This is a genomic window from Burkholderia sp. WSM2232, assembly GCF_000472545.1.
Taxonomy (GTDB): domain Bacteria; phylum Pseudomonadota; class Gammaproteobacteria; order Burkholderiales; family Burkholderiaceae; genus Paraburkholderia.
The window spans coordinates 170,401-228,071 of sequence record NZ_AWZV01000010.1 but is presented as its reverse complement, the minus strand read 5'-3'; the positions used below and the strand labels follow the sequence as shown (position 1 = coordinate 228,071).

The 57,671-nt window shown below is 60.6% G+C and carries 41 protein-coding genes, 2 tRNA genes and 2 pseudogenes (2 of these 45 only partly in view); 27 read left to right on the top strand and 18 right to left on the bottom strand.

The genetic code is table 11. From position 1 onward, the window contains the following. The 6 genes in view from F757_RS0111115 to F757_RS0111090 are tightly spaced (at most 25 nt apart) and all read right to left on the bottom strand, a layout consistent with a single transcriptional unit that may run on beyond the window. Positions 1-947: the 5' portion of a glycosyltransferase family 4 protein gene (locus F757_RS0111115; RefSeq protein WP_027211452.1), read on the bottom strand. Its footprint begins 208 nt before the window's first position; only the first 947 of its 1,155 coding nucleotides appear in the window; the start codon lies at positions 945-947; the stop codon falls past the left edge of the window. Continuing rightward, a complete protein-coding gene (locus F757_RS0111110) occupies positions 944-3,364 on the bottom strand; it encodes a hypothetical protein (protein WP_035466686.1) in 2,421 nt (806 codons plus the stop codon). Before F757_RS0111110 ends, F757_RS0111115 begins: the two co-directional genes overlap by 4 nt. A 13-nt stretch (positions 3,365-3,377) precedes the next feature. Continuing rightward, positions 3,378-4,535 (bottom strand): glycosyltransferase family 4 protein, encoded by a 1,158-nt coding sequence (locus F757_RS0111105; protein ID WP_027211450.1) that lies wholly within the window; start codon positions 4,533-4,535, stop codon positions 3,378-3,380. Continuing rightward, entirely contained in the window at positions 4,532-5,710 is a 1,179-nt protein-coding gene (locus tag F757_RS0111100) for a glycosyltransferase family 4 protein (protein ID WP_027211449.1), read from the bottom strand. Before F757_RS0111100 ends, F757_RS0111105 begins: the two co-directional genes overlap by 4 nt. Before the next feature lie 25 nt (positions 5,711-5,735). Further along, positions 5,736-7,268, bottom strand: coding sequence for an O-antigen ligase family protein (locus F757_RS0111095; protein ID WP_027211448.1), 1,533 nt, complete (start codon positions 7,266-7,268; stop codon positions 5,736-5,738). Further along, on the bottom strand, positions 7,268-7,807 hold the full coding sequence (locus F757_RS0111090) for a GNAT family N-acetyltransferase (protein WP_027211447.1): 540 nt from the start codon (positions 7,805-7,807) through the stop codon (positions 7,268-7,270). Before F757_RS0111090 ends, F757_RS0111095 begins: the two co-directional genes overlap by 1 nt. Before the next feature lie 269 nt (positions 7,808-8,076). Between F757_RS0111090 and F757_RS0111085 the strand changes: the two genes are divergently transcribed. The 10 genes from F757_RS0111085 to F757_RS0111040 all read left to right on the top strand — a co-directional run bounded on the left by F757_RS0111085 (position 8,077) and on the right by F757_RS0111040 (position 21,871). Further along, on the top strand, positions 8,077-8,325 hold the full coding sequence (locus F757_RS0111085; protein ID WP_027211446.1) for an acyl carrier protein: 249 nt from the start codon (positions 8,077-8,079) through the stop codon (positions 8,323-8,325). Next, a complete protein-coding gene (locus F757_RS0111080) occupies positions 8,322-9,578 on the top strand; it encodes an acyl-CoA dehydrogenase family protein (protein WP_027211445.1) in 1,257 nt (418 codons plus the stop codon). Before F757_RS0111085 ends, F757_RS0111080 begins: the two co-directional genes overlap by 4 nt. Then, positions 9,578-10,633: an amino acid--[acyl-carrier-protein] ligase gene (locus F757_RS0111075; RefSeq protein ID WP_027211444.1), complete on the top strand. Its 1,056-nt coding sequence runs from the start codon at positions 9,578-9,580 to the stop codon at positions 10,631-10,633. The genes F757_RS0111080 and F757_RS0111075 overlap by 1 nt, the downstream gene beginning before the upstream one ends. Further along, complete coding sequence (locus F757_RS0111070) at positions 10,630-11,763, top strand: DUF1839 family protein (RefSeq protein WP_027211443.1); 1,134 nt, start codon at positions 10,630-10,632, stop codon at positions 11,761-11,763. The genes F757_RS0111075 and F757_RS0111070 overlap by 4 nt, the downstream gene beginning before the upstream one ends. Next, positions 11,760-14,441, top strand: a complete 2,682-nt coding sequence (locus F757_RS0111065) for a glycosyl hydrolase 2 galactose-binding domain-containing protein (RefSeq protein WP_035466643.1) — start codon at positions 11,760-11,762, stop codon at positions 14,439-14,441. Before F757_RS0111070 ends, F757_RS0111065 begins: the two co-directional genes overlap by 4 nt. A gap of 627 nt (positions 14,442-15,068) precedes the next feature. Next, on the top strand, positions 15,069-15,803 hold the full coding sequence (locus F757_RS0111060; protein WP_006048767.1) for a Crp/Fnr family transcriptional regulator: 735 nt from the start codon (positions 15,069-15,071) through the stop codon (positions 15,801-15,803). 36 nt (positions 15,804-15,839) lie between these two features. Next, positions 15,840-17,237, top strand: coding sequence for an undecaprenyl-phosphate glucose phosphotransferase (locus tag F757_RS0111055; RefSeq protein ID WP_027211441.1), 1,398 nt, complete (start codon positions 15,840-15,842; stop codon positions 17,235-17,237). Between the two features lie 2 nt (positions 17,238-17,239). Further along, on the top strand, positions 17,240-18,193 hold the full coding sequence (locus tag F757_RS0111050) for a glycosyltransferase family 2 protein (protein WP_027211440.1): 954 nt from the start codon (positions 17,240-17,242) through the stop codon (positions 18,191-18,193). A 37-nt stretch (positions 18,194-18,230) separates the two neighbouring features. Next, positions 18,231-19,436: a polysaccharide biosynthesis/export family protein gene (locus F757_RS0111045; RefSeq protein ID WP_027211439.1), complete on the top strand. Its 1,206-nt coding sequence runs from the start codon at positions 18,231-18,233 to the stop codon at positions 19,434-19,436. 23 nt (positions 19,437-19,459) lie between these two features. Next, positions 19,460-21,871 (top strand): polysaccharide biosynthesis tyrosine autokinase, encoded by a 2,412-nt coding sequence (locus F757_RS0111040; RefSeq protein WP_027211438.1) that lies wholly within the window; start codon positions 19,460-19,462, stop codon positions 21,869-21,871. A 164-nt stretch (positions 21,872-22,035) separates the two neighbouring features. On the opposite strand, the gene F757_RS0111035 is transcribed toward F757_RS0111040, so the two are convergent. Continuing rightward, positions 22,036-22,458 (bottom strand): helix-turn-helix domain-containing protein, encoded by a 423-nt coding sequence (locus F757_RS0111035; protein WP_027211437.1) that lies wholly within the window; start codon positions 22,456-22,458, stop codon positions 22,036-22,038. Between the two features lie 306 nt (positions 22,459-22,764). Then, complete coding sequence (locus F757_RS0111030; protein WP_027211436.1) at positions 22,765-23,982, bottom strand: glycosyltransferase family 4 protein; 1,218 nt, start codon at positions 23,980-23,982, stop codon at positions 22,765-22,767. Positions 23,983-24,152: 170 nt separating this feature from the next. Between F757_RS0111030 and F757_RS0111025 the strand changes: the two genes are divergently transcribed. Continuing rightward, the gene (locus F757_RS0111025; RefSeq protein ID WP_027211435.1) at positions 24,153-25,472 is read left to right on the top strand and encodes a glycosyltransferase family 4 protein; all 1,320 of its coding nucleotides are present in this window, start codon (positions 24,153-24,155) and stop codon (positions 25,470-25,472) included. 101 nt (positions 25,473-25,573) lie between these two features. Here F757_RS0111025 and rpiA read toward each other — a convergent pair whose 3' ends face one another. From rpiA to rnr, 3 genes are all read right to left on the bottom strand, one after another. Next, positions 25,574-26,269 (bottom strand): ribose-5-phosphate isomerase RpiA, encoded by a 696-nt coding sequence (rpiA, locus tag F757_RS0111020; protein ID WP_027211434.1) that lies wholly within the window; start codon positions 26,267-26,269, stop codon positions 25,574-25,576. A 74-nt stretch (positions 26,270-26,343) separates the two neighbouring features. After that, entirely contained in the window at positions 26,344-27,087 is a 744-nt protein-coding gene (gene rlmB, locus F757_RS0111015; RefSeq protein ID WP_027211433.1) for a 23S rRNA (guanosine(2251)-2'-O)-methyltransferase RlmB, read from the bottom strand. Positions 27,088-27,294: 207 nt separating this feature from the next. Then, complete coding sequence (rnr, locus tag F757_RS0111010; protein WP_027211432.1) at positions 27,295-29,805, bottom strand: ribonuclease R; 2,511 nt, start codon at positions 29,803-29,805, stop codon at positions 27,295-27,297. Between the two features lie 306 nt (positions 29,806-30,111). Between rnr and F757_RS0111005 the strand changes: the two genes are divergently transcribed. From F757_RS0111005 to F757_RS0110995, 3 genes are all read left to right on the top strand, one after another. Further along, a tRNA-Leu gene (locus F757_RS0111005) sits at positions 30,112-30,198 on the top strand. Positions 30,199-30,350: 152 nt separating this feature from the next. Next, positions 30,351-30,437, top strand: a tRNA-Leu gene (locus tag F757_RS0111000). A 155-nt stretch (positions 30,438-30,592) separates the two neighbouring features. Next, positions 30,593-31,801: a tyrosine-type recombinase/integrase gene (locus F757_RS0110995; protein ID WP_027211431.1), complete on the top strand. Its 1,209-nt coding sequence runs from the start codon at positions 30,593-30,595 to the stop codon at positions 31,799-31,801. 695 nt (positions 31,802-32,496) lie between these two features. On the opposite strand, the gene F757_RS34620 is transcribed toward F757_RS0110995, so the two are convergent. Further along, positions 32,497-34,623, bottom strand: coding sequence for a hypothetical protein (locus tag F757_RS34620; protein ID WP_051376748.1), 2,127 nt, complete (start codon positions 34,621-34,623; stop codon positions 32,497-32,499). A gap of 709 nt (positions 34,624-35,332) precedes the next feature. On the opposite strand from F757_RS34620, the gene F757_RS0110985 reads away from it, so the two are divergent. Continuing rightward, the gene (locus tag F757_RS0110985; RefSeq protein WP_027211430.1) at positions 35,333-39,046 is read left to right on the top strand and encodes a hypothetical protein; all 3,714 of its coding nucleotides are present in this window, start codon (positions 35,333-35,335) and stop codon (positions 39,044-39,046) included. Between the two features lie 856 nt (positions 39,047-39,902). Further along, positions 39,903-40,208: pseudogene (locus F757_RS33410) on the top strand (ABC transporter permease subunit); the annotation flags it as partial. A 231-nt stretch (positions 40,209-40,439) separates the two neighbouring features. Here F757_RS33410 and F757_RS0110975 read toward each other — a convergent pair. From F757_RS0110975 to F757_RS36820, 3 genes are all read right to left on the bottom strand, one after another. Then, entirely contained in the window at positions 40,440-41,987 is a 1,548-nt protein-coding gene (locus tag F757_RS0110975; protein ID WP_027211429.1) for a hypothetical protein, read from the bottom strand. 182 nt (positions 41,988-42,169) lie between these two features. Then, positions 42,170-42,538: a LysR substrate-binding domain-containing protein gene (locus F757_RS36825; RefSeq protein WP_269659211.1), complete on the bottom strand. Its 369-nt coding sequence runs from the start codon at positions 42,536-42,538 to the stop codon at positions 42,170-42,172. Continuing rightward, complete coding sequence (locus F757_RS36820) at positions 42,531-43,040, bottom strand: LysR family transcriptional regulator (RefSeq protein ID WP_051376746.1); 510 nt, start codon at positions 43,038-43,040, stop codon at positions 42,531-42,533. Before F757_RS36820 ends, F757_RS36825 begins: the two co-directional genes overlap by 8 nt. Positions 43,041-44,153: 1,113 nt before the next feature. Between F757_RS36820 and F757_RS33400 the strand changes: the two genes are divergently transcribed. The 10 genes and pseudogenes from F757_RS33400 to F757_RS37040 form a co-directional block, all read left to right on the top strand. Further along, positions 44,154-45,131, top strand: coding sequence for a hypothetical protein (locus F757_RS33400; RefSeq protein ID WP_035466641.1), 978 nt, complete (start codon positions 44,154-44,156; stop codon positions 45,129-45,131). A gap of 84 nt (positions 45,132-45,215) precedes the next feature. Next, positions 45,216-47,018, top strand: coding sequence for a non-ribosomal peptide synthetase (locus tag F757_RS33395; protein ID WP_084530820.1), 1,803 nt, complete (start codon positions 45,216-45,218; stop codon positions 47,016-47,018). Continuing rightward, a complete protein-coding gene (locus F757_RS0110955) occupies positions 47,018-47,665 on the top strand; it encodes a hypothetical protein (RefSeq protein WP_027211428.1) in 648 nt (215 codons plus the stop codon). Before F757_RS33395 ends, F757_RS0110955 begins: the two co-directional genes overlap by 1 nt. Next, positions 47,662-48,549 (top strand): DMT family transporter, encoded by an 888-nt coding sequence (locus F757_RS0110950; RefSeq protein WP_027211427.1) that lies wholly within the window; start codon positions 47,662-47,664, stop codon positions 48,547-48,549. Before F757_RS0110955 ends, F757_RS0110950 begins: the two co-directional genes overlap by 4 nt. A 77-nt stretch (positions 48,550-48,626) precedes the next feature. Further along, positions 48,627-49,922 (top strand): lysine N(6)-hydroxylase/L-ornithine N(5)-oxygenase family protein, encoded by a 1,296-nt coding sequence (locus F757_RS33390; protein WP_051376743.1) that lies wholly within the window; start codon positions 48,627-48,629, stop codon positions 49,920-49,922. Further along, positions 49,895-50,965 carry an NAD(P)/FAD-dependent oxidoreductase gene (locus tag F757_RS33385; RefSeq protein WP_084530818.1) on the top strand — a complete coding sequence of 357 codons (1,071 nt, stop codon included), beginning with the start codon at positions 49,895-49,897 and terminating at the stop codon, positions 50,963-50,965. Before F757_RS33390 ends, F757_RS33385 begins: the two co-directional genes overlap by 28 nt. 37 nt (positions 50,966-51,002) lie before the next feature. Beyond that, entirely contained in the window at positions 51,003-53,018 is a 2,016-nt protein-coding gene (locus F757_RS0110935; protein ID WP_198021382.1) for a class I tRNA ligase family protein, read from the top strand. Between the two features lie 53 nt (positions 53,019-53,071). Beyond that, the gene (gene cysC / locus F757_RS0110930) at positions 53,072-53,707 is read left to right on the top strand and encodes an adenylyl-sulfate kinase (protein WP_051376741.1); all 636 of its coding nucleotides are present in this window, start codon (positions 53,072-53,074) and stop codon (positions 53,705-53,707) included. Next, a complete protein-coding gene (cysQ, locus tag F757_RS33380) occupies positions 53,704-54,579 on the top strand; it encodes a 3'(2'),5'-bisphosphate nucleotidase CysQ (protein ID WP_084530816.1) in 876 nt (291 codons plus the stop codon). The genes cysC and cysQ overlap by 4 nt, the downstream gene beginning before the upstream one ends. A 391-nt stretch (positions 54,580-54,970) precedes the next feature. Then, positions 54,971-55,087, top strand: a pseudogene (locus F757_RS37040) (DUF746 domain-containing protein); the annotation flags it as partial. Positions 55,088-55,315: 228 nt separating this feature from the next. On the opposite strand, the gene F757_RS0110920 reads toward F757_RS37040, so the two are convergent. The 3 genes from F757_RS0110920 to F757_RS33375 all read right to left on the bottom strand — a co-directional run bounded on the left by F757_RS0110920 (position 55,316) and on the right by F757_RS33375 (position 57,507). Then, a complete protein-coding gene (locus tag F757_RS0110920; RefSeq protein WP_027211424.1) occupies positions 55,316-55,594 on the bottom strand; it encodes a hypothetical protein in 279 nt (92 codons plus the stop codon). Next, a complete protein-coding gene (locus F757_RS0110915) occupies positions 55,591-56,073 on the bottom strand; it encodes a DUF2778 domain-containing protein (RefSeq protein ID WP_027211423.1) in 483 nt (160 codons plus the stop codon). Before F757_RS0110915 ends, F757_RS0110920 begins: the two co-directional genes overlap by 4 nt. 342 nt (positions 56,074-56,415) lie before the next feature. Then, a complete protein-coding gene (locus tag F757_RS33375) occupies positions 56,416-57,507 on the bottom strand; it encodes an MFS transporter (RefSeq protein WP_084530812.1) in 1,092 nt (363 codons plus the stop codon). 71 nt (positions 57,508-57,578) lie between these two features. Here F757_RS33375 and F757_RS33370 point away from each other — a divergent pair, with 71 nt between their 5' ends. Further along, a protein-coding gene (locus tag F757_RS33370) for a DUF4148 domain-containing protein (RefSeq protein ID WP_232221387.1) crosses the window boundary here: on the top strand, positions 57,579-57,671 show its beginning. The gene runs 279 nt beyond the window's last position; 93 of the gene's 372 nt are visible here — the first part of the coding sequence; the start codon lies at positions 57,579-57,581; its stop codon lies off the right edge, out of view.

The window sequence follows — 57,671 nt, the reverse complement described above, 5'->3', positions numbered from 1 at the left end:
TCACTCAGAAGCTGTTCGAGCGCTCGTGCAAGACTCGCCGGATCATGCGGCGGCACCAGCACACCGGCCGCACCGCCATCGAGCATCTCCGGAATGCCGCCCACGCGCGTCGCCACAATCGCGCAGCCCTGCTCGCGCGCTTCACACAGAACGAGACCCGCCGGCTCATTATGCGAAGCCAGAACGAACACATCGGCTTGCTGCAAATAAGCGCGCGGATCCGCGATAAAACCCACGAAGCGCGCCTCGCGTGCTATGCCCAGTTGTGCCGCGAGCTGTTCCATTGCCGCGCGGTCCGGGCCTTCGCCGACGAGGTACAGCACCGCGTCAGGCACACGTTCGCGCAATGAGGCGAACGCATGCAGCAGATCGCGTATGCCCTTGCGTTCGTACATACCGGCAAGCGTCACAATGCTCGGACGGACGAGCGTGACCGGAGCGGGCGTGCTCGAGTGCGCAAACCGGGGCGTGCCGAGCGCGCCGTTGCGCACGACGCACAGGCGCGCCTTCGGTATGCCGCGCCGCTCCATCGCCTCGCAGACTGCCTCGCTTACCGCGACCACGCGGTCGCCGACGCGCATCATCGTCGCGCTTTTCTGGAACTCGTTGTGCACGGTGGTGACGAGCACGAAGCGCCGCCGCGGCACGCCAAAGCGGGCGATCAACGCGCCGGTCATCATGTGGGCATGAACGACATCCGGATCGATTCGCCTGATCAGCCGGTTGAAGCCCACGATCATCGCCGGCACGCGCGCGGGACGCGGCGATTGCGGCAACAGCACATGGCGCACGCCATGCCGCGCGAGCAGATCCTCGAAACCGCCGCCGCCCGACGCAACCGTCACGTCGTGTCCCGCGCGCGCCTGCAGGCAAGCCAGATCGACCATCACATTGACGATGCCGTTGCCGACATTCAGCGCATGGTTGGCAAGATGGACGATTTTCATGGTTGACCTGCAACGTCGGTGGAATTGCGACGGACGGCCGCGACGGCGGTCGAAGGCGGTGTGAATCGGTACATCAGCGCTTTGCCGCGCGCGTCTTCCTCGACGAACACGAGGTATTCGCCCGACGCAAGACGCTGCGCGGTGACGGGCATCGGCACGTCGGCCCAACCGCTCGTCGAGCCGACTTCCCTGCCCGGTGTCAGCCGTCCGATATCCCGTCCGCTCGCGCGGTCGTACACCCGCACCGCGGCGCTGCGCGTTTCCACCGCAAAGATGTAGTCGCCGGCCACCGCAAAGCCGTTGATCGAAAGCCACTCGGGCGGCCCCTGGTCCGGCAGATCGATTACGTAGCGCAGCACCGGCTGGCCGGTTTTCCAGTGGTCGTAGCGTGCAAGTTGCGATCCCGCACTATTCCAGTTGTCCTGATTGAATGGCCGTGCGCGTGTCGAGCCGGATACGAACAACGTATCGTCGTCGGGAAAATAGTTGAGCCGCGCAATGCGGTAGAACGGCGCGGGAACCGGATACTGCCGCATCGCGGCGTAGCGGTAGACCGGGTTGCCGACGCGGTCGAAGCCCTGCAATGGAAAGGACCGGATGCCCGCCGCCTCGGTGCCCTGCCAGATATCGCCGCGGCTATCCACCCACCACGCCCGCAACGTGGGCGCATCCGTGGACGTGCTGTTCTGATCGAACGAGGCCGGCGAGAAGTCACCCGCGCCTGTCAGGTCGCGCCAGATCCATTCGCCGCGCGCGGGTTGATTGCGCGGCCAGGCTCGGTCGATATGCGCTTGGGAGAACAGGCCCGAGGCGATCGCCGTCTCCCGGTCGTCGGCGAAACGGTAGATGCGCAGGTAGGAGGAGTACATGTCCGTGGTGTACAACAGCCGGTGCCCGTCGATGTCGCGCACCATCGGCATGCCGCGCTGGCCGCCCAGATACAGATGAAAGTATGGGTCGTATGGATAGCGAAACCGGTCGGCGGTATAGCCCGCATAGGACCACTCTTCTCCGGGCGCTCGCGAAAGATCCAGCGTAAAGCGCTTGCTGCCGCTATACACAGAGGGCGGATTACCGTCGACGAACTGCACACCGTCGACGAACAGCAGCCCCTGCAAGCTGAAGCGCTGCCGCCCATCGGGCATGTAGCTTTCGAGCAGCGCCCCGTCGTAGGTGCTCGCGCCGGTGCCGAAAGGTCGTGGGCCCGCGCCGTTCATCGACACATACACGTTGCCCGCGCGATCCACGCCCACGCCCGTCAAACCGTTAAAGCGTCGCGGCCCCGGTGTGCCCGCGCGCCCAGAGTAGATGCCGCCTTCCTGCCCGAAGCTCGCCGTCCATTTCATTGCCGTTGCCTGCTGCGAATTGCCGCCGGACGTGCCCGTATCCGCGGAAAAAATCAGGATCTGCTGGCGCGCGCCGTTGTCCGCGACGAACAGACGCCCTCGCGCATCCACAGCGAGGTCCACCGGCACGACGCCCTGCGGCAACTGCAGCTCGCCGATCACGGTCCCATTGCGCGCATGGTGCACCACGCGCTCCGCACCGTCTGTGCGGCTGTTCTCAATGATCCATAGTGAACCGTCGGGCGCAAGCGCGAGCCGCCCCGGCTCGCGCGCGGAAAATGCGCCGATGCCCTGCATGGTCTGGGCGTCGACGATTTGCACGCGATTGTCGAGCGCGTTCGAGACGAAGAGCCGCGTATCGTCCGCCGCCAAGCCGCGAATCGCATAATCGCTTTTCGCGGAGTAGCTCGAAACAAGCAGGAAAGCGAGCCGGCTGCCGGCGGGGAATTTCACCTGCCCGGCGAAGGGCACGCCGTCGCGAATGTCGGCGCGGCTGCGGCGCGACACGCCGGTCCACACCTCGCCCTCGCGCGGCGACGGCCTGTGCTTCGCGGTCTCGTTGCCGAGGCTCACCATGGTTTGCGCGACAAACACGTACTCGTCGTTGACGGCAATCGCGTCGCCGCCCATCATGCCCCAGCCATGCGTTTCGCCGCCGTGGCGCAGCAGCTCGCCGTTGCGATACTGGCCGAGCTCGCCGCCGCTTTCGTCCCACGGCGCATTGGTGAAGACGTCGCCTTGCGGCGTGACCGCGATCGCCTGCACATCGATCTGCATCCAGCGCCCGTCGCCGTAACCCCACGTATTGCCGATCCACGATGTCCGATAGGATAGCGAAGCAAATGCGCCGGCGGCCTGCGCCTCGGCAGCGGGATTGCTTGCGGCCGCCTGCGCCAGTTGCGGGGACGACGCTTCGCTCGCCGGCTGGCTGGGCGGACCGGCACTACCGGCTGCGCGATGGCCGTACGCGCTGTACTCAGACTCGCCTGCCGCGAGCAGCACAACCAACGGCAAGGCGAGAGCACAGCCGCATACGAGCCGTTCGAACGTTTTGCGCGTGACGCGTCGCATGATCACGGGCGCGTCAGAATACGTCGATCGCTTCGCGGTAAATGCGCGCAACCTGCGCGGCTACCACCGGCTGGTCGAAGTTCCTGCGCGCATAGTTCCGGCATGCCGTTGCGTCCGGCAACCTGCGCCGGCCTAGCAACGCGTCGGCCATGCCTTCGCCTATCGCACGAAAACCGCCCGAAGGCAGCACCAGATCACTGGAGAGCGGTGCCACGGCTTCGGGCAAACCGCCGACCGGCGTCACCAGAACCGGCGTTCCGGCGGCAAGCGATTCGATGGTAGTGAGACCAAAGCCTTCGAGCGACACGGTCGGCACGACCGAAAGATCAGCCGCGCGATACCACAGCGGCACGGTGTCATCCGGCACGAAGCCGGCGAGCCGGACGTTGCCCTCAAGGCCGCGCGCGACGATACGGGCCTGCAATTGCGCGGCGAGCGGTCCTTTACCCGCGATCACCAGCAACACGTCGGGCACCAGCGGCTTGACGATCGCCATGGCGTCGATCAGATCTTCGAGTCCCATGCGCGAGACGAGGCGGCGAATGCAGAATATCAACGGCCGGTCCTCGACAAGACCAAGTAGCCGGCGCGCCTCGGCTCGGGTCGCACGGCTGTCGAAATGCGCGACGTCGACACAGCCTGGCACGATGCGGATGCTCTCCTCCGCCACGCCGTAGGTTTCGTGAAGCAGACGGGCGAACGCATGGGACAGCACGATATGACGCGTCGCGCCGCGATAGACGAAGCGCTCGAGAGCCATGCGCAGCGCACGCGAAAGTCCGCCCCCGCCTCCCGGATACGATTCCGCCGCCCAGGGCCCGTGAAAATGCACCACCTTCGGCACGCCGCGAAACACGCCGGCGGTCGGCGCCGCGTACAGCGCGAAGTGCGCCGCAACCACATCCGGCATGCGCGCAGCACGCAGCACGCGCGAATACCTGCGCGAACCGAGAAGCCGCGCGCCGAGCTGCATGTCAGCGCCCGCGAACGATTGCACGCGGCCACCCGACGCCCTCAGCACACTCGCGCTGCCTGCCACCATGCCGCGCACGTTCACACCCTGCGCCGGCAGCGTATCGACGAGCGCCTTGAACATGCGGTCGAGGCCGCCCGGCCGCTCGTTGAACCAGTGCATGCCGATTTGCAACGAATCGATTGAAGTCGCGCTCATAGTTTTACCGGCTCGGTTGCGCATGCGGGCGGCAGCGTCCGTTCGAGATGACCTGCGTGCACCTGCTCATAGACCGTCAGATAGCGCTCGGCCATCGCCTGCCAGCTGAGGCCCCGCGCCACCTCGCGCGCACGTTGGCCGAGGCGTCGTGCGTAATCCGGATCGCCCGCCACCCGCATGATCGCGGCAGCAAGCGCGACGGCGTCGTCGGGATCATCGAGCACGATGCCGCTGTCGTGCCCAATGACCTCGGCGCCGCCCGCCGTGCGCACGGTAATCACGGGCAAGCCAACAGAAAGTGCCTCCAGCAGCACGAGCCCCATTGGTTCGTAGCGCGAAGGAAAAACGAAGGCGTCCACCGAGCGCATCAACGCGGGCATGTCCATCACCATATCCGTGAAATGCACGCGTCCCGCGAGGCCAAGCTTCTCGACAAGCGCAGGATAGGGACTGTTATGCAGAATGCCCGCCACCGCGAGATGCACCTGGGCGGACGTATGCACGAGCGCGTGCAGAACGGTGTCGAGATTCTTGCGCGACATGCGCAGGTCGCCCGCGAAAAGCAGCATGAACGGCGCCTGCGGCAAGCCAAAGCGCGCGCGCTCGGCGCCGCCAGGGCCAAACTCGTCGGGATCCACGCCGTTGTGAATGACCTGCACTCGCGCGGCGCCGACATTAAGTGCGTGCACCTCTCGCGCCACTTTCTGCGAGACCGGCACGATCACTTCGCTGTGACGAAACGACCATTTCTCGCAAGCGATGTTCAGCCGCGTGTAAAGGACCTGATAGGCGTGATAAAAGCTTCGCAGAAAGCGAAACGGATAGAAGCCGCAGCGATACCAGCCGTCGTGTACGAAGTGAACTGCGTTGACGTCCGCGCGGGCCCATGCAATGAAGCCGTTCACATGCACCACGTCGAATTCGTTGCGATGCGCGCGAATCCACGCGCTGCAGCGCAGTGCGAACATCTGGTACTGCACGAGCCTGGTCGGCAAACGGCTGCGCGCCACGCGCACCAACCGCACACGCGGATGTTCGACGAGTTCCGGCGCCGCTTCGGCGGCAAGCAGCGTGACCGAATGGCCCGCCGCCAGCGCCGCCAGCACGATTTCGTAGTTCACGCGTCCTTGCCCGTCGTTCTTACGCACGACATGGGTGACGATGAGAATCCGCATCCTGGTGTCCTTCGTCTGTAATGCGTCAGGCCGGCGAGAAAGCCGCACCGCCCAGGGCACGGCGTCTGCGCGCGTAACGCAGCGAAATCACGGGCAACGTCACGCCGAGAAAGAAGAACATGCCGGAGACCGACGTGAGCGTGTTGACGAAGACCATCATCGAAAAGATAGCGACGGCCACGCCGACGCTGGAAGTGGCGAGCAGATCCTTGGGATGCAGCCGGCTCGCGCGATACGCTCGCCACAAGAGCATCAGCACGCCGGTGGTGTACAACACAGTGCCGGGCCAGCCCATCACGAAGGGCACTTCCATCAGGCCGCTGTCGAAGTCGACCCTCGCGGCCGCGGCTTTGTCGTCGGACAGCTTGGTGCCGAGACCCGTGGAGCCGAGACCCTGGCCCGCAATATCGGTGAGCGCCGAAGCAAGGAACGTCTTATAGAACTCCGCGCGGGCCTGATAGCTGTTGTCCTCGCCAATGTCCTGGATCGTGCTGAAGCGCCGCATCACCGGTTCGGCCACCTGGTCGATGATCATGAGCGGCGCAGCCATCATGGCGAGGCCCAGCACCGCGGCCAGCAGACGCATGCGGCTCTTGCCGTCGAGCATGGCGAATGAATAGATCAGCGCAATGACAAAGCCGCCCCACGTGCTGCGCACGCTCGTCAGCAGCAGCGCCGGAATGCCGACACAGCCCAGCACGATGCGCGACTTGCCACGCGCCGCGAGCGACATCTGCAGAATGGTCATGAGCGTGACCGCGAATGGGCCGCATGAATTCATCGTGCTGCTGACACGCATGCCGAACGGCACAGGCTGCCCTTCGGAGGCCATCTTCGACGAGATCAGCCAGAAAGCGTCCCACGGCATCGGCGAGACGAATTCCAGCAGGCCATACAAACTCATCAGCAGTCCGCCATAAACGAATGTCTTGAGCAGCACGCGGTGATAGTCCGGATAATGGCGCCACGTCACGGTCATATAGAAGGCGACCATCACCGGGTAAAGCCAGTTGATCAACGTGAAGGTAGCGGCAGCCGGCCCGGCCTGCAGAAAGCCCACCGCGTACGCGTACAGCAGCGCGATCACGATCAGCAGAAGCGGCGCCGCGCGCCGCTGGCCGAACGCACCCACCTGCTTGACGAGCGTGAAGCCCATTAGCGCAACCGCAGCGAGCGGCGCGATCATGATCGGGCTTTGTGGATTGAACGCACCGCTCACGAAGTCCGCAAGACGCCTGACCTCCGGCGTCAGAAAGAACAGCCAGCAGACGAACCCGAGGTAATGCGCAGGCGAGCGCCGATACAGCAGCAGCGCAACCGCGAAGGCGCCAGCCGGAAAGAACAGCTCGACCACTCTGCCCTGATGCAGCACGATCAGAGCGAGCGTCGCGCCGAACAGCAACAGCGGCAAACGCAGCGGATGGCGCACACGTGTCGAACGGCGGCGTATGGGCGTGACCGTTCGCGCGGCGCCCGGGGACGCCGCGCCGTGCCTGCCGTCAGCCGTCGAGCGCAGCGCGAGGCGTGCGCTCGACGGCGTGATCAGCACCGGCTCCATCAAAGCATCTCGAACGTATTGACGAGCGCGGCGCGATCGCGCTCGCGTTCGCGGCGCCGCCAGGCGGTGAGCGGCGGCGAGCCGCGCACCTGCCGCGTGAGGCCGATAAACGGCACGCCATGTTCGAGGTACGGACCTTCCGTCTTACGAAAGCCGAACTGCTCATAGAACTCGCGCAAGCCCACCGGTGCGCTCACACGAGCCGCGTGTCCCGGCCAACGCTCGGCAATGGCCTGCAATACGCGCTCCACCAGCATTTCCGCCGTGCCGTCGCCACGCCGCAACGGACTTGTCAGCACCTTGTCGATCACGATCTCGGGATCTTCGGCATCGCCGGGCTGTACGCGAGCGTACGCAAGAATCGGCATGGGCCGCGCCATGTCCTCTACCGCGAACACGTGCAGCGAAGCTTCGTCGCGACCGTCCGCATCGAGGCACACATGCGACTGCTCGACCACGAAGACGGCGCTGCGCGCCCGCAAGATCAGATATAGCTCGCGCGCCGAAAGCTGCTCGAATTCCAGCGTTTTCCAGTTCATTACGTTCCCCAGCGGATTCTCTTATGTTCGACGCGACCGGCGCACGGCGCCGCCCTCGTGTGCCCGCTCGACCTGCAGGCCCGTTTCGATGGCTACACGTTAAGGCCGCGATACGGCTGTTTTCCGTGCGCCATCGCACTGACGCTGGACTTTGACGATTCTTAAATACGAGGCACCGGCAACACGTCGCGTCGCGCGCCTAACGTGCCCATGCATTCGCCTCATCGGCGAATTTCACGAGACCATTGCACAACAGAGGGACAATCATCATGAAGACCGCCTTGCGACGCATTCTTTCGGAATCCGCCCGCCTCGATGTCGCGCCGGAAAGCCTCGCCGACGACGCGGACCTGTATGCCGCCGGTCTCTCGTCGCTCGCCACCGTGCATCTGATGCTCGCCATAGAAGACGAATTCGGCGTCGAAATTCCGGATCGCATGCTCACGCGGCGGCTCTTCTCTAGCATCGATTCGATGGCGGCCGCGGTTACCGAACTGCAACAGGCGAGAGCAGCATGAACGCCCCGCTAGTCGATCCGGCCGCAGCGGCGGCATTACCGGCATCCGCGGCATTGACCGCCATAGAGCCCGAGCCGGGTTGGCGCGCGGCAGCGCAACGTTGTGCCGCGATTGCCGCGCAGTTTGCCGACGCCGTGGACAGCGACGCGCGCTTTCCCACCGAAGCGTTCGAAGCGCTCAAGCGCGAGCGCCTGCTCTCGGCGATGGTTCCCACCGCATTCGGCGGCGCGGGGCTTTCTCTCGCGGAGGTCGGCGCGATTTGCGAAACGCTTGCGCAAGGTTGCGCGTCCACGGCGATGATTTATGCAATGCACCAGATCCAGGTTGCCTGTATCGACGAGCATGGCAGTAGCTCGCCGTGGCACCGGCAGTTGCTCGCGCAACTATCGGAGCATCAGTGGCTCTTCGCGTCGGCAACGTCTGAAGAAACGATTGGCGGCAACCTGCGCACGAGCGCCTGCGCAGTCGAACTCGACGGCGAGCGTTTTCGCATCGAAAAACTTGCCCCGACTATTTCGTATGGCGCACACGCGGACGTGATTCTGGTGACTGCACGCCGCACCGCGCAGTCGGCCGCCGCCGACCAGGTGCTGATCGTCGCGTTACGCGAAGCAACGCTGCTCGAAAAACGCGGCGCATGGGATGCGATGGGCATGCGCGGCACCTGCAGCGAGGGCTTCAGGCTCGTGGCAACAGGTCTTGCCGCGCAGATCCTGCCCACGCCCTTCGCGCAGATTGCCGACCAGACCATGCTGCCGGTATCGCACACACTGTGGGCCTCCGTATGGACGGGCGTCGCGGCCGACGCGGTGAATCGCGCGAAGGCGTTTTTCCGTGCCCAGGCGCGCGCGAAGCCTGGCTCCGTTCCGCCGGCCGGCATGCGCCTCGCGCAAGCCGTCGGTCTGCTGCAAATGATGCAGGCTCGGCTTCAGGTTGCGCTCGACGCGGCACGCGCTGCGCATGCCGCGCGCCTGAGCGAATCGCAGGCCGACGCACCGCTTGCTGCCATGCTCGGCTTCGCGTCCGACATGAATACGCTCAAGACCAGTATCTCCACGACTGCGCTCGAAGTCGTTCATGAAGTGCTGATGATCTGCGGCATGGCCGGCTACAAGAACGCCACACCGTACAGCGTGGGCCGACATTTGCGCGACCTGTATTCCGCACCGCTCATGATCAACAACGACCGCATCGCACAGAACACTGCGAGCCTGCTGCTCGCGCAGCGTCCGGCAGCGCCGGGGAGAGCCTGATGAATACGATGACCGATACCGCCGCGCTCAAGCCCGCCTCTGCCGATCAACCGCCCGCACCAGGCTTTCGCGACGAGCTGCTTGCAGCGGGCCTGCTTATCGACACCGGTGAGAACGGCCTGTACGGCCGCAGCCAGATCTTTGAAGAGGTGGTGGAACGGCTCAACGCGGCCCTCACGCATCTCGGCGCCGATCAGGAACCCGAAGTATTGCGCTTTCCGCCGGCCATGCGCCGCACAGACTTCGAAGACAGCGAGTATCTGAAAAGCTTCCCCGACCTCGCGGGCACTATTCACGCGTTTTGCGGCAATGAGCTTGGCCACCAGCGCCTCTTGCGAGCGCTCGACGACGCCATCAGCGAGAGCGACGACGAGCGCAGCGACGCATGGATGGCGCAGCAGAAACCGACGCGCGTCGTGCTCACACCCGCGGCGTGCTATCCGGTTTATCCGGTGATGGCGCGGCGCGGTGCGTTGCCGGTCAACGGACGCACCATCGACGTGCTGTCGTATTGCTATCGCCACGAACCGTCGCTCGACCCCGCGCGCATGCAGATGTTCCGCCAGCGCGAATATGTGCGGCTCGGCAATCCGCAACAGGTAATGGCCTTCCGCCAGATGTGGATCGACCGCGGCTCGCTGCTCGTTTCGCTATTGCAATTGCCCGTCGAAGTGGATCTCGCCAACGATCCGTTCTTCGGCCGCGGCGGCAAGATCATCGCCGACAGCCAGCGCTCGCAGGCTCTCAAGTTCGAACTGCTGATTCCGGTCGCCAATCCCGGCAGCAAGACCGCGTGCCTGTCGTTCAACTATCACATGGATCACTTCGGCGGCATCTGGAAGATTGTCTGCGACGACGGCAGCGTGGCTCATACCGGCTGTGTCGGCTTTGGCATGGAGCGCCTCACGCTCGCGCTGTTTCGCCACCACGGCCTCGACGTGCACGCATGGCCCGACGAAGTACGCGCTTTGCTATGGGGAGAAACGCAAGCGCGCGTAGCACAGGGCCTCGCGCAGATGCACGCGCGCGCAGCGGCAGCAGGAGACGGCGCATGAATTCGTCGCGGGAGCCGCTGGCCAAGGGTACGTTGCACTCGTTGGACATCTCGGGCGCATTGCAGTTGCCGCGCCGCGATGCGTTAGCGACTGGAAGCGGGACCGCGTCCTCGCGGACCGCGGCGTTTCGCACCACACAGTCGCAAGCACAGCCACAAACACAGCCACAAACATGGCCACGTCAGCACGAACCGCATCTGCTGCATCAGGGCGAGCGCGTCTGGCAGGAAACCAATTGCTATGTCGACCTGTGGATCGAATTGCTGCACGGCTTCGGTCTCGATCCGCGCGCCGCGCTTGGCTTTACTGTTACTCAGGACTTCGAGGGCGATCAGTTCACGTTCTTCAAGTTTCCGCTCGAGGACCTCGAACGGCTCTACGGCACGCAGGTCCAGGAACTGGCTATCTACGACTCGCTCGAGGAACGCGTGCTCGCGCAGACGTTGCGCGGCCACACCGTGCTCGTCGAGGTAGACGGCTACTACCTGCCGAATACGCGCGCCACATCGTATCGGCGCGAGCATCCGAAGACCACGGTGGGCATCGACTTTATCGATCCGCAGACGCGCCGTCTCGGCTACTTCCACAACACCGGCTATCACACGCTAGAGGGCGAGGACTACGACGGCGTCTTTCGCAAGCTGCCGCAATTCGCGCAGCAACCGGACTTGCTGTTCCCCTACGTGGAATTCGCCAAGCAGGCGCGGCCCGCGCTAGAGGGCATGGCGCTCGCCGAAGCATCGGCCGAATTGTTGTGCGCACATCTAGGCCGCCGCCCTTTGACCAACCCCATCGCGCAATGGCGTGCCGCGTTTCCCGGGCATCTCGACACATTGATCGAGCGCGGCGAAGCGTTTTTCCATCCATACTCGTTCAACCTGATGCGGCAGCTTGGCGCTAATTTCGAGTTTCTCTCGAAGTATCTGCTGTGGCTCGGCGAACAAGGCTTCGCAATTCCAGCGACGATTCCCGCCGCTGCGCAACGTATCGCGTCTGAATCGATGGTGATGCAGTTCCGGCTCGTGCGGGCCATCGCACGCGGGCGCCGCGATCTTTGCGACGACTGTTTCGACGTGCTCGAAAGCGCTTACGAAGAAACACTGCCGCCACTCGCCGCGCTCGTGTCATGACGCAGGCACCCCGAGTTGCGGGGGCTCTTCAGGAACTCGCCGTGGATGCACTGACCAGAGCACCGGCGCCTGCCCCCGATGAGCAGGGAGCCGCGCTCGTCGCCGCGGCCGACGCCCCGTCAGCAAATGACGAGGCGCACGCACTCGCGTTCGAAAACATCTGGCCGCAACGCCTCGACACCGGCTGGGAATGCGTGAGCACACCGGGCGGCGCATGCGCGTCGCCGGATGACTTGCCGGCGGACGGCTGGCTCGCCGCGCAGGTGCCCGGTACTGTCGCAAGCGCGCGCCGCGCGGCGGGTCTCTTCGACGTCACGCATCCTACGCCGCTCGCCTTCGACGATCACTGGTATCGTCTGACGTTGCACGGCACTGGCAGGCGCCGCTTGCGCATGCATGGGCTGGCAACCCTAGCCGAGGTGTGGGTGGACGGCATCCAGCGGCTGAACTCCGACTCGATGTTCGTCGCGCACAGCCTCGATATCGAGTTGAACGGCAGTGCGTCGCTCGTCATCTGTTTTCGCTCTCTCGCGCCGGCATTGGCGGCAAAACGCTCACGCGCACGCTGGCGGCCACGCCTGGTTACGCCGCCGACACTGCGCAATGTGCGCACCACCCTGCTCGGGCACATGCCGGGCTGGTGTCCCGCAGTGCACGCCGTCGGACCGTGGCGGCCCGTGGAGCTGCTGAGCGACGCGCGTTGCGCTATCGACAGCGTGGACCTCACGAGCACCTTGGAGCGCGACGACGGCATTGTTTCGCTCACGCTACATTTCGTTCATCCACAGGATGTCGCCACAGTTGACGCCTCGCTTGGCTGCGGCAGCCATGTTTCAGCTCTGCAATGGATCGATGCATACACACTGACCGGCACCGTCCGCGTACCGCAGGTGCAGCGCTGGTGGCCTCATACGCATGGAACACCGACTCTATACCCGCTCACGTTGCACCTCGATGACAGCGGCGCAAACGCATGGCCGCTCGGCTCGATCGGCTTTCGTCAGATCGAAGTGGAACGCGGCGCGCAAGGCACGGACTTCGTGCTGCGTGTCAACGGCGTGCCGGTGTTCTGCCGCGGCGCATGCTGGACTAGTGCCGATCTCGTCACGCTCGCCGGCAGCGAAGCGCAACTGCGGCACACGTTCGAACTCGCCCGCGATGCAGGCATGAACATGCTGCGGGTGGGCGGCACCATGGTGTACGAGTCGCAGACGTTCTACGAGTTAGCCGACGAATATGGACTGCTCATCTGGCAGGACTTCGCACTGGCGAATTTCGACTATCCGGACGACGCGGCCTTCCGTGCGTCGATAGAGGCCGAAGCCACGCAGTTCCTTCGCCGCACGCGCCGGCACGTTTCGCTTGCCGTGCTGTGCGGTGGCAGCGAGGCCACGCAGCAAGCCGCGATGTACGGTCTGCCGCCCTCGATGCGCGCGCAACCAGTATTCGACGAACAATTGCCCGCCCTCGTCGCGCGCGAACGACCGGACGTGCCGTATGTCGGCAACTCGCCGTCTGTCGGCGCGTGGCCGTTTTCCACTAATGAGGGCATCACTCACTACTATGGCGTAGGCGCCTACCAGCGTCCGCTCGACGACGCGCGCCGCTCGCAGGTGCGCTTTGCCGCCGAGTGCCTCGCCTTTGCGAACGTGCCTGACGACGCAACGTTGCACGAGGCGTTGGGTACGATCCATCCGCACGATCCGCGCTGGAAAGCCGCCGTGCCGCGCGATCCCGGCGCCGGCTGGGATTTCGACGACGTGCGCGACCACTATCTTCGGACGCTCTATGATGTCGACCCGGCACGCCTGCGATACGAAGATCCCGAGCGCTACCTGACCTTGTCCCGTGCGCTCGTCGCGGAAGTGATGGCCGAAGTGTTCGCCGAATGGCGCAGCGCCGGATCGGGTTGCGGCGGCGGACTCATCTGGCAGTTGCAGGATTTGCGGCCCGGAGCAGGCTGGGGGCTGATAGACGCCACAGGAAGGCCTAAAAGCGCCCTGCACGGCCTCGCACGCACACTGCAACCCATTCAGGTGCTCTTCACCGACGAAGGCCTCAACGGGCTCGATATCCACCTGATCAATGAGCGTGCCGACACCGTGCATGCGCAACTGGAACTCGTGTGCCTGCGCGAGGGCTGCGTGAAGGTTGCGTCGGCTACCCGTGCAGTGCAGCTCGCACCGCGTTCGGCCCAGCGCATTGCTGCCGCCGCGTGCCTCGACCAGTTCTTCGATTTCACCTACGCCTACCGTTTCGGCCCGCGCGCGCACGACGTGTCGATCGCGACGCTGCGCGACGCGGCGAGCGGGCGGATCGTTTCCGAAACGTTTCATCTGCCGGACAGGCGCATCAGCGCGCCCGGCGATCCCGGCCTGACGGTCGCCGTGCAACGCGCCGGCGACGGCTGGCAACTGGTCGTCGAGGCGAAACGCTTTGCGCGCTTCGTTCATATCATTGACCGGCACTATCGCGCGGCGCACGACTGGTTCCACCTCGCGCCCAACCGTCCCTGCATCGTGCCGCTAGTGCCGCTCGTTCCGCGCGCGCCCCTGGCATCCCAAAGCGTGAACGTTGCGCATGCATCCAAAGCGGCATTTAAAGCTGATGCAACATATGGCGCGCCCGCCGGCGAAATCCGCGCGCTCAATGCGGCGGCCCCCACGTTCTACGGATAAACCTCGGTTCGGCGAGCCGCGCCTTCGCAACCCGCGTGAAACCTCGCGCTGCGCGAACGGATCTGTCGGGAAAGCTCCACCACTGTCGTTTCTTTTGCGACTCCCAAAACCCGTCAATGGCCCAACGTACGGCAACCCACGCAGCGAGGTGAACACATCTGAATCAATTCCGGCACATCCCGGACACCACGTGTCAACGTGCCTTTGAAGAGCGGGACAACCCTGGCGGCGACTTCGCAAAACGGTTGCCAGTCGTTGCGAAGTCAATAGCATCAAGCACTTGGCTCGAACAAAAACATCTCTACCGGCCTCACCCCAGCGAATGGCCGATGTACAGAATTGAAACAAAAAGGCCTCTACGGACCGGTGAATCGACTCTGGCGTCGTCGCTGCGTCGCACCAGTCAGGCGTTTGCCCCGGGTTGGCATAGTCCTCGCTAATAGGAGAAGGCAACATCGCGGCGCCGTGAGGAGCAACCAGAACGGCGGCGACGCATCAGGCCAATACGGGGCCGATTCTGTTCACCCTCTGCTGTGTGCCACGCAGCGCACGCGTCAATCGAAGGGTGTGCGGATCGGATCAAAAACAGGAAGACGCGCGCCGCGCGGCTTCACGCGAGGACCGATCATGTTGACACTTCAATCAGACCTGCACGGTAACCATTTGCTCGGTGCATTGCCGTCTCACGAATGGCAGGCGCTGGCTCCCCACCTGGAACTGGTTCATCTGCGCACGGAGCAGTTGCTCTGCGACTCAGGCCAACGCATCCATCATGTGTACTTCCCGACCACCGCGATCATCTCGATGCTGTCGACAATGGAAGACGGCAGCTCCGTCGAAATCGCCGCCGTTGGCCGCGAAGGCATGACCGGCGTGCCCGTTCTCACGGGCGGCGAGACCATGCCGAATCGCGTACAGGTGCAATGCGCCGGGTTCGCCTACCGGATGAGCGCGCAGGCGCTGAAGCAGCAATTCGCCCGCTCCGATTTTCTGCGCCGTCTGATGCTGCTCTACATGCACGCCCTTCTCACACAAGTCGCGCAAACGGCTGCATGCAACCGCCATCACGCACTGAACAAGCAACTGTGCCGGTGGCTTCTGATCGAGGTGGACCGCGTCGCGTCCAACGACCTGACCGTGACGCAACAACTGATCGCCGACATGCTCGGCGTGCGCCGCGAGGGTATTACCGAGGCAGCCGGCAAGCTGCACGACGAAGGCCTGATTCACCATAGCCGCGGACACATCAAGGTGCTCGACCGCAAGGGGCTCGAAGCGCGCGCATGCGAATGCTACGGCCTCGTGAAGCGCGAATTCGACCGCCTTCTGCCACGTCTGCGCCAGGCCGAGACCGTCGAATAAAACACGGCACGATTGGACCACCTCGCAGAGTCAAAAATGTTCAGGAATACTGCGCGATGCCTCGACGCACTCTTCGTGATTGCGGGAGGCCTGCTCGCCCACTGGATGCGCTTTTCGACGCTCGCGGCGTTGCCGGACACGGAACGCCTGCTGATCGCGTTTAACTGCGTGCTGGTGCTGCTGATGTTTCCCGGCTTCGGCGTATACGAAACCTGGCGCGGCAAGGCCCTGAGCGCAATGCTTGCGCGAGTCGGCGCGGCGTGGCTCGCGGTGGCTGCGGCCGCCTTGCTGCTCGCGTTCACGCTGCATCGCATGGACGCGGTGTCACGCCTGTGGTTCGCCTACTCGACGCTGATTTCGGGAACACTCATCGTGGCAACCAAGTGCGCGGTGCACGTCGCATTGCGCAGCGTGCGTCGGCGCGGCCTGAATTTGCGCACCGTCGCGATTGTCGGCGCACCCGGTTTTGCACGCACGCTGCTCGCGCATCTCCAGCATGCGCCGCAGGCCGGTTTCAAGCCGGTGTGCGTACTGGATACGAGCGTGGACAGCAGTGGCGAGCGGGTTGCCGGATACGGCGCGCGGCTTAACCGCCTGCCTGTGCTGACCGATCCGGATGCCTTCGCCGCGAAGGTGCGCGACGAGCGTGTGAACGAGGTCTGGCTCGCGCTGCCGCTTTCCGAAGAACGTACGATCTATCGCTTCCAGCGCATGTTCCGGCATGACTTCGTGAATCTGCGTTTTATTCCCGACGTACGCAGCCTTTCGCTGTTTGACCATTCGCTCGTCGACGTGGTCGGTTTGCCCACGCTGAACCTGAGCACGCCGTCGCTATCGCCGCCGCAGATGTGGCCAAAGCTGATGTTCGACCGGCTCTTCGCTGCGGCTGCGTTGATTGCGCTCGCGCCGGTGTTCGTCGCGCTCGCGGCGGGCATCAAGCTCACCTCGCCGGGTCCGGTGTTCTTTCGCCAGATCCGCAAGGGTGTAGACGGTGCCCCCTTTTCCATCTACAAGTTCCGCTCGATGACCGTGCATCACGAAGCGCACGGCCAACTCACGCAGGCCTCGCGAAACGACGCGCGCGTGACGAAGCTCGGCGCCTTCATGCGCCGCACGAGTCTCGACGAACTGCCGCAGTTTCTGAACGTGCTGCTCGGGCAGATGTCGGTGGTGGGTCCGCGTCCGCATGCGCTCGAGCATGACGACCTGTACAAGGATCAGGTGTACGGCTACATGCACCGCTACCGCATCAAGCCCGGCATTACCGGCTGGGCCCAGGTGAACGGCTATCGTGGCGCGACCGCCAAGGTCGAAAAAATGGAAACGCGCGTGAAGTTCGATCTCTTCTACATTCACAACTGGTCGTTCTGGTTCGACATGAAGATCGTGTTCGTCACGATCTTCAAGGGCTTTGTCGGCCGCAACGCATTCTGATCATGCCGCTACGGACACCGCTCGTGAAAGTCTCCGTGATCGTGCCGACGTACCGCCGGACCGCCGATCTCGCGCGTTGTCTGGCGGCGCTCGACGCGCAGGAGCGCCGGCCCGACGAGGTGATCGTGGTCGCGCGTCACGACGATTACGCGACGCTCGACTGGCTGCGCACGCGCGAGGCCACGCGCCCCGATCCGCGGCGTGCCGTCGTGCTGGTGCATAAGCCAGGCGTCGTGGCCGCGTACAACCTCGGCATAGAAAGCGCATGCGGCGACGTGCTCTGCTTCACCGACGACGACGCCGCGCCGCATCCGGACTGGGTCGCGCGCATCGCACGCGCATTCCAGAGCGATGCGTGCCTCGGCGGTCTCGGCGGGCGCGACATCGTGCATGAACGCAACGGCATTCTGCAAGGACAGAAGCCGTGCGTCGGCATCGTGCGGTGGTATGGCCGCACGATCGGCAATCATCATATCGGCCATGGGCAGGCACGCGAGGTCCACGTGCTCAAGGGTGTGAACATGGCGTTCCGTCGCGAAGCAATCGGCCCGCTGCGTTTCGACGCGCGCCTGCGTGGCAGCGGCGCGCAGGTTCACTGCGAAATGGGCTTCAGTCTCGACGTGCACCGACGCGGCTGGACGCTGATCTACGATCCGGCCCTGCTCGTCGAGCACTTTCCCTCGCAGCGGGGCGACGAAGATCAGCGCTTTACATTCAACGACACGGCGTTTTACAACGCGTCGTTCAATCTCCGACTCATCATGTGCGAACACCTGAGCCCACCGGGCCGATGGGCGTTCGTCGCTTACTCGACGCTGATCGGCGATCGCGCGGACCCGGGGTTTCTGCGCGCATTGTCGCTGGCATTCGAGCGCGGCGGACTGGCGCTTGCGCTTCGCAAATGGCGAGTGGGTTTACGCGCAATGCGCGGGGCATGGCAGGAAGCGGCGCGCTGACCAACGACGCACCGGCTACACGCGAAGGGACCACAAAATGACTATCAGAACAATCGCTGCGGGGTTCGCGGCTGCATCGCTATGCGCGTGCACGCTCGCGCCCGGACCTTACCTTGACACAAAACGGCTCGAGCCGGCTGCGCCGCCCGAGCAGACCGCCGAAAAGTTTCCGGTGCACGCGATCGACGTGGGTTATTTCCGCCAGCAACGCGCGGCCGCCGTGCCCGCCGTCTGTCCGCTCACTTGCCTCACGCCGCAAACCCGCGGCCTCTATGAATACCGGCTCGGCATCGGCGATCAGTTGAGCATCATCGTCTGGGACCATCCGGAACTGACGGGCGGCATGGGCATGGCCGGCAGCACGCCGCCGCTGCCTGCCACGGCCGGTGCGAGCGGGGTGACACCCTCGCCCGGCCCCACGCAGACCCAGGGCGCAACGCCGATTGGACCAACCGCGATGGGTAGCGGCGAAGGCGGCCTGACGGTGCGCGTTGCGAACAACGGCACGATCTTCTTTCCGCGCGTGGGCCGCATCAAGGTGCAAGGCATGACCGCGCAGGAAGTGCAGGCCGCATTGACTAAGGGCCTTTCCCGCACGATTCGCGACCCGCAGCTCGACGTGCGGGTGTCGGGCTTCAATAGTCAGTCCGTGCAGGTCACGGGCAATCTGCGCACGCCCGCTTCCGAGGCGATCACCGATGCGCCGCTGACCGTGCTGGATGCGATCAATCGCGCGGGCGGCGCATTGCCCGATGCGGACCTGCAGAACGTGGGGGTGACGCGCGACGGCAAACGCTACACCGTGGACGTGGCCGCGCTCCTCGAAACCGGCGACCCGCAACAGAACGTGTTGCTGAAGGACGGCGACATTATCGACGTGCCGGACCGGTCGAACAGCCGCGTCTTCGTGCTGGGCGAAGTGAACAAGCCGACCTCGCTGCCGATGAACCGCGGCCGTCTCACGCTCGCCGACGCGCTCACCGGCGCGGGCAGCCTCGACGTCAAAACCGGCGATCCGCGCTACGTGTATGTGGTGCGCGGCGCCGACAAGACGCTCACCCCCGACGTGTATCAACTCGACATGACCCAGGTGGACGCGTTGATGCTGATGACCAAGTTCGATCTGCAACCGAAGGACGTGGTGTACGTGCAGGTGTCGAATGCGGCACGCTTTAATCGCGCACTCGAACAGATCACGCCGACTCTGCAGTCGCTCTTTTACACCGTCCAGTTGTCCAGATAAATCGCCCGCCACGGAGTATCGACATGAGTACGTATGACATGCTGGACCATGGTCCGGCGCCGGACGGCGACGAGGATGCGGTCATGCGCGACCTTCTGCGCATGGTGACGGAGCAGATCTGGTGGGTGATCGGCATTGCCGGCAGTGTGATTCTCACCGCCGTGATCTACACGAAAATCGCCACGCCGGTCTATTCCGCCGACGCGCTGTTGCAAGTCGACGCGCAGAGCAACGGCAACAGCGCGCAAGGCCAGAAACTGCTGTCGTTGATGCCAAGCGTAGGCCCCATGCGCACCGAAGCCGAGATCGAAATCATCAAGAGCCGCGCCGTGGTGGAGCCGGTTGTCGAGCAATTCAAGCTGAATTTCAGCGCGTCGGCGAACACGGTGCCGGTGCTCGGCAAGATTTCCGCATTGTTCGCGCGCCCCGGCCACCCGTTTGGCGCACCGTTCGGTCTGAACGAATACGCTTGGGGCGGCGAGCAGTTCGAAGTGGGATCGATCAGCGTGCCTAAGGCGCTGGAAGGCGCACAACTGACGCTGCGCGCGCTGGATAACGGACATTACGTACTGACGGATGCACTCGGCGCCCCGCTGCTTGACGGCGTGGCTGGGCAAGAAGCGAAAGGCCATGACATCACGCTACTGGTGAAAAAACTGGTGGCCCGCCCCGGCACCGAATTCCATGTCACGCGTTTCAATCAGCTGGATGCCGTGTCGGCCCTCTCCACTTCGTTGCAGGTCAGCGAAAAGGGCCGCGATACCGGTGTCGTGCAATTGTCGTATTCGGGTACGGACGCCCACGCAATCACCGCCATCACCAATGCGGTGGCCGCGTCGTACCTGAAGCAGCGCACGGAACGCGCACAGGAAGAAGCGAGCCACATGCTCGACTTCCTCAATAGCGAAGTGCCCCGCTTGCGCGCAGAAGTAAAGAAGACGGAGACCGCGCTCTCCGAGTATCAATCGAAAGTCGGCTCGTTCCAGCCGACTCAGGAGGCAGGCGTGTACCTCGCGGGCGGCCTCGATTACGAAAAGCAGATTGCGGCGCTGCGCATTCAGCGCGCGCAACTGCTGCGCCGCTTCACCGAGGAAAGCCCTGAAGTACAGCAGGTCGATTCGCAACTGGCCGCCATGGCGCGCGAAAAGGCCCGTTTCGAAGATCACTTCACGACGTTGCCGAGTTCGGAGCGCAACGCACTGGCATTGCAACGCGATGCGAAAGTCGCCGAGGAAATTTACGTTGCGTTGCTCAATAAGATTCAGGAGCTGTCTATTTCGCGGGCGGGCACGATCGGCAACGTGCACATCATCGACGAAGCGCTGCTGCCCTCGCGACCGGTGCGGCCGAAATCCGCGCTGATCATTTCGGCAGGCACGCTGCTCGGCGTGATTGCCGGCATTCTGTTCGCGTTTTGCAGACGCAGGTTCTTTACCGGCGTGGCCGATCCGGAATTCGTCGAACGACGCTTTCAGTTGCCGATTTTCGGCGCGATCACGTTCAGTGCGGAACAGGCGCGCAACGACCGGCAATTGAGCGCCACGCGTAGCGCCGCATTGCGCGCGCCCCGCTCACGGCCGAGCGAGATTCATGACACGGCGGCCTCGCCGGGTCACCTTGCGCGGCTACTGCCTTTTCGGGAACGTGGCGGCGCAAGCGCGGATCATGCCGACAGCGAGCCCGTCGGCACGCAGACCGTGATTGCATCGGACAAGGCACCTGTGCGTCCGCTGCTCGTGAAAACCCATCCGTACGATAGGACCGTCGAAGGTTTGCGCGGTTTGCGCGCCACGTTGCAATTCGGCCTGATCGATGCGCCGAACCGCATTGTTGCGATAACGAGCCCCGCACCGTCGGACGGCAAGAGCTTTCTGAGCGCGAACCTCGCGGCGTTGATCGCGGAATCTGGCAAGCGCGTGCTGCTGATCGACGCGGATTTGCGGCGCGGGCGGCTTGCGCAATATCTGGGCCGTTCGCCTGAAGGCGGCCTGACTGAGCTGCTAACCGGTCAGGTCGATCTGCAAACGGCGGCTCGCGCGACGGGCGTAGCGGGCCTGCACTTCATCGCGGCGGGCACGTATCCGCCGAATCCGTCGGAGATTCTCACGTCGTCGCGCTTCAGCGAAATCCTCGCGCGCTTCGAACAGCAATTCGATCTGATCATTGTCGATACCCCGCCGCTGCTCGCGGTCGCGGACGCGGCGGTGGTGGCGAATCTCGCTGGCTCGACCGTGCTGGTGATGCGTGCGGGGGCGCACACCGAAGGCCATCTCGCGGAAGCGCTGAAGAAGTTGCGCCGCGCCCGCGCGCGCGTGGTGGGCGGCGTCATGAACGCGGTGCCGGTGAAAAGCCACAATAAAAACGGTACTTACGACTACGCCTATGCGTACACGTACACGACCGGGGGCTCCGACGAGACGTCGAGGCGAGGCTGACGCCAATTACAGGCGGCAGACAATCAGGGGTTGCGCCCAGATAGGCGCAGCCCCTTTTTTATTGATGTGCGGCTTCGTTGTAGTCCGGATAAAGTTGAAGACGCAACGAACGCGGCGCCAGCGGCACGAAAGCCGCCGGCGCCGCAAGCAGAACCGGTACTGTTCTACAGAAACGCGCTGACGTCGGTCTGGAAACGCTGGGCCAGGGCTTTTGCCACCTTCTTGCTGATCGAGCGGCGGCCCGCGAGAATATCGCTCACCACCGTGGGCGATGCGATGCCCATCAGGTCCTTCTGCTTGAGCCCGTGCGTTTCAAGCAGATGCCGCAAGACTTCGCGCGGCTCTGCCTTGGGCAACGTCACGTTCTGCGCTTTCCAGCTGCGAATCAGGTCGGACACGATCGCATGAAGATCGGCGAGCGGATCGTCCTGCTTGCCGTTCAGATGGTCGGCCAGAGCACTGGCCACCTCCATCATCGTCTGGTAGTCCTGCTCGCTGCGGATAGGCGTAATGGGCAACAGGGCCTGTAGCGCGGCCCAGCTTTGAGCGACGTCGGGAAACGATCCCGGAAAGCGATCTGCATTCATGAGTTTAGATTCTTCCTCGTCCAAAGGTCGTGTTTTCTGTGCGCCATTGCATGGCGAACGGATCAACGACTGCCTGTTTTAATGAATCGCTGCGGCGCTCCGTCACCGTTATCGTTACTGTGCTGGTTACGGTGCTGGTTACGGTTTACCGCCTGCGTCGAATACGTATTGCGAAGCGGCGCGTGAGGCACGCTGCCGCCGTCCCCCGGCGGCCGATCGGGCTGCGATGCCCGAACGGCTTGTTGATGGTGCTGCCCTGCTGAAACGAAAGGACCGCCGAGCCGCGAAGCGCCCATACGCTTCGGCTCAGCGTCCCCAACTGCTTTGCGACGCTGGCTCGGTCGGCCATCCGACCGGTTCGGTCGCGGGGTCGGCGTCGAGCCGTGCAGTGGCCGCCGACTCGCCGCGCGCGCCGACCGCGGCGATGGTGCGTGTGACCTCGGCCATGAAAGCCCGACGGAACACCGCCGCCGAAAACCGCTCGGCGTTTGCACGGCACGCGGCCGGCGTAATCTGCTCACGCTGGCGCTCGAACCGGTCGATGGCATCCAGCATCGACACAACAGTTTGCCGTCCGAAATAAACGCCCGTTGGGTGCACTTCGCCGACCGGCACTACGGTTTCGAGCGCGCCGCCCTTGCCGAACGCGATAACCGGCGTACCGCACGCCTGGGCTTCGAGCGCGACAATGCCGAAGTCTTCTTCGGCAGCGAAGACGAACGCTCTTGCGCGCTGCAAATAGTCCTTGAGAACGCCGACCGGCTGATAGCCGAGTATCGTCACATTAGGCCCCGCCTTCTCACGGATCGCGGCCATCTCCGGTCCATCGCCGATCACGATCAGCCTGCGGTGCGGCGTCGCGCTAAACGTCTCGACAATCAGATCAATGCGCTTATACGGCACCATTCGCGACGCGGTCAGATAGAAGTCCTCCTTGCGCGTGCAGAGTTCGAACTCGTGTACGTCCACTGGCGGCGGAATCACAGCCGCTTCGCGCCGGTACGTTTTCATCATGCGCCGCGCGACAAATTGCGAGTTCGCGATCAGCCGGTCGACGCTGTTCGCCGAATGCGAATCCCAGCCGCGCAGGTAATGCAGCAGCAGGCGCACGAGCCAGGATCTGGGCCCCCGCGTCAGACCCGCTTCACGCAGATATTGATGCTGGAGGTCCCACGCGTAACGCATCGGCGAATGCACGTAGCTCACATGCGTTTGATCAGGACCGACCAGCACGCCCTTGGCGACCGCATATGAACTGGTGATGATCAGATCGTAGCCAGCCAGATCGAATTGTTCGACCGCGAGTGGCATCAAGGGCAAGTACGCACGATAGCGGCGCCGCGCGAGGGGCAGGTGTTGAATGAAAGAGGTGGTGACGGGCTTGCCATGCAACGGCCGGCGGTCTTCGAGAAAGTCCACGAGGCTGAACAGGTCCGCGTCGGGGAAGCATTCGATCATCTGCTCGAGTACCTTCTCCGCGCCGCCAGGTGCGACCAGCCAGTCGTGCACGATCGCAACTTTCATGATCTCCCTGTCCTCGGTCAACGCCTCCTGGGCTTAGCAACGAGTGTATGTGGCGCATCGTTTGCTGTGCGTGCGCGTGCCCACATTCGACGCGCGACAGGGCGCGAATAATTGATTCATTGCGCATTCGCCCCTTTGCGAATGCTTAAAACCAATTACTTCGCCTTCCTATGCGCTCCTCGCTCGACGCTTCGCCACTCGCTAACTCGTTGCCGCTCGTTGCACCGGCGCTTCTTGACTCGCCTGCCACGCCACCTGGCGCGAGCATAGGCGCACCCGCTGCCACGCATGCGCGCGCATTGCCGCGCGTGCTGTTCGTCGATCAGAGCGGCCAGCTCGGCGGGGCCGAATTTGCGCTGCTGCAATTGGCAGAACATTACCCATTGCAGATGGAAGTGGTGTTGCTGGCCGATGGCCCGTTTCGCCCGCGTTTAGAAGCGCTCGGCGCGCGCGTGCAGATCGTCAACGACGCAAGCGTGTCGGGCATTGCGCGGCAAGCTTCGGCGACGAACTGCCTGCGCGTGCTGCCGGGCATCGTCAGGCAGGTTCGTGCAATTGCGGCGCGTGCGCGAGCCTTCGACATACTCTTCGTCAACACGCAGAAAGCGCTCGTGCTCGGTGCGCTCGGCAAGCTGCTGCATCGCAAGCCCGTGGTCTGGTATCAGCATGACATTCTCACGCGCGAACACTTCGGACGTGTGCAACTGACTGTCGTCAAATGGGCGGTGCGCCTCGCAGTGGATCAGGTGATCGTCAATTCGCGCGCGTCGGCGAGATCGCTGACGGCGCTAACGGGTCTCGCGGCCGACACGGTGCCGGTGGTCTACAACGGCATCGACGCGAGCGCGTTCAAGCGCGTGGACGGCACCAACATCGGCTCGCTCAGACAGCGTCTCGGCTTGCCCGAGCACGCGTGGCTCGCCGGTCTCTTCGGCCGCCTCGCGCCCTGGAAAGGTCAGCACATTGCGCTCGATGCATTGACGCGTCTGCCCGACGCGCACCTTGTCCTCGTGGGCGCGCCGCTATTCGGCGAAGAGGCGTATGCGCAGCGCCTGCGCGACGAGGCAAGCGCGCGGGGCATTGCGGAACGCGTGCATTTCGCGGGCTTTCAGGACGACATACCCGCGTGGATGAAGGCAATGGATGTGATATTGCACACGTCGACGGAACCCGAGCCATTCGGACGCGTGATAGTCGAAGGCATGGCGGCGGGCCGCCCGGTGATCGCCGCGGCTGCGGGCGGCGTACCGGAGATCGTGCGCCATGGACGCAACGGCTGGCTCGTCGAGCCCGGCGACGCGGCAGCGCTTGCCGCCGCGATCGGCGTCTTGCGCCGCGACCCGGCGCTTGCGCAACGTCTCGCGCAACAGGCGCTGCTCGACGCGCAAGCGGAGTTCTCGGTCGAGCAATACTTGCAACGGATGATGGATGCGCTCAGCACGGCGATGCAGCAGCGCGATGGTGAGCCTGATCCGCGCTCGAGCGTTTGATACGATTTGCCGCGCTCGCAGACAATGCGAACGCGATGCGAACGCGGTGTGAACAGAAAAAGACCAGCGAGCCGCCCAGGGCGCGGCTCGCAATTGATCGTTCAGTCCTTGCGAAACTCGATGGTCTGCACGCCGGTATCCGTGCCAAGCAGGCACAGGTCCGCGCCGCGGCCCGCGAAGAGGCCCACCGTCACGACGCCCGGCCACGCATTGATATGCGTTTCGAGCGTGCGCGGCTCGCTGATGCGCAGCCCTTTGACGTCGATGATTTCGTTGCCGTTATCGGTAATGAACGGCACGCCTTCTTTCGTGACGCGCACCACCGGCACACCACCGAGTGCGGTCACGCGGCGGCCAATCGCGGTACGCGCCATCGGCACCACTTCTATCGGCAGCGGGAAGTTGCCGAGCGTCTGTACGAGCTTGCTCGCATCCGCGATACAGACGAACACGTCCGATACTGAGGCGACAATTTTCTCGCGCGTGAGCGCACCGCCGCCGCCCTTGATCATCGCGCCGCCGTGGTCGATCTCGTCCGCGCCGTCCACATAGACGGGTAGCGAATCGATCTCGTTCAGGTCGAGCACCTTGAAGCCGTGCGACTGCAGGCGCGCAGTGGTGGCGAGCGAACTCGACACCGCGCCGCGATAGCGCGCCTTGTTCGCGGCCAGCGCGTCGATGAAACAGTTGGCGGTGGAGCCCGTGCCGACGCCGATAATCGAGCCTTCGGGCACGTTGGCGTGGACATAGTCGGCGGCAGCCTGGCCGACCAGTTGCTTGAGTTCGTCTTGAGTCATGGGATGCTGGCGAGCAGTAAAAAGCGCTAGTTTACCGGAGTAAGCGTCGGAAACTTTTGCGGGACCGGCCGGAATTACTTCTTCACCGACCGCTGCCGCACGGCTTCGAACAGACACACACCCGAAGCCACGGAAACGTTCAGGCTTTCCACCGTGCCCGCCATCGGAATCTGCATGACAATGTCGCAGGTATCGCGCGTGAGGCGGCGCATGCCCTCGCCTTCGGCGCCCATCACAATCGCCACGGGGCCGTCGAGTTCCGTTTCGTAGAGGCTTTTTGTCGCCTCGCCCGACGTGCCGACGATCCACACGCCCGCCTCCTTCAGTTCGCGCAGCGCCCGTGCGAGGTTCGTCACGGTGATGTACGGCACGGTGTCGGCGGCGCCGCTTGCGACCTTCGCCGCGGTCGCGTTCAGACCCACCGCGCGATCGCGCGGCGCGATCACCGCGTGCGCGCCGGCGGCATCGGCAACCCGCAGGCAGGCGCCGAGGTTGTGCGGATCGGTGACGCCGTCTAGCACCAGCAGCAGCGGCGAGCCGTTGATTCCATCGAGTAGCTCAGCCAAGTTCTGGGCAAGCGGCAAGTCGCCCGCGCGAGCCACCACGCCCTGATGACGTTCGGTGCGGGCAAGCCCCCACAGACGTGTTTCATCAGCGGCGATCAGGCGCACGCCTGCTTCTTTCGCCGTGTGCAGAAACTCCGTCATGCGGCGGTCCTTGCGCGTGGCGTCGTAATAGACATCTTCGACGCTCGACGCATCGTGCCGGATGCGCGCGGTAACTGCATGAAAACCGTATAGAACCTTGTGACGTGCCATGACTGATACAACCTTTGATTGCGCGCGGCACCAGAAGCCGCGCTGCTGTGATGAATACCGATGCGTGTGCGTGCCGGATTCGACATGGCGAGTTGGCCGGCGCGAGCGGCCCGCGAGCCCCACCCCGCACGTCTGAAACGGACACCGCGCGCAACCGTCACGTCCCTGCGTGAGCGTTTGCGCGCGGTTCAAGCGCTCCAAGCGCGCTTAGCGCTTCTTGCGTGCCGTCTGCTTCGAAGCGGCCTTGGCCGCCGCGCCACCGTGTTTCTTCGCGGCGCCGCGCGAGGCGCGGGCTTCCTTGACGGCGGCGCTTTGCGTGGGCGCCGCCTTCTTGCGGCGTGCACCAGGCGCAGCGCTGCCGCCTTCGGCCGGTAGCAACGCCCGCACGCGCGCGCCGCCGTTTTCCGCAGATGACGGCTTGTCGCTCGCCGCCACGCCGCGGGCCGGGTGCGGTTTGATCGGTGTATCCCGCACGAGGCGGAAGTCGATCTTGCGCGCGTCCAGGTCGACGCGGCTCACCTGCACGCGCACGCGATCCGACAAACGGTAGCGAATGCCCGTGCGCTCGCCTCGCAACTCGTTCTTGATCTCGTCGTACTGGAAGTAGTCGGAGCCGAGCTCGGTGACGTGCACGAGCCCCTCGATAAAGAGCGAATCGAGCTGCACGAAGATGCCGAACGACGTGACGCCGTTCACCATGCCGCCATACTCTTCGCCGAGTTTGTCGCGCATGAAGTAGCACTTGAGCCACGCTTCCACGTCGCGCGAGGCTTCGTCGGCGCGGCGCTCGTTGGCTGAGCAATGCAGACCGAGCTCTTCCCAGATCGCGACATTGTTCGCACGCGAGCGGCCGCTTTTTTCCTCGTCGGCCTGCTGCATCGCGCGGGCGCGCGGCGAGAGCGCCGTGTTCAACGCGACGCCCTGCGCCGCCTCCGGCTGATACTTGCGGCCCTGCAAAATCGCGTAGATCGCGCGGTGCGTAAGCAGATCGGGATAGCGGCGAATCGGGCTCGTGAAGTGCGCATACGCTTCGTACGCGAGACCGAAGTGGCCGATGTTGTCCGGGCTGTAGACCGCCTGCTGCATGGAGCGCAGCAGCATGGTCTGCAGCATCTGCGCGTCGGGCCGGTCGCGAATCTGCGCCATCAGCGCGGCGTAGTCGCTTGCGTGCGGCTTGTCGTTGCCGCCGAGCGTGAGGCCCATGCCGCGCAGGAAGGTGCGTAGGTTCTCGAGCTTTTCCGCAGTCGGGCCGGCATGCACGCGGAACAGGCCAGGGTGCTTGTTGCGCTTCAAGAAGTCGGCGGCGCACACGTTCGCGGCCAGCATGCACTCCTCGATCAGCTTGTGTGCGTCGTTGCGCGTGCGCGGCACGATCTGTTCGATCTTGCCCTGCGCGTTGCAGACGATGTACGTCTCCGTCGTGTCGAAATCAATTGCGCCGCGTTTCTGACGCGCGGCGAAAAGCGCCTTGTAGACGCCGTACAGATTCTGCAATTGCGGCAGCAGCGCGGCCCGGCGCGCGGCTTCGGGACCCTTGGTGTTTGTGAGCACCGCGGCGACTTCCGTGTACGTGAGACGCGCAGCCGAATGCATCACGCCGGGATAGAACTGATACGCCTTCACTTCGCCGCGCGCCGTGACGATCATGTCGCACACGAGCACGCAACGGTCGACGTTGGGGTTCAGCGAACACAGACCGTTCGAGAGCTTTTCCGGCAGCATGGGAATCACGCGGCGCGGGAAATAGACCGAGGTGCTGCGCTCGATCGCGTCGGCGTCCAGCCCGCTTTTCGGATGCACGTAATGCGACACGTCCGCGATCGCGACGATCAAACGGAAGCCCTCGCCGCGGCCGACCTTGACCGGCTCGCAATACACCGCGTCGTCGAAATCGCGCGCGTCTTCGCCGTCGATCGTGACGAGCGGCACGTCGCGCAAATCGATGCGGTGACGCACATCAGCGGGACGGACCTCGTCGGGCAGCTGCGCCGCTTCGTCGAGCGCGCTCTGACTGAATTCGTGCGGCACGCCGTATTTGCGCACCGCAATTTCGATTTCCATGCCGGGATCGTCGATATCGCCCAGCACCTCCACCACCCGGCCAAGCGGCTGCGAATGGCGGCTTGGAAAATCGGTCAGCTCGACCACCACCACCTGGCCGACCTTGGCCTTCTTGGTGTTTTGCGTGATCAGAATGTCATGGCCGATGCGCTTGTCTTCGGGCGCGACGATGAGCGCGCCGTTTTCGTTCAGCAGGCGGCCGATCACGCGCTTGTTGGCACGGTCCGTGACTTCGACGATGTGCCCTTCCGGCCGCCCGCGCCGGTCATAGCCGACGATGCGCGCAAGCACGCGGTCGTTGTGCATGACTTTCTGCATTTCGGCGTTGGGCAGGAACAGATCGTCCTGGCCGTCGTCGCGAATCAGGAAGCCGTAACCGTCGCGATGACCCTGAACGCGGCCGGCGACGAAGTTCGACGGATGAGTCAACTGATAGAGATTGCGCTGATCGAGCCGGATCTGGCCATCGCGCTCCATCGCGCCCAGCCGCTTGAAAAATCCTTCGCGCTCCTGGCGTTTGATCGACAGGGCTTCGGCGATCTCGTTGGCGGCGAGCGGCGTTTCGCTCGTACGCAGGACGCCGAGGATTTCCTCGCGGCTCGGAATCGGATACGGAAATTTGCTCAAGGGCTTGTCGATGATTTTTTCTCGTTGCATGGACGTCGGTCGGCGATCTGGCTCGGCTTAAGAAGCGTTTGCATGGCGCCTGCATGGCACTTTGCTGCTGCACTGGAAAGACCTGCCCCGGTCCGGCTCGTTCAAGGCTGGGTCCGACGGGCTCGTGCACCGTGCCAACGAACTACTGCGAGGCATTCTAACACCCGTCTTGCGCGCCACGCGGGCCGCCGATAGTCGCCAGGAGGCGCGCGCAGCCTGGCTCGCCGCCTGTTTGGGCAAGTTTTGAGAAACGCTTGACAGCCGCCATTCTGTCGCTATAATGGCGGTCTTTGCTGTTCATCACCTGCCCAGGTGGCGAAATTGGTAGACGCACTAGGTTCAGGTCCTAGCGGTGGCAACACTGTGGAGGTTCGAGTCCTCTCTTGGGCACCAGATTCAAGACTGAAGCCGCCGGGTTGTATAGGCGGCTTCAGTTTTTATGTAGAGCGGTTGTCCGCAGTATGTTTCTGTTTCAAGGCGGTCGTTGCGGTGGGGATTGACACACTGCATCAGCTCGCTAAAATAGCTGTCTAGCTTCAAGACGTGCCCAGGTGGCGGAATTGGTAGACGCACTAGGTTCAGGTCCTAGCGGTGGCAACACCGTGGAGGTTCGAGTCCTCTCCTGGGCACCAACGGTTGTTCCCGCGCAAGCCGCAGTAGTTCGAGAAACCCCGTAAGATCAACGTCTTACGGGGTTTTTTGTTTCCGCAGAGGACCGTCATGTACCCGTGGCATCGACGATTTTTGCGTATACACTTGCGTATACGCGAAATCGAGGTGTCAGGCCATGCCTAAGCGCGTCGAACCCAAGTCCGAAGTGGTGTTTCGTGTCGCCAAACCGCGCGAGCGTCCCTACCTGCTCGCCGATGGGAATGGGCTAGCCCTGCGCGTCTGGCCGGATGGAAGCAAAACGTGGCTGCTCCGCTACCGCCGACCCAGTACTGGCAAGGAGAACTTCATCAGCCTCGGCCCCTACCCTGACGTCTCGCTCGTTGATGCACGTAAAGGGGCCGCTACCGCGCGCAACCTCGTACGCGAAGGCACCGATCCGGTCGAACACCGGCGAACCGAGTCAGCGGCGCGCAAACGCGCAGCCGAAGGGGCGTTTCAGCTGGTAGCTCAACAGTGGCTCGCGTTTAAGCGTAAGGAGTGGGCTGATGAGACGTACCGGAAGGCCGAATTCGTCGTGCGCGAGTATTTGAGTCCGGCACTGCGCGACAAGCCAATCTCTACGCTTGCGACGCCCGAAGTGAAGCCTGCCTTGGAAAGGATTGCCGTGCACGCACCGAACCTTGCCACGAAAGCGCGTCAGTACGTCGGCGGCATCGTGACCTACGCAATTCAGCATGGTCTACGAGAAGACGGCGTTCCCCTCTCGCTGCGCGGCGTCATCCCCCGGCACAAGAAAGGTCACATCCCGGCAATCACGAAGCCGGCCGAGATCACGCCACTCGTTCAGGCCATTAACATGTACAAGTCGCCGCTCACTCGGGGCGCCCTGAAATTGACCATGTTGACCGGGCTGCGCCCGGGCGTTGTAGCGGCCGCGCCTTGGGGCGAAATCGATCTCGACAGGGCCGAATGGCACGTCCAGGCCAGCAGGATGAAGATGCAACACGACCATATCGTTCCACTACCGAAGCAAGCGGTTGCCTTGCTCAAGGAACTGGAGTCGCTGACCGGCCGCGTTCACTATGTTTTTCCCTCGCCCGCGCGCCGAAAGACGCCGCACTTGCACCGAGACGCCTTGAGCAAGGCGCTGCGCGAAATGGGCTTCCAGGGAAAGCATGCAACGCATGGATTCCGCGGCATGCTGCGCACGGTGGGGAGAGAACGGCTGGGCGTCGACATTGATGTGCTAGAGGCGCAGCTCGCCCATGCGAAGCGAGGGGACGTGCAGAAGGCGTATGACAGAACAACTTTCGACGACGACCGTCGGCGCGTCATGCAAGAGTGGGCTGACTACATTGATCGGCTCGGTAACGCGAAACCATAATTGGTGTTGACGCCGCCGTCGCTACTTATATCGCCCGCTCGCTACCCCAACAAGTTCTCAACCGCCGAATTCACCACCCCCACTCGATTGTCAATCTAACGGCCGCAACCTTATGTGGACAAGGATGCAGCTAGCCCATATATCGACGATACCGCCAATGATACCGAGAAATGCTACCGGCACTTTCCGCCGCTCCACGGATCACAATGGAGATTCAGTACCAACACTGTTCAAACAACCTCGAAGATGAAGTACCGCGAGACCATTGGTCTTGGCAGCACCGTCATCGATACCGTTAAGCATTTGCCAACACGGCCTGGCCGAAGCCGACCAGTGCCAGGAGCCTCAACTCACAGAGCCTGATCCTCCGGACGGAGTGCGGGGTTCACATTGCGGCCGCTCAGGGGCGCCCCGGATCTACCCCCACACAACAGTGGAACAAGCCGGACGAGAACGCACGGTCAAATACGGAGCGCCCCCGTCTGGCGCCCTTGGCCACTAGCCACGCTGTCTCAATTGCGCAACGTCTGACTGATGCGCCTGCTTTCCAAGCTGTTCCGCGTCTCCTGCCTTCTAACGCCGAGCATAGTGACCGACTAGTACTCACTGCCGGCTCGGACGCCCAAAACCGACCAAGAACCGCCGATGTTTGTTGTGTAGATGCCGGTTGCAGTCATTTTCCGGACGCGGACAGATCAGACCACAGCGAGCGTCGCGGCATCGTCGTCGAATGGGTTGCGCCAGTCGTTGCCGCCGAAATCGTGGACGTACCCTTCGAACTTACCCGGTTGCCGGCGGCTGACGAGCGAAAACACGGCGCCGCGGGCGGCAATCGGAAGGGCAAAGGTCACGTAACAGCGGTCGACGATCGGCAGATCGAGGCCGGCGAGCCGCGCCGGCGTCATCACCAGGACGGCAGGCGAGCCGGAATGAAGAAATTGACGAAGCAAGTCGGCGGCCGCTGGCGGCGGGGATGCAGAAGTCAGCATGGCGGCGTAAGTGTCTGCCGGATTGATGGCGCTCCTGATTCGTTCACGCCAGAGTCGCTCGATGACGTGGACCATCCGCGTACCGGTGGCGAGATCCGGCACAAGGATCACGGCTTTTCCCGCGCACGGCTGGATATGATCGTTCGCGTCAACAAGCGCCGCGCGCGCGACCCATTCGAGCATGCTTTCGGTGAGCGGGGCTCGTCCACGATTCCTCTCGCCACCATCGCCTGACGCACCACCCCTCGCGTATTGCCTCACCTGCACCGGCACTAGGAGCTGCTGCCGCACCGCGTCCTGAAACGCCAGGTCGCGGATCGATTCGCCGAACACCTCACGAACTTCTTCACGAAGCTTGATCGATCCAAGGGGCCCAGAGCTGAACAGGATATAAATGCCGCGCGGGAAGTGGGAGACGACGGCTAGTGCTCTTGAACGAAGGTTGTAGCCGATCACGACGCAATCGTCCGCAAATGAGCCGGGCAGTGCATCGAGTTGCTGCACAGTCGTCACGACGACGTCGGATGACGCGGTTCGGAGTACCTGTTCGAGTTCTGCTCCGCTCGCTGGCACGACCAGTTTTCTCCGCGTGTCTGGTTCGAGCATGTCTTTGTACAGTTGGGCAAACTGCATCACGAACCCACGCATGTCGGTCAACACGACGTAGCGCAACGAATTGAGCTGAGGGTGCTGCATGCAAAGCGCGAGATAGGCTAGCAGCGAACCGGAGATGCCTGAGCCGCTCGTCTGCGTGACCACGCCGGCGCGGCGATTGCCCGCCTGTGCGGCAAGCGTCGCATCCAGGGCGCCAAGCGCAATCTCCTGCTGGTGCGACCTGAGCGTGGACTTCAGACGAAGCCCGAACTTGTCCAGCGCGTGCGCGAGTGAATCGAGCGGCGGCGTATCCCCGCCCGGTGGTGTATCGCCTCGCAGGATCAGATCTTTCGCCTGCTCCGCCCTGGCAAGATTCTCGACGAGTTCCGCAGGCACCGGGTCAGTCTGCGAGCCGGTCATTTCGCTGGTCGCACGCGCCTCGGCCAGCAAGCTGCTGAAATCGGCGGTCTTGCCGCGCAGTTCGAGCAGTTCGTCCGCCAGTTGTTTAACCGATAGGTAGGCCTGGAGAAAAGTCGTGGCGTCGGACATGGCGACGGCGGTACGTTCCGTCGGCTCCGGTGGGCTCGCAGGCGCTTCGGCTTCGCTCAGATATGCATCGAGCAGGGCCTCGCCGTCGCACTCGAAGAGCAATGAGAACGCCCAGATCGCGCCGCGTCTAATGCCGCGCAGGTGTTCTTCGGCAGGCACGAGTCCGTTGCCGGCGTGATAAAGATCGTTGCGCAGTTCGTGATAGAAGACGAGCCACGCACGCTCGACTTCCATCGGCACACCGAGATCCTGCGCATGGGCTTCGAGAAATTCCAGTTTGGTGTGGAAGTTTCTGTTCCAGTTGGCGACAGCTTCTCGTGCGAACGGGCGATTGCCGCGCTGGATCGGGTTCAGCGACAGATAGGTAATGACGGAAACTTCGATGCTGTTGTCGAAACCGACCATTGCAATGCGCCGATCGAAGTCGGTGCCGCTTCTCAAGTGCTCCTCGGCATGCCGCAGCAGTTCGAAGGGCGTTTGCGCCCACGGCTTGAGTGTTTCGATCGGCGGCATCTTCCAGTCCCCGGCGTATTTCGTGAGAGTAAAAACGGCAGTATTTTTCCGCCTTGTATCGATCGTCCGCATGGCGTCGTGCTCGTCGTTTACGCGGATCGCATCGCTTGCACCACGTCGGTTGCGGACCATGGCGCGCACGTATTGTACGGGACGCGAGGCGAGCGACGCATTCATCCGTACCGCGTTACTATCGCCGGCAGACGCGTCGCGTGGACTTGCACTGCGCGTTTAGTCGCGGTGACTGTTTACAGGGTACAACAGCCTTTCCTGTAACTAGGTCGTAGCGTGAACCATCGTTCGCCGTCTGAATGCTGCGCCTATACATCTGATAACCGCAGCTATCCGATGTTGCGCTTAACCGTTTTGGGGAACAGGGAGTTGAAATGGTCGTGCGGTTGGTCAATCCTCGCTGACTCACTGAACAAAACATTTGGATCCAAGGATACTGGGGCGCCCCCTTGGGGCAAGCCAGCGCATTGGGGGAGCCCCAAACCCATCCACCGGCGCCCTCAACGCTGCCAAACAGCATAGGCGCATACCCCAATACCCTCCTCCGGGCCGACATTCAAAGCTGTGTGGAAGACCGTCACATTTGACGCTAACGAACACGGGCCGTTGACTACCCACCGGCTGGGTCGTTATCGTGGATCGAGCTTGGATGCATGCAGACTGCCAAGGTCAAAAAAAATCGTTGACTGGAATGCAAGACCCGCTTTGTACCGTGGAAGTTATACTCCTTATAGACAAGGTGCGGGTACTGGAATCCCCTGTGCCGAATAGTTTCCACAGGCCATCGCGAATTCGACCATAGATCGCCCGACTTCTCGGCGTTTTCAATGAACCAGATTCCTGGCTGAGATCGCCGGGTAGACAAAGCAACCGCATGCACCCGACAGCCGGCCCCGAAGATTCAATCCTGCAGCCGCCATACTACGATGGGCAACGACTTCCACTCAGCTCGCTCAGCCCTCCGCAATTCGAGAGCTTTGTCTTCGCCTGTTTTCTAAAAATTCAGCGTGAGACAGGCATAAGGATCACGGGCAAACCATCCGGCTCCGGCGATGCGGGATTCGATGTCGAGGGAGAATCCGTAGCAACCCAACGGGGCGTTTGCCTTCAGTGCAAACGACTGCAAAGTCCACTAGGTACTGCCCAGGTCGCTGAAGAACTGGCCAAGGTTGCAGCAACGTCGACGCTGGATGGTTCCAACATCGGGCTTCACCAATTTCTCTGCTCGTCCAGCATAAGCCAGACCCTGCGCAGACAAATTCGCGAACATTCCCGCCAGCAGCTCATCGACGCGGCTTCGGCAAAGCTGATGGACGACGGACTCGGTTCGCTCGCGCGCTTGCGTGGGCGTCTTGAAGCAGTAGGTCGAGATCCCAGAGAGGTAGTCGAACAGTACGTGCGACAACTCGACCAACTTGTCGTATGGGGCGCAGACGAATTCGACGCTGCGCTTTCGTCAAACTGGATCGAGCTGCAGGATGTCGTCGAGCAACATTTCAAAGTGGCGACCGTCGTTCGAGAGCATCCAAGGGCGACCTTTAACCGGTCAGGGTATCTGGCGACTCATCGCAATTTCACGGTGGTTGTAGAGCCCCGGATTCGCAACACGGCCTTGCCGGAAGGCCTCGCCACGTCCTCTGCAGCCGATCCCCGGCAATACGGCACTATGTCAACGCACACGCTGAAGTCACTGGACGACATACGCCAGCTGGACGACGGCGAGTTGGCCATCATTCTCGGCGACGGCGGCATCGGAAAAACTGCTGCACTCTCCCTTCTCCGCGCCAATACGGCACGAGAGTCATCCGACTCGATGCTTGCCGTGGTGATCAGCTTGGCGAACTATCTGCCGGGAAGTATCAACGCCACCATTCATCAGGAACTCGGCGTAGTTCATGGAAACTGGCAAACGCTTCCGGACAGGATATTGCTGCTTTGTGACGGACTGAATGAATGCCCCGCCCCTCACATGCAGGCCTTCCTGAATGAGCTGAAGCCCTTGCTCGATCGCAATCGCGTCGTCTGCGTCATCGCAACCCGCGATTCCAGCCGGCGCAGCCGGCTGGTGTTGCCGAAGAAGCCGTCTGCCTACGTACAGCTTGAGGACCTAACCCCGATGGGAGTTCGTCGCCTCGCCCAGGCGGAGCTCCCCAATGATGAAGCCAGCGCATTTGTTCGCGCATACAGAGGTTTGTCGGACCGGTCTGGATCCCCACATTTCTGGACGCCGTTTGCCGTCCTGGCTGCGATCGGACTGTGGCGCGAGGCGGCAGAACTGCCTGCAACTCTGGGCGAGATATTGCAGGCACTGCTCCTGGGCCGCTGCAGGCGAAACAACGAGCTAGGGGACGAACTGGCCCCCGACGTTATCCTGCAACTAGCCGGCGCGTTAGCTTTTCACGGGATCTTTCACGACGGACGACTGGAGTGCCCGGCGACTCAGGCCGGCAAATGGATCGGGCAGGCGAGACAGTTGTGCTCTGACGCACTCGGCGTTTCGGGCATGAAGGATACCGAGGTCGTTAATTTGCTCATCCAGCACGAACTTCTCCGCAAAACAGAGAATGGCCACCTCCATTTCGGACATCAGTTGATCGCTGGCGCACTCTCAGCCCGGTTCCTCGCTCGTAACTGGAGACAACATGGGCAAACTCTCGGAGAATCCGTTGCCGATGATGCGTGGGTTTTCGCAGCACAGCTGGTCCCGGATGGAGAACGGATTGATTTTCTGAAAGCCATTTTCGAGGCTGACGTAGTACTTGGATCACAAGCTGCCCTAGAAATGCCGCGGGAAATTCAGGCCAGCGCAGAACAATGGCTCCTCTACTCCGTTGCTCCGCAACATCCTGAGGTCGCGCGAGCCCGTGCGCTGCATGGGCTCTCGAATCTCAAATCAGAGAATGCGATTGGAAAGCTTCGCCAGCTCGCCGTCGACAAACGCGATCCCGTCCACTATGCTGCGCGCAGGGCACTTTCAGCGAGTGGCGATGTTGCTTTCCTTCGCGCCTTGCTGGTTGAAATGGACCGTATCAAGTCAACGCCGATCACAATGACCGGAGGTAACGTAGCAGTATGGGAATGCGCCCCGCTTCCGGTCCGGCTCGACCTGGCAAGACAACGGCTGATCGAATCGTCACCCGGTGACCTGGTGGCGGAATCCCTGTTCCACGTCGCCTACGAACGCGATGCCGATGACGAAGAAATCGTGGTACGCCATCTCGATGCGGCATCCGATCTGGGGACGTGGCAGGTTGCCCTGTTCGCGCTCCAGCAAATCGCCCCACAGCGCGCAACCAAGAAGGCCAACGCGGCAATATCAGCCGAATTATCGATCATCGGAAAAGCCAACCTGATCCGGTCGGCCACATCGGCAGGAATTGAGATCGACGTATCTCTGGCATTTGCGTGTGCGACCGCAGACCTTTCCGATGTGGAAGCTTCCACGGAGTCCAATTTTCATCTCGGCCAGTTGATCGACGACGTACTTCGAAAAAAGATGCTCCCACCGGAGCTCGTCGAACAGGTGGAGAAAAAACTCCCCCCGAGCCTCGGTGAGCGCCGACTACGTTTATGGCAATTGGCTGCGCAATGCCCCAGTCTCATGCTCGCGAAATACTCGCTTGAATGTATCAGACAGTGGGGCGACGACGCAGGCTCGGCATGTGCGTTCTTCCTCGAACAACACAAGCTGCGCAATGAGTACGCCGACGAACTGTTGACTGCGTGCGAAACCGGTTTACGCTCGGAGCTTGACTGGCATTGCTGGCGAACAGAACGGGCACTTAAGTTGGTTGCAGAACTTGGATTCAGCGCAGATGTGGTCGAGCTGCTTTCTTCCGCAATCAGGCGTCTCTCTCGAGTGAGAGAAGTCGTCGAAAGTGACAGCGTTCACGAGCTTGACTTGGTTGAGCAAGATATCGCCAGCAAGATTTCGGCTAGCACTCCCCGGCATGGTTTCGAGTATCTTGTGTCGTCGCTCATACCCGCCGCAGCACTCGCGCGGACGCTTCTCCCAAAGGAGCTCCTGCTCTCGTTTCTGTACTACGACACGCATTCGATCGCCTACGTGCGGGATGATTTCCGGGCGATATTTTCCGACCTAGATGACGAAGAAATTGACACTATCCTAGTAGCGATCACGGATGAGTGGACATTGTTGTCGGGCCTGCTCGCATTGAGTATCCGCCCGGCAACCCCTGTTCGCATCAATCTCTTACGGCGTTGTTTGGAATCGGGCTACATGCACCCCGCCAAACGCCATCTTATCGAGCAAGCAATAGACGCATGTTGGAATGACGGGATCCTATTCATGGTGACCGACGTCATTGCTCGAATCGAGGACTGGCCCGAAGCAGCGGCAGATTTGTTCTGGTCATTTGTACGGATGGTAGCTCGCCACTTAGTCACTGGTGATGTCGCGATACTTCAGCAGGCGCTCGCCCGAGCTGTTACGCCCTTTGCGCGTCGGATCCTGACAATCTGGCGCGATGGTGTTTCCAGAGGCGAATTTAAGCTGCCCGTTACACAATTCGAAGCAGAGAAAAATTTACAGCATACAGATCTGAGTCCACCACGCTTGCCACAGTGATTGATGGCTATTTCGCCAAGCAGGTTTTGCCAAATTCGATGCCACGAGCGACAACAGCCTCCGCTGAGATCTTGACTACACCATACCGATGTAATTCGAAATGCGAAGAGGTGTTTGATGCTCAATGCCCCGATCCCAAATCGCGACCAGCTATTTCGGGAGGTATGGACTACCCCTATGGTGCACGTCGGCAGTAAATACGGCATTTCGGGAACAGATGTGCGGCGAGTATGTGACGCATTCCGGATACCCGTCCCACTGCCCGGACATTGGACACGCGTCGACCTCGGACATACGATTCAACGGCCTCAGCTGCCTGCGATGTCAGAACAAGAAGTCCTAGCTGCCATATCGGCAGTCAAAGCAATAATCGACCGGCCCAAACGGCTCGTCGAGGTGCGTGCCGACAAGCGAATTCAGAAGGATAACGAAGTCGCCGCGGACGCTGCCCCCAAGCAAAAAGATTGGCATCGCGCCATCAAACAGTTACGCGAGCAAATGGACAAAGGCGTCACTCGCGCTGAGCATTTAAAAAAACGATATGAGTGGGAACAGAGCCATCCCGGAAAGCAATACCAGCACAAAGGCGAAGTGGTCTACGGAAACTGGGAATCCTTTTGTGATACGGGGCAGTTGCTGGTGACCTCGCATCGCAAGCTCGCCGCGCGTTTATCCGTGGACACCTACCAGCGAGGACTGTTGATTCTCAACATCATCTGCCACGGAGCAGAGCTTGAGGGATACACGGTTCAGATGGCAAAGGACAATGAACGCCTGGAACTGTCAAAGGGTGGAGCTCACGTCGAAGTTCGCATTACCGAAAAATTAACTCAAGGTACCCGGTATCGTATCAATACAGGCAAGCCTTTCACTGGGTCTCACGCATCTGCAGATGATGCGCTATGTGGTCGTCCCGCAGGCGTTCCGGCGCATGCTGCCAGCGCTCGGCAACAACATGATTGCGCTCCTGAAAGACACTTCGCTAGTCTCCGCGATTGGACTCGCCGAACTGGCTTATGCGGCGCGCACAGTAGCGGGAGCGTATGGCCGGTATTGGGAGCCCTACCTGGCGATTGCGGCAGCATATTGGCTGATGACATTCGTGCTGTCGATTGGCTTGCACAGACTTGAGGTCCATCTCGCGCGGACAGATCGCGGGTAGTGAAGATTCGGTTTGTTTAATCCGCTTCCATCCGGGCCATCGATGGTTTGATGGCCCGGATGTCTTCCTGACGCGTGGGGCGGCCCAGATCTCTCGAAGCTCCAACGGATGCTTCCGGCCGGTCAGCCTACCGCTGTTCCACGGCACCCGATGAGCGCCGGAAGAAGCAAGCGCTTCCATGACAATCTCCTCTTCGGAGAAGTGGGATCGATAGTCAGCGGGCGCGCCGCGTTACATCGACGCATTCGGCACGATCATTCGATGAACGCGGGAAAGCGCCTGCTGCCATTCAGCGCTATTGCGCGCGGCGTCGCCCTTGCCAATGAGCGGTTCGAGCAACGAGAGCATCTCGGTTGAATAGGATGTCTCGTCCGGGGTGGTGAGGTCAGAAGTCAGCACGCCTCGTTCGTACTTCGAATGATGTGTGCTCTGGTCCGAAGTCTGACGCTGCGAGGCGCGTACCAGCGCGCCACGTTCCGTCGCAAGTTGGACGGTGCTTTCTCCGGAGTCGTCTATCCGCACATAATCGTAGTTCTGCGAGGACCTCGATGAGGTAAGGGCCGGTTTGGCGCCGCCCGTAAGCGCCTGATGGTAGCTGGCGACAAGATGTGATTGCTGGCTTTGCGAGATCTTGCCTTCGAAGCGCGAGCCTTCGAGCTGCGTCGTTTGCGAGACCTGATACGAGAATGCGTCGACTTCGCCCGGGCGCATCGGATTAGGCGACGCCGACGCGTCCGTGATCGATGCGCTGAAGTCAGCGAGTCCGGTCAACATCGCCTGGGCCGACTGCTGCAGCCCCGGGGTGTAGCCCGTTCCCGGCAGCGCCTCGGCCGAAGGCGTCCCGTAGTCCTCGTTCATCCGCGCGAATCCGTCCTTGAACATCGACATCAGCGTTGCATCGCCGTGCCCACGTGAATTGGCGTGGTCGAACTGCTGAAGATAGCTCGCCACAGAAGCAGCGCGTTGTGCGCTCGTTCCCCAAAGTGCCGAATGGCTCGTATTGATCTTCACGCTCATGGTGCCCGCCGCGCTCGTGACGCTCAGGCTTCGCGCCGCGCTGTCCTGCGAATAGCTCGCCGAGATGTCCGCATTGCCGGCGCCCCTTATGCTGTATCGAAAGGTCGCGGAAGCAAGCACCGAGGTGTCGGACTGCGTCAGGCCGCTCAGGTCGAGTGTCGGTGGCACGGCGCCCAGACCATCGATGGCTTGCTGGAAACCCTCTGAAAGCTTTGCCAGCGCATTGCGTTCGCTCTCGCTGAGCGCGCCGCTGCTCTTGATGCTGACCGAAAGGCTCCCGTCCTCGCTGGCGAGCGCGATCTCGACCGTCGCGCCGCTCGCCGTTCGCACCGTCAGGCCGGCCTGGCCGGCGGATCGTTGAGAAGACGGTCCAACGCCGCCCACACCTCCGGAGCCGACGCTGACCGATTGCGAATAATCACTGCCCGTGGTCTTGAAGCGATCGAGCAGCGCGCTGCCGAGCCCGGCGAAACGTCCCGCCATCGTCTGCACGGCGTAGTCCCCCGCCATCCTGAGCGTTACCGCGTCGCGGTTGTCGCTGGCCCAGGTCACCGTCGGCATGGCGGCGCTCGGCGTGCCTGCCGGCGTATAGGTTTCGAGCACCGTAATGTTGCTCGCGGAAGGGATCGTGACGATGGCCGACGGCGAGAGCGCCACCATGCGTTTCGCATCGCCGTTAACCGCCGTCGCGGGATTCGCGGAATCCGTGAGGGGCGTGGGGGCGGGAGTCGTAGCAAGGTTCACGGATGAAAGCGTGGTCATGGCTCCATGTGTTCTTGTCGTTCGCGAAGAAGCGTGGCGCGCAGCTGTGGACGGCGCGATCATCTGCTTATCGTCAACGCTTTCGAATTCTTTAGTAAGAACCGGACAGACACGAGTAACCCGCAAGCGTCCAGATAGCCGACATTCATTCTCAACCGTCCAGAACGGCAGATCAGTCGTAGTCAGACCTCTGCCGGCGCGAGTCCGATTTGCGTGGAAGCGCGCTTTAGGCAGTTCACCAGATGATCGACCGCGGGCAGCGACATCGCGCTCTTGCGCCATACGACCGCCACCGTGATCGATGGCAGCCGTTCTTCGATATCCAATGCGACGAGCCCGTGCGCGGGCGCAAGCACGTCGAAGAGCGGTCGCGTCATCACGCATAGCGTGTCGGTACTTCTGGCGAGTCCCAGTACGGCGGCGAAGGCTTCGCATGACATTATGCGCGCGGGCCGGGCGAGGCCATTCTGGTCAAAGATCGACTGGACGAGCGCCGACCCTCGATCTCCGTAGGACTGGATGCACCAACGCTCACCGAGCAGTTCAGCCAAGCGGGAACAAAGTCGCGAGAGCGAACTCATCGCTCCGGCCGTAGGTCTCGTCATCTAGCAGGTGCGTGACGAACAGATCGAGCTGGCCGCTGCGGAGATCGTTCAGTCCCGGCGTGGGACTGCTCTCGAACAGATTGACTGTCGCGGCGGGCAGATCGGCGCTGAAACGGTCCAGTGCGGCTGGAAACACGGTCAAGGCGACCGTGGGGCTGATGGCCAGTACGAGCGACACTTCTTTGCCGCTCTTCAGCCGGTCGAGTTCCTCTCTCGTTCTACGCATTTCCTGCAACAGCAGCCGCGCACGAGATTCGAACAGCTGACCGTACTGGGTCAGTTCGATGCCACGCGCGCTACGCGCAATGAGTGGAACCCCGAACTCACCTTCGAGTTCGCGCATCACGCGAGTGATGGCCGGCTGCGTGAGCTGCAAGGCGCGCGCCGCGCCGCGGATGCTGCGATGTTCGACCACGGCGAGGAAGGCCTTCAACTGATGCGTCTTCATGTGCCCTCCAGCAAGCTGCCCTCATCTAGGAATGTTATCTATTCTCGCGGTGAATGATCAATGGCACGAAGCATCAGCGTGTCTGACCGAAATTGCACTATTAGCGCGGCGTTTCCAATGGCGCTCCGACGCGTCTTCCGTGACAACTTTCTATATTTACCCGCTAGCAAATCTTGTCTTTCCTGCGGAAATTGGTTTGGCTAGGCTCTGCTCAACATCGCTAGACAGGAGACCTCATGGAGACCGCCGTTATCACGCCAAGCATCGTCCTTGGAACTGGCCCCTTAGCAGACCATCGCCCCGGTCAAAAACTGCCGCTCGCCGCCATGACACTGGATTGGCAAATGTACGCCGCAACACAGAGCTTGCTCTGTTCCCGTTCGCCTTCGACTAATGTTTGATCCGCGCTAGTTCACGCATCCGCTAGCGCGAGACCGTTGGACGCTTTCCTCAACCTGCTGACCCTTGTCGAACGTCCCTGCCGTATTGTTTCGGCGTCCGCCGTTCGCCTGATAGCCACAACCGGTATCGCGTCTTCCGCCATTGCCCCACGTTATGCGATCGCAGCGTTGGATTGATGCAGGTTGGTGTGCCGCAATTGACACAACGCGCGCCGGGAATGTGAACCGAGACTGCGCGCACGACCTGTGCAGAGGCAGATAGTGTGGAGAGTTAAAAGCAACTCCTGCGTTGCCATGTTTGCAACGCCGCCGCTCGCGTATTTCCAGCGCAACTATTGGGAATAGATTTACAATTTACTTTCGCCACGGAAAATGCGGTCTTCTCATGTGTTCCTGTTTCATTCGTATTATTACTTTGTAATCTTATTCATAAGGCATACCTATTTCCATTTAATAAGCACACTAAAAATTTTGTTGACGAATTCCGTGCTGTCGGACATCATTTGCATGGGCTCACGGAGAACAGTTTCATAATCCTGTTATTCATCCTGTCCGGCTAGCGGTTGAGCCAGAACGACGCGGATGCGCGCCCGCTTTGGTATTGGCGGTCACAACCGGCGCGTCGAGCGCAGTTGCTTTCGACCGCGAGTTAGATAGAAAAACATCAATTAATATTCTGTGGACACCCTGGTGTCCAAAAGGGGATTGCTGCATGTCTCAAAATCTCATGACGCGCATTGCGGATCTGATCCTTGCGGATAACGACGCCATCTACAGTGAAAAGTTGAATAGTGACGGAAAATATCAGAACGCAGAATTGACGCTCCAGCAGTTCACTGATCAGTGCATCGCGACCTTATCTAAAGGCTTTGCCAAAATGCGCGAATCAGATTTCCCGGAAGCGTTTATTGCGTGGGGCAAGTGCAGGGTTGGCTCAACCGCACTCACCAATTTGTTTGGTATGGCGGGACTTGACGCCTATTATCAACCCGTAAAAACGGTTCTCCGACATATTGCCTATGGGAGCGTTGGGGAACCTTGGTCGCTTCCTAATCCCGTTTCGCCGGTATTTGCAAAAGAGATGGCTGGGCCGTATCTATTGGCTGAATGTCTGTATAACCCGATTGAGATACTACTCAAGTCCGGTTATCCCGCAAAAAAGCTGAAACTTATTATAGTCGATCGCGAGCCGGTGCGCTCCCTAGATTCTTGGATTAATAAATGGTCTAGCAAGTTGGATATCGAGCGCTTGGCACTCAACTATTCATCGTCCGCGCTGAACGCGGTCCGCGTTGAGAGCTACGCGGTTCGCAACGGAGTGGATACTCTTTACTACGTCTATGAAGCGTCGAAACAGCCCGACGTCGCCATTCCTGCGCTCTTCCAAGCGCTAGGCATTGGTCAACGATTCACAAATGATGTTATAGATAATTGGGGTGCGCGGGGAGCACTCAACTCCGAACATGCGAAAGTCAGGTTCCCGGTTGAACCGCCGCCGTTCGTTGTCCCCGGTCTTCATGGAACTGAAGAGCGCTACGTATATAAGGAGCGGGAGCTACTGCGGGCGTCGGCCGATTTGGCCGCCTTGATTCCGCAAATGGTAACTGATGTATATGAGCGGCACTTTGCACTATGTTGCCAGACGCTTGGTCTGGACGAGCAAAGCGTCCGTGTCGGAGAACTGGCGTAACGAGCGTAGAAATATCTACAACCGCCAGTCGGGCATTCACTGGTACGCTGGCGGTTCACTGTCTCATTACCTCGACAACTGACGATGATTCCTTTCCGTACTTTAAAGCAGCTTATCGATATGTGGTTCCCTGCACAACGCACGGCAACCGCCATAATCGTGCCCGGAGAGATTGTCCTGTCGTATGAGGGACTTGCAGCGCTTGTAGCACGCCTCCGCCAACTGCTATTGGAAGAAGCCATATCCCCAAGAAGTCGTGTTGGCCTTGTCGCGCCGCGCGGATGGCAGGGATTGGCTGGTTTTCTTGCCATTAGTTCTCTTGGTGCGTGCGCCCCTTTAAATCCAAGTGCGCGCCCCGCGGAAATTGAGAGCGACATCACGCAAATGGGACTTGATGTGATCGTAGGAATGGACTGCGATGCGTCGATCGCAGCGGCGGCTGTCGACCTCGGAATCCAATTCATCCAGATGTCGTCTGAATCGATAGTTTCAAAGATTGACTCGCCGCACATGTACGCGTTGCCCAGTTTCACCGATGCGTACGAACCAGAGCCTCTCGATACCGCCTTGCTAATGAAAACGTCAGGGTCCACCGGGAAGCCCAAGGTCGTCGAGTTAACTCACTCTAATATTCTTGCGAGCACGCAAGCGATCGCGACGATGTTCTCGTTGGGGCCGAAAGATCGATGTCTCAATCTGATGCCGATGTTTCATGTGCACGGTCTGCTAAGCGCGAGCGTCGCGTCATTGATTGGTGGCTCGTCTGTAGTTTGTGTGAGATCGTTTGACGCCAATGCAACCATCGACTATGTGGGGCGGCTCTCGCCGACGTGGATCACTGCAGCTCCGACAATGCATCTGGCAATTTTACGGCAACTTGACGCGCGGGGAAGCAAAATGCCAGCTTCGTCAAACGCTCTCCGATTTGTGCGTTCTTCTTCCGCGCCGATGCCCTTCGATGTTATCCAACGTCTCGAGGATGCCTACGGAGCGCCTTTGATTGAGACGTACGGTTTGACAGAGTCGTCGTCGCTGATCGCTTCGAATCCCCTGCCACCCGGCAAACGCAAGGTCGGTTCCGTAGGACAGCCCGTTGGCGCGGAGATACGTGTGCTCGATGCGAAGATGGTCGATGCCCGCGCGGGCGAAGTCGGCGAAGTCGTCGTTCGTGGCCCCAGCGTCATCACGCAGTACTCAACCGCCGGTGATCAGTCGAACGCCTTCCACGATGGTTGGTTGCGTACTGGAGACGGTGGCTACCTGGACTCTGACGGATATCTTTACATCACCCACCGGCTGAAAGAGGTAATCAAACGAGGGGGCAATCAGGTAGTACCGACCGAAGTTGACGCTCACCTGAGAAAACACGTCGGCGTTTTAGAGGCAGTGACATTTGCGATCGCCCACCCTACTCTCGGGGAGGACGTGGCTGCAGCGCTCGTAGTGGAAACCGCTGCGACGTTTGACGTGACGCAAGTGAGGAGAAGGCTTGCTGAACAAGTCAGCCTTTACAAGGTGCCATCACATCTCTACTTAGTCGCCGAGCTTCCCAAAAATCATATGGGAAAGATCGTCCGTAAGGACGTGGCTAAATTTTGTTCGTGCATTCCCGATGAGGGCGCACGATCACCCAGTGGTCCGACCGAGCAGCTGCTGCACGATATATGGTGCGACTGGCTGCGTGTCGGTTCGCTTCATGTAACGGCGAACCTATTCTTGGCGGGCGCCGATGTGATATTGGCGAGAGGCGTTAGTGACGAGATTCACAGGAATATTAATGTGCGTCTTTCTCCTCGTGAGCTATTTCTCGCGCCGACGATTGAACAACAAGCTCTGATTATTGGCGAGCGCAGTATTTATCCGACGGCTTTGAACATGGAGTCGTAATGGAACTTACGGTCGATGCGCTTCAGAACGATAGCCTTCCAATGCTGCGGCTCTTCATTGGCGCAATAGCCAGCAACGAGAAGACAAACTTCGTAGGCGATCTTGACAGTGTTGTCTCACTGCAAGTTGCCAATCAGTCGGCCGTGGGCATCTTTGATAGCTCCGGTCAAATACATGCGTTCAGCGGCTTTGAGGTCTTGCTTGATGGCGAACTCGCGGAGACGCGCAGCTGTTTCGTGGCTCCGACGTTAAGGGGTTTAGGGATTCAGCGGCTCATGCACTATGCGCGCGCGCTGATGATTATCTCCACCTGTGGGCAAAACTGCTCTGTTGTTTCGGCTACTAAGGCAACGAGCTCATTCGCAAGAAGGAACCTTGAGCTTTTGGGCTTCTCGGACTGGCCTCGGCCACACGATGCTGTGAAAGCGACGTGTCGTGACTGCGCCATGAGCGTCATTGATGAGCAGTGCTGTTGTCGGTTCTACGTTAGCCGTCCGGCCAACGTTGCCACGCTTGCTGCCCGCGTTGGTTGTGGATCGCCGGAAATTGAGGAAGCCCGAAAACGAGGCATAAACATATCGTGGGGCCCGGTTCTGTCACAACTCCGTCAACGTGTCACGAGCGGAAAGAGTGGCGATAGGTCATGATTATTTCTTTGCGGCAAATAGCCTCGTTATACGCCATCGGCGTCTTCCTGTTCGCCGTGATGGACGCCCTCGCAAAGTTTCTCAGCTCGGGCTACCCCACTACTCAAATCGTCTTCTTCCGCTCTCTCTTTGGTTGTTTATTTCTACTAGCGATTGTACTTACCCATCGCGGAGAGGTCGCGCGGCACGCAAGTCTCTCACCCGGCTTATTCGTGCGTGGACTTACTGTTGTTGCCTCGCTTTATCTATTTTTCCTAAGTCTTCGATTTTTGCCGTTAGCGACCGCTACGTCCCTGTCGCTAGCGGCGCCACTTTTTATGGTGGTTATTGGAAAAGTTGCCATTGGCGAGCAGGTGGACAATAGCCGCGTAGCATCGACGGCGGTTGGGTTCGGGGGCGTCTTGCTGATCGTTGGGGTACCCGGTTCTAGTGTCTTCAACCCATACAGCTTGATCGGGATCGCCGCTGCATTCTTGTACGCATTGTCTGCCGCTCAGTCTCGCAAGCTATCGTCCCGCCATGCCCCGCTTACAATCGCATTCTCGACAAATGTAGTGATGCTAGTGGCCTCGGGAATTTCGACCGTCGCCAGTTGGCGCTCTCCTCCCGTGGGTGATCTAGTCATATTCCTGTGCATGGGAGTGTGTGGCGCGACTGCCAACTGGATCTTTTCCATCGCCTATCAGCGCAGTCGAATATCCACCTTCGCGGTTCTCGAATATACGATTCTTATTTGGTCTGGCTTATTCGGCTACATCTTTTTTGACAGTGTGCCACGCGGTTTGGCAATCGTCGGCATGGCGCTTATCGCATTGAGCGGCATCTATTCGGCGATGCATAGGGCGGCAGAGTCGAAGGCGGACAATCCCACCGCAGTCGGGTAAAACGCCGATACATATTGGCGTAGCATTGCTTGCATCAGTTCGATGCTTGTACACGCAAACATATTGGACCAATCGTTATGCACTTCAACTGTGTGGGTGTGGGTTGCGGGCCTTCCAACTTGAGCGTCGCATCCTTGCTTTACAAGTCGCCAGTCACTAATGTCTTCTTTGACAGTAAGCCAGAGTTTAATTGGCATGATGGCATGATGCTAGAAGATGTGACGCTGCAAGTCTCGCTATTCAAGGATTTGGTGACACTAGCAGATCCAACGAACCGCTTCTCGTTCATTTCGTACCTTCACGAGCATGGGCGCCTCTACCAGTTCTTGAATGCACGTTTCGAGAGCTTACTAAGGAGGGAGTTCGCAACGTACCTCCGGTGGGCCGCCCAGACAAACGAAAATGTCGTATTTGGTGAGGCTGTTATAGACATCTCGTTTGTCGACAACAAATTCGTCGTTAACACAACGCGGAATCGCGTAACATCGGAACACGTTGTCATCGGAGTCGGTACAACACCCAAGCTCCCATCGTTCGCCAGTAATTCTCCCGGGCAGTTTCATGTTAGCGAGATCGCGGATAACATTCGTACCGTTTCGGGGAAACGCGTGATAGTTGTCGGTGGCGGTCAATCTGGCGCGGAAGCGCTTCTTGCATTGTTACGCATGAATCAAGACGATGCGCCTGCAAGTGTCAAGTGGGTGTCGCGGCGGGAAAATTTCTACCCTATTGATGACTCACCTTTCACCAACGAATATTATACCCCTTCACATTCAGAGTTCTTCTATCAACAATCGCCTGACTTCAGACGGTCGTTTCTCAATAGAAATGTTTTGTCCAGTGACGGTATATCGGAACAAACACTGCGCAACATCTATCAACGCATTTATTCGCTACGTCATATTGAGCAGTCCGAACTGAATGTGGAGCTGCTACCGTACCGTGAGGCGCAGAACATCGAGCCTGCTTCACGGGGGTGGACATTGTGGACAGTGCGGCTTCACGACGGCGCGCCCGAGCGTTATTCGGCCGATGTAGTGATATGGGCAACAGGTTTCAAACCTGCCGACATGTCGTTCTTGGGGGCCTTGGCGCACCGACTGGAACGTAGTGGGGACGAGATCAAGATCGATCGGTATTTCGGTGCGCAGTGGGATGGTCCCACTAATCGCCATATCTTTCTGCTAAACGGAGCCCGCAGCCAGCGGGGACTTGCAGATCCGAATCTAAGTTTGAACGCATGGCGTGGGCAGACGGTGATCAACAGAATGATGAATACCGCCGACCGACTTCCCATCGGCACACATTCGCTCATTGATTGGCATAAGCCAAGTGATCTGCATCAATGTCATCGAGACCTGCAAGGAGCTTGAAAATGTCGCAGAACCGTATAGCCGTTATTGGCGGGGGGATCGTGGGATGTATGACCGCGCACCGTCTCCTAGAAGCCGACCCGACATGCCATGTCACGCTGGTCGATAGGTCCCTCGTTGGGTCAGGAGCGTCGAGGTTCTCAGCAGGAGTGCACTTCCCGGTCGGACGTAGTTCACATGTGCGGAAGATGAGTGTCGAAAGTGCCGACTACTACTCCGCCCTAGTCAGGAGCGATAGCGAACTCCCAATCTACGCGGTAAATTTTTTTGTTGCTGCAGCATCCAAGGATGCCTTAGAGGTGATGCAGCGATGTATTGGGCTTGAGGAACATTCGGTGAGACAGGATGTCGACGTGAAAGTGGTTAGTATTCCTGATGGCTTTAAGGTTTGGCGTATGCCCGGTTGTCAAGTAGCGAATGTCTCTGCGCTGGTTCAAATGCTAGCGCAAAGGCTGAGGAGGCGCATATCCATTCTGGAGAGTGTCAATGTTGACGCTATCCACGAGCGACGCGACGGCGTTCAGATTCAACTATCAACGGGCAAGAATCTCCAGGCGGATAAAGCTGTTCTATGTCCTGGTCCATGGGCAAATGCCGGTGTGTTCCGTGATTACACGAAACCCCTTGAAATTCGTAGCAAAAAGGTTGTCGCACTACATCTTGATGGATCGCCAGACATGGCAGTCCCGATTCTTTTTCCCATCGACGATGTATTTATGGTGCCTTTCCCGTACCGCGGTCACTGGCTGTTCAGCTATACGTGCAACCAATGGAACGTCTCGCCAGATGATAGCCGTAGTTGCGTCCTGACAAACGCCGAGATGGCGGAGGCGCAGCAGTGGCTGGACCGTTATGCAGGGCCATTGGGTCGCAACGTGTGCGCGGGCCGGGTGTTCGTCGACGCCTACAGCCCGAGCGGGGAACCCATCATCGCACCTGTCGGTGTCACGGGAAATCTCGTCTTCGCAGGGGCGGCGAATGGGTCAGGGTACCGGTTAGCGCCGGCGATAGCGATGGAAGCGGTACGTGCTGTTTTCGAATAACTATGCTCGTGGAGTCAATCGTATGTGGATTACGCAAATGGAAACAACCGAACTCCGCGACGCGTTCGGTATTCAACTTGGGTCGGTTGGCGAACGCCGGCTTGCCAGCGGCGCTTCGGTTTTTCCGTCGTATGGGGTGGTAAAAGCTGGAACGCAATCCTCTCATCACCGGCATGATGAAAGCGAAGCTTTCGTCATCATATCGGGCAGCGGTGAAATTGTTTCGGAAGGAAAAACGCATCCGATATGCGGGGGCTCGGTGGTTTTTATCCGTCCGTTTGAGGAGCATGTCATTCGAAACACCGGGACGTCAGATCTGCAGTTCGTGGACCTCTATTGGCGTGATTCCGCGGCCCGGGCCGAGGCAGCTGAGAGCAACGCCGCGGCCCGCATGGCCGACCGACCCGTTTTCGTCTTTTCAACGCCTCCAACGCCGAACGGTGACCTCCACCTCGGCCATCTCTCTGGACCGTACTTCGCCGCAGACGTGTACGTCCGGTATCTCCGGGCAAAAGGCATCCGAGCGTATCACCTGAGCGGCAGTGACGACTACCAGAGCTATGTTGTGGGCCGCGCACGGGATGAAGGGTCAACACCGCGTGCCGTGGCGGCTCATTACTCGAGCGAAATATTAGCGACGCTCGGGATGATGGGAATCCATCTCGACCAGTACACGGTTACCGATCAGGATGAGCTTTACGCTAGCGGCTTGCAGGCTTTTTTCTCAGCAATAGTCGCGAGTGGGGCTGAGGAAATGTCGACGCCAGCGCTGGTTGATGGCGAGACTGGGGCCTACCTCTATGAGGTCGACGTAAGCGGAGAGTGTCCGACTTGCGGTGAACCTTCAGGAGGAAATATTTGCGAGCAGTGTGGCGAGCCAAACACCTGTGTGGAATTTGCCTCACCTCGGTCAAAGCTATCTGATAAAGCGCCCCTACGGAAGAACGTGCGGCGTTATTGCCTGACCCTCAACGAGTTCAAGTCTGTAGTGGCGGAACATCACCAACGCTCGAAAGTGTCGCCCCGACTGCAGGAGCTCGCGGCGAAAGTGATGAAGCGCGATCAATTTGTGATCCCCATCACTCACCCGGCCGCCTGGGGCATCCCTCCGCTCGAGCGCACTGAGGGCCATCAGGTGATCTGGGTCTGGCCAGAAATGGCGTACGGATTCCTGCACGGTATAGAGATGCTTGGGAAACGGTTAGGCATGGGATGGCATGCGAACGACCCACAGGCAGACTGGAAAATCGTTCACTTTTTTGGGTATGACAACAGCTTTTATCACTCCATCCTGTACCCGGTGCTCTATCATCTGGCGTTCCCGCACTGGCATTGCGACATTGATTACAACGAAAACGAATTCTACCTGCTGGATGGGCTGAAATTCTCCACGAGTCGCCGGCATGCAATCTGGGGTAAAGAGATTCTTCGGCCCGAAACGGTCGACGCCGTTCGCTTTTACCTAGGCTGGACTCGCGGCGAACAGGAAAGAACAAACTTCACGATGACTGAGTTTCGCCATGCGGTTGACACAGTGCTTGTAAAGCAGTGGCAAGGCTGGTTGTCGTCCCTTGGCGCGCGGTTGAACGACTTCGGGAATCTAGCGCCCGAGGCAGGAAGATGGACGGCCGGTCATATTGGCTACCAGAAAGCCTTGCAGGCGCGTTTGGGTGCCATTTCTGCGTTCTACGATGGGAACCAGTTTTCTTTGAACAATGTCGTCAACGAACTGAATGCCCTAATAAACGACGCGTATCGTTTTGGCACATCAAGCGAACGCATTCGGCACGATACAGCGTTACACGACGAGTATCGGACGGCCGTCACGCTCGAGTTAGCAACCGCGCGACTGCTGGCCCACGTTTCAGCGCCCCTCATGCCAATGTTTGCATCTCGGCTTGCAGAGGCGCTCGGTGGCATAGATTTGGAAGGTTGGCCAAACGCCGTCGAAATGGTGGATTCGGGAGCACATATAACGCTTGCGTCGTGCACATTTTTCGAAAGTATTGCGCCGGATGTCGCCGTCGACAGCCCTGCTGCGGCGCTCGCGTAGCGACAGCCTCTACACCGTCCATCCATGTGCTTAACTTGCTGCCAACTTTGACTATGACAAGTCTTGACTCTGCAACCAAAGACGAAAGTGACGCTGCGATACAGCGCTCTATTCATTGGCATCCCTTTCGGCTGGACATGGCGGCTAGAGCGGCACAAAAGCGGCAACGCCCTATATGTATCTGGTTGACGGGGCTTTCGGGCGCCGGCAAGTCGACCATCGCCAATTTGCTGGATCAGCGCCTGCATGCCGAAGGCAAGCATACTTATGTGCTCGACGGCGACAACGTTCGACATGGCCTAAGTTGTGACCTCGGCTTTTCTGATGCTGACCGAGATGAGAACATCCGGCGCGTCGCCGAGGTGGCGAAGCTCATGGTCGATGCGGGTTTAATAGTACTAGCGGGATTCATCTCGCCCCTTGCACGACAACGCCAGCTCGCGAGGCAATTGTTCGACGAAGGGCACTTCTTGGAAGTGTTCGTGGACGCATCTCAGCGGGAGTGTGAACGGCGCGATGTCAAGGGGCTATACGCTAAAGCGCGCCGTGGCGAGTTAGCTAACTTTACCAGTATCGACAGCGAGTACGAAAGGCCGGAACGTCCGGAATTGCATCTGCTCACCGAACGCCATCCGGCACACGCGTGCGTTGAGGAAGTTGTGCAATATATAAAGGCGCTAGAATCATGAATTCGTTGAAACGTGGCGAACTGGACGCATTATGTATGGCCGCCGAGACGGCCGGTGATGAAATCATGAAGTTTTACAATCGTCACCTACCGCCGACACTCAAGCAAGATAACTCGCCTGTCACAGAAGCGGATGTTCGCGCTGACACGATTATCCGAGAGCGACTAGGCGCGGCGTTCCCCGATGTCTTTGTTGTCTCGGAAGAGTCGGCAGCTAGGCCTGTACTCGGTAACCAGCGTCTGTTCCTAGTAGATCCGCTAGACGGTACCAAAGAATTCTTGAATGGCAACGCAGAATTTACAGTGAATATTGCTTTGCTGGATGGTGGAGTGCTAGTTGCTGGCGTGGTTGTGGCGCCGGCCCTAGGCGAGGTCTTCTATGCGGCGACATCGCTTGGAGCTTGGAAAATTAAAGACGGTGTGGAGACTGCACTCGGCATCTCTCATGGCAGAACTGTACTTCCTTTGCGGATCATTGGTAGCCGCTCCCATAACGTGAACGAGGTCACAGATTGGTTGGCGCGCCTGCACTTGAGTCATACGTTTAATGCCGTGGGGAGCTCGCTGAAGTTCTGCCGGATCGCGGAGGGCAGCGCGGACGTATATCCTCGCTTTGGACCTACTTGTCAATGGGATACGGCGGCGGGCCAATGCATACTTGAGTCAGCTGGCGGAACCGTCGCCGACCTATCTGGTCGAGCCTTGCTTTACGGCTTAGACAGGCCGATTGTCAACCCGGCATTTATCGCGTTTGGCGATTCTCGGTTGCGACCAATATTCACATCGTCCGCGCTGGCCGGTAACAAGCGTGGCGCAATGTCGACCGACGCCCATGCATGTGCGCCGTCCTCGGATTTGCCTTTTGCACACTAGCTTCCAATGCCGATGGTCGGAGAAAGAGTTAATGAGGCAGGCCGTGTGACCGCCATTCTACGGCGCAAGCTGACGAAAGCATCGACGCGTCCTTCGTTTGCGCCGCCGGACCGGTGTGGGAAAGGACCGGAGTCCGCAGTGGTACGGAGGCCCCCTAACCGCGATCGGCGCTTCGCGACCCACTGCGGCCGATCAACTCGACATGACAAATCGGGCGGCTTCCGAGGTACAACTGAGTTCCGCGGAGTGGCATTGAAATACGGCAGTTCGGCCATTACTGACGTTCAGCTGCAGGGGGCGCTGCGTCGGCAGCAAGTCGGTTAGTGGCCGAGGTTGTGTAAAAACATATGGGCCGGCAGGCGGGTAGGACCCTGCTTCGCAGCACCGGCCGCTTGCGCATGCCGCGAAGGAGCTTGGGACGACATCCGAAATAGTAAAAGCTTGGGTCAGGCGATTCCGCGAGTGGTTGCTCGTACTGGATGCGACGGGGAATTTTGAGCGGCGAGTGCGGCTTGGTCTTAAAGCTCCGCGACCGTTGATGGATTGCCCGCACTGCAGGAAGCAGACGGCGGCTGAACTAAAGTGGCCTCTGTTCCGCTGTACGCGATGCAATGGCTTCCTCGACGTCGGCATCGACGCGCTGCAAGCCTACAGAGCGCACGTCCGGCAGGCACAACCGCCGCCCTCCTGTTGGGCGCAACAGAAAGAGCATGCTCACGGGAACATCGCGGAGCGCTTACCGCGCTGCCTGGCGCTGTCTTTGCCTCTGAATCACCACCGATGCAATGCAGACGAGGAACGCCGCAGTGATGAAGCTGACGACGAGCAGCACGCAGAGCACTATGCTTTCTTCGCCCTCGGTGCCAACTGCGCCGAATGTACGAAATAACGGTGTCAGGGCAGTCCACACGGCGTCGCTGCCAACCCAGCGAGCAAGCGGGTCAATTCGCGAAAGGCCGATGAAGACAAGTGGAGTGAGCAGGGCCGCAAGGCCCACGCGCAGGAGACCTTTCATCGCACGTCCACCGTTCCATAGTAAGGGATATCCGTGCCGGGAATCATTGCTGGCGGCTGAGACAGGAGGTAGGCGCTCAGACGGTCGAACTGCGCCTGAGACGGGAGTGTTATGCAGCCATCGCTGATACCCCAGCGGCCGTTCGGATGCAACCTGAAATTGCCGCGCTTTATGCCGTTCACGAAAGTCCAGTCATCAATCTTGCCGTCTGCGCTGTACAGCGCGAACCAACTCCCACGGTTGCTGTTTGACCACATATCCAGGGCGAGGTCGCGCACTCGCCCAAGCCGCCCACCTGTCTCGCGCTTGACGATGTAGTAGCGACCCTTCGGGATCGGACCGGCACCCACTGCAGCCGTATCTGCTGGGTTATCGACGTGATCCTTATTGCCGGAGAACGCCGCTACTCCACCAAAACCACTGCATAGGAGCGTCGAGACCTTTTGTCCATTAAGTGCAAACGTGCATTGCGCTGGCATACCTGTCCTTTGAATCCGTGATTGCTGTAAGGTATGACAAATGGCCGTGCTTGCGCAATCGCCCCGACGTAGTCGTTCGCAGAATATGCGGTCCGCATCGATCACTTGCCCTAGTATGCGACGAGGTAATTCTCCGGCTCGACTTTGGCGAGATCGTAACTGCTCTTCCGGTGTTTATGTCGTCTGGCGACCCTGAACGGACGCTCCGAGCCCCGTGAGCGCGCTGGCCGCTTCCGAGGCAAACGGACGCTCAAGCTGCAATTTGCATAGACGCAAACCGTTGAACCTTGTCGGGGAAGATACTCAAGCGACTTGCAACACGGCCTCTCCATCGGATCCCTGCTACTGAAATGGGGATAGGCTTCCGGAGAATCTCAACTCCGCTCGTCTGTTGAAGTGCCGCGCACTTGTGCGCTCGGATCTTGGATCAAGAGTCCAGCGCCTCAGCATGATTATGCCCAGCACTGCGGCAGCGAAGCCCAAGAGCGCTCCAATGACCAACGCCCATCGGGGACTATAGTGATTTGCCACCCACCCAACGATGGGCGCGCCTATCGGCGTGCCTCCCAACGCAATGCCCAAACGCAGAGCCATCACCCGGCCGCGCATCGCGGGCTCGGTCGATATCTGCATCAAGCTCGTGCTTGTATTGGTAAATGTCAGCGCGGCCACCTCGATGACCACGAGCGCCCCTGCGAACATCCAGTAACCTGGCGCGAGTGCCGCAAGCGCACAGCCCAACCCGAAGATTGCGGCACCGACTACCAAGGCACTGAAGCGGGGTTTTTCGCGGCCTGCTGCCAGTAACGCGCCAGACATCGTGCCGATGGCCAATATCGAAGTCAGCAGGCCGTGACCGCGCGCATCAGCGTGAAACACGCCGACCGCCATTGTAGAAATGAAGATGGGAAAGTTCGCCCGAAAGTGCCGATCAGAAACAGCCGGGCCGAACATTCTTCCAGCATTGAAGGATGTCGAGCTGAGCGCCACGGCATTGTGCAGATCAGCGTCTCCGACGAGTGCGCCAACGAATGTCTGCCGCACCGGGCCGTCGAACGCAGACGCGCATCCGAACAAGAAAGCAAATCCATACACCTCCCACAACTGGACGACACCTGCGACCGTGAGAACGCCGAGCGCCGTCGCGAGCGCGCCCATCGTCGCCTGCGTAATCATGAGAAGCTTGCGCTGGTCAAAGTGATCCGCGGCAAAGCCTGTCCATGGCAGGAGCATTAACTGTGGCCCGAACTGGAGCGCCATTACCGTGCCGATTGCCGATGCATTGTGATGCGTCATCAATTGCGTCAGGACAAGCCAGTCCTGCGCGGTGCGCTGCATCCATGTGCCGACGCTGGATACGAACGCACGCATCGCCCATATCCGGTAATTGAATATTCGCAGTGAACTGAAAGAACGAAGCACACGTGCGTTCATGGCCGCTCTGTCATCCAGCCACCGTGAAAAGCCGGGCACGAACTTACTCGCATCGTTAGAAAATCCATTGAGTGGACATCCCGCGCATTTGCTTTTGGATAAGAGCTTTCCCTTATCGGGTATTCCCCTACACTGATCTTGTCGCTGCACAGGGCAGCTTAATT

Bases quoted from the DNA above. Each gene is read 5' to 3' on its own strand.
- F757_RS0111110 (WP_035466686.1), bottom strand. From the start codon at position 3,364: ATGCGACGCGTCACGCGCAAAACGTTCGAACGGCTCGTATGCGGCTGT.
- F757_RS0111105 (WP_027211450.1), bottom strand. From the start codon at position 4,535: ATGAGCGCGACTTCAATCGATTCGTTGCAAATCGGCATGCACTGGTTC.
- F757_RS0111100 (WP_027211449.1), bottom strand. From the start codon at position 5,710: ATGCGGATTCTCATCGTCACCCATGTCGTGCGTAAGAACGACGGGCAA.
- F757_RS0111095 (WP_027211448.1), bottom strand. From the start codon at position 7,268: ATGGAGCCGGTGCTGATCACGCCGTCGAGCGCACGCCTCGCGCTGCGC.
- F757_RS0111090 (WP_027211447.1), bottom strand. From the start codon at position 7,807: ATGAACTGGAAAACGCTGGAATTCGAGCAGCTTTCGGCGCGCGAGCTA.
- F757_RS0111085 (WP_027211446.1), top strand. From the start codon at position 8,077: ATGAAGACCGCCTTGCGACGCATTCTTTCGGAATCCGCCCGCCTCGAT.
- F757_RS0111080 (WP_027211445.1), top strand. From the start codon at position 8,322: ATGAACGCCCCGCTAGTCGATCCGGCCGCAGCGGCGGCATTACCGGCA.
- F757_RS0111075 (WP_027211444.1), top strand. From the start codon at position 9,578: ATGAATACGATGACCGATACCGCCGCGCTCAAGCCCGCCTCTGCCGAT.
- F757_RS0111070 (WP_027211443.1), top strand. From the start codon at position 10,630: ATGAATTCGTCGCGGGAGCCGCTGGCCAAGGGTACGTTGCACTCGTTG.
- F757_RS0111065 (WP_035466643.1), top strand. From the start codon at position 11,760: ATGACGCAGGCACCCCGAGTTGCGGGGGCTCTTCAGGAACTCGCCGTG.
- F757_RS0111060 (WP_006048767.1), top strand. From the start codon at position 15,069: ATGTTGACACTTCAATCAGACCTGCACGGTAACCATTTGCTCGGTGCA.
- F757_RS0111055 (WP_027211441.1), top strand. From the start codon at position 15,840: ATGTTCAGGAATACTGCGCGATGCCTCGACGCACTCTTCGTGATTGCG.
- F757_RS0111050 (WP_027211440.1), top strand. From the start codon at position 17,240: ATGCCGCTACGGACACCGCTCGTGAAAGTCTCCGTGATCGTGCCGACG.
- F757_RS0111045 (WP_027211439.1), top strand. From the start codon at position 18,231: ATGACTATCAGAACAATCGCTGCGGGGTTCGCGGCTGCATCGCTATGC.
- F757_RS0111040 (WP_027211438.1), top strand. From the start codon at position 19,460: ATGAGTACGTATGACATGCTGGACCATGGTCCGGCGCCGGACGGCGAC.
- F757_RS0111035 (WP_027211437.1), bottom strand. From the start codon at position 22,458: ATGAATGCAGATCGCTTTCCGGGATCGTTTCCCGACGTCGCTCAAAGC.
- F757_RS0111030 (WP_027211436.1), bottom strand. From the start codon at position 23,982: ATGAAAGTTGCGATCGTGCACGACTGGCTGGTCGCACCTGGCGGCGCG.
- F757_RS0111025 (WP_027211435.1), top strand. From the start codon at position 24,153: ATGCGCTCCTCGCTCGACGCTTCGCCACTCGCTAACTCGTTGCCGCTC.
- rpiA (WP_027211434.1), bottom strand. From the start codon at position 26,269: ATGACTCAAGACGAACTCAAGCAACTGGTCGGCCAGGCTGCCGCCGAC.
- rlmB (WP_027211433.1), bottom strand. From the start codon at position 27,087: ATGGCACGTCACAAGGTTCTATACGGTTTTCATGCAGTTACCGCGCGC.
- rnr (WP_027211432.1), bottom strand. From the start codon at position 29,805: ATGCAACGAGAAAAAATCATCGACAAGCCCTTGAGCAAATTTCCGTAT.
- F757_RS0110995 (WP_027211431.1), top strand. From the start codon at position 30,593: ATGCCTAAGCGCGTCGAACCCAAGTCCGAAGTGGTGTTTCGTGTCGCC.
- F757_RS34620 (WP_051376748.1), bottom strand. From the start codon at position 34,623: ATGAATGCGTCGCTCGCCTCGCGTCCCGTACAATACGTGCGCGCCATG.
- F757_RS0110985 (WP_027211430.1), top strand. From the start codon at position 35,333: ATGCACCCGACAGCCGGCCCCGAAGATTCAATCCTGCAGCCGCCATAC.
- F757_RS0110975 (WP_027211429.1), bottom strand. From the start codon at position 41,987: ATGACCACGCTTTCATCCGTGAACCTTGCTACGACTCCCGCCCCCACG.
- F757_RS36820 (WP_051376746.1), bottom strand. From the start codon at position 43,040: ATGAAGACGCATCAGTTGAAGGCCTTCCTCGCCGTGGTCGAACATCGC.
- F757_RS33400 (WP_035466641.1), top strand. From the start codon at position 44,154: ATGTCTCAAAATCTCATGACGCGCATTGCGGATCTGATCCTTGCGGAT.
- F757_RS33395 (WP_084530820.1), top strand. From the start codon at position 45,216: ATGATTCCTTTCCGTACTTTAAAGCAGCTTATCGATATGTGGTTCCCT.
- F757_RS0110955 (WP_027211428.1), top strand. From the start codon at position 47,018: ATGGAACTTACGGTCGATGCGCTTCAGAACGATAGCCTTCCAATGCTG.
- F757_RS0110950 (WP_027211427.1), top strand. From the start codon at position 47,662: ATGATTATTTCTTTGCGGCAAATAGCCTCGTTATACGCCATCGGCGTC.
- F757_RS33390 (WP_051376743.1), top strand. From the start codon at position 48,627: ATGCACTTCAACTGTGTGGGTGTGGGTTGCGGGCCTTCCAACTTGAGC.
- F757_RS33385 (WP_084530818.1), top strand. From the start codon at position 49,895: ATGTCATCGAGACCTGCAAGGAGCTTGAAAATGTCGCAGAACCGTATA.
- F757_RS0110935 (WP_198021382.1), top strand. From the start codon at position 51,003: ATGGAAACAACCGAACTCCGCGACGCGTTCGGTATTCAACTTGGGTCG.
- cysC (WP_051376741.1), top strand. From the start codon at position 53,072: ATGACAAGTCTTGACTCTGCAACCAAAGACGAAAGTGACGCTGCGATA.
- cysQ (WP_084530816.1), top strand. From the start codon at position 53,704: ATGAATTCGTTGAAACGTGGCGAACTGGACGCATTATGTATGGCCGCC.
- F757_RS0110920 (WP_027211424.1), bottom strand. From the start codon at position 55,594: ATGAAAGGTCTCCTGCGCGTGGGCCTTGCGGCCCTGCTCACTCCACTT.
- F757_RS0110915 (WP_027211423.1), bottom strand. From the start codon at position 56,073: ATGCCAGCGCAATGCACGTTTGCACTTAATGGACAAAAGGTCTCGACG.
- F757_RS33375 (WP_084530812.1), bottom strand. From the start codon at position 57,507: ATGAACGCACGTGTGCTTCGTTCTTTCAGTTCACTGCGAATATTCAAT.